Below are 55,012 nucleotides of genomic sequence, written 5' to 3'. Positions count from 1 at the left end.
CGCCAAGGAACTGCTGAAGCAGACCGCGGCCGCGAACATCATCCTCGAGGTCGAGATCGGCGTCGTCGGCGGCGAGGAGGACGGCGTCGAGGCCGAGATCAACGAGAAGCTCTACACCTCGCCCGAGGACTTCGCCAAGACCATCGACGCGCTGGGCGCGGGCGAGAACGGCAAGTATCTGCTGGCCGCCACCTTCGGCAACGTGCACGGGGTGTACAAGCCGGGCAACGTGGTGCTCAAGCCCGAGGTGCTGGCCGAGGGCCAGCGCGTGGCCGCCGCCAAGCTGAACCTGCCCGAGGGTTCCAAGCCGTTCGATTTCGTCTTCCACGGCGGCTCCGGTTCGCTGAAGTCCGAGATCGAGGACTCGCTGAACTTCGGCGTGGTGAAGATGAACGTCGACACCGACACCCAGTACGCCTTCACCCGCCCGATCGCCGCGCACATGTTCTCCAACTACGACGGCGTGCTGAAGATCGACGGCGAGGTCGGCAACAAGAAGACCTACGACCCGCGCAGCTACCTGAAGAAGGCCGAGACCTCGATGGCCGAGCGCGTCATCGAGGCCTGCACCGACCTCGAGTCCGCGGGCAAGTCCGTCAGCGCATAGGCCCCGGCCAAAAGCACGCCGGGGATGCTGGAAAGTGGCATGCCGGGGATGCTGGAAAGTGGCATGCCGGGGATGCTGGAAAGTGGCATGCCGGGGATGCTGGAAAGCGGCATGCCGGGTGCTGGAAGAGGTCATACCGGGGCGCAGTAGGGCGGGTCATGGCGGGCGCGGTAAGGCGGTCACCCCGGAGTGCTGGAGACGGGCTGCCGGGGCCGCCACTCCCGCCTTCCGGCGTGGCTCATCCAGCCTTCCGGCGTGGCCCACTCCTTGTTTCCGGGATGCTTTTGGCCGGAAACCACCTCGGCGGGTACACCCGTTTTCCGGCGTATACGTATCGTGGGATCGCGGCGTACCTTGCCGGTGCGCCGGGCAGCTCGGTGTGCAATGGCCAATGTTGGTGTTAGGTAGTCGGACATGAGTCTCGATGTGCGGGTCCTCGGGCCGGTGCAGTTGCTGGTCGATGGTGTGCCCGTGCCGGTGGGCGGGCCGAAGCCGCGTGCGCTGCTGGCCGCCCTCATCGTGAATCGCCGCCGCGCGGTGTCGTCGCAGGCCCTGGCCGATATGGTGTGGAACGAGGATCCGCCGGACTCCTACCAGGCCAGCCTGCAGGTCTTCGTGTCCAATATCCGCAAGGCTCTGCGCAATTCGGGTGTGGACCCGGGAGCGGTGCTGCGCACCGAGTCCTCGGGCTATCGCTTCGAGGTGTCCGACAGCGGCTGCGATCTGGGCCGCTTCGAGCTGGCCCGGCGCTCCGGCGCCGAGGCGGCCGACGCGGGCAATCACGAGGCCGCCGCCCGCCGATTCGCCGCGGCCCTGGCCGAATGGACCGGCAAGGCGCTCGATGATCTGTCCGGGCTGCAGTTCGCCGACAGCTTCGCCACCGCGATGGACGAGGAACGGCTACTGGTCGCCTCCGCCCGCATCGATGCCGAGATCGCCTGCGGGCGCGCCTCTTCGGTGGTCGGCGAGCTGGTGTCGATGACGAACGAACATCCCCTGCGGGAACCGCTGTGGGCGCAGCTCATCACCGCGCTGTACCTGTCCGGTCGCCAGGCCGACGCGCTGGACGCGTGCCGCCGGGTCCGCGCCGTGCTCGCGAACGAACTCGGCATCGACCCCGGTCCGGCGCTGGTCGAACTGGAGAAGCGGGTGCTGCGGCAGGAGCCGCTGAACACCGTGGCGATCGCGCAGGCCGAACGGATGGCGGCCGCGATGACCGAAACCGTGACTGAGGCGCCGCACAGCGCACGCGGCGGGCGGCTGCGGCTGCCGGACGGCCGCGTGGTGCCGATCGCCAAGGGCGGCTTGAAGATCGGCCGGATGACCGATAACGACCTGGTGCTCGACGACCCCAAGGTAAGCCGCTACCACGCCCACATCCAGCCGAGCCGGGCCGGACTGCTGATCAAGGACCTGCACTCCGCCAACGGCATCTTCATCAACGAACTGCCGATCGACAGCGGCGCCATGCTCGCCGACGGCGACGTGGTCCGCATCGGCGCCACCACGCTCGTCTTCACCGCCGACGACTAGTATCCACGGCACACCCCCGGGCGCACTCGTCCTTATTTCCAGCACACTCGTTCCTATACCCGGCGCCTCGTCCTCATTTCCGGCGCTCGTCCTTATTTTCCCGCACGCTCGTCCCTATTTCCGGCATGCTTTTGGCCGGAATCCACTGCGTCCGAGATGTGGATCCCGGCCAAAAGCATGCCGGGATTGACGGCGGTGGTGGACGGCGTGCCGGGATTGATGGTGGTGGTGGACGGCGTGCCGGGATTGACGGTGGTGGTGGACGGTATGGCACGGAAACGGTTGTGCGCCATCGTTACTGCGGTGGGTCGCAGGCCACTCCGTTGCCGTCGGTGTCGAGCTGGCCGCGGTAGCCGCGCTGGCCCGGGTACAGCGGGCCGCCGTGTTCGGCCCAGACCTGGGCGCAGGTGGCGTAGAAGGGGTAGCCGGATTCGTCGCCCGAGGGCGGCAGCAGCACCGTCTCGTGCGGGCTGTCCGACCAGCCCGAACCGCCCGCGCTGGGGGCCGCCCCGCTGGAGCCCGGGGGCACGGAGCCGTCCCGGGGCGCGGCATCGGCCGACGGTGCGGCCAGCGCGGCGCCGAATGCGAGCAGGCCGGTCGCTGCGATGACCGTGAGTACGTGTGGGGTGGGCATATTTTTCACGGCGGCAATCCAATTCGAGATTCGGCGAACGCATCCGTCGCGGGGCGCCGGGCCCGCCGGTACTCCGGATCGGGCGGGTGGCTGCGGTCCTCGGCAGTCTCATCCACAGACATGCGGTGCTCCGAGCGGGATTCGGGGATGGAACCCACTGTAGGCGCGTTTGCTGAGAATCATCCACACCATTTCCGTGCCCGCGCTCGGCCGGATGGATCGCGGGGGACACATCGCGATCGAATATCGCGAATTGCCCCGTTCATCCCGGTAGTGTCTGGCGCGGGTGAGACCGCCGCGAACACCACGGACGTCGTGGCGGACCGATACGCGTTATGACACGGTTTCGAGGGGTTGGACCATGGCCGTGCGGCTGTTGGCTGCCGTTGGGGCGTTCGTCGTGGGCGCCGGGATGCTGGTGGGTACGCAGCACCCGGCGGCCGTCGCGGCGCCCGGCGCCGAATCCGATTCCGCCGCACCGATTCCCGGAATCGGCCCGTGCGCGACCGATCCGGCGCCCCGGCACGAATCGCTGGTGCCGAAGACACTCGAGGTGCCGGTCCCGTACCCCGTGGTGACGGTCGACCCAGGCGAACCGCCCGCCGGTCCGCCCGTCCGCACCCCGGTGGAGCTGCCGCCGGATCCGTGCACCAACCCGTGCCCGGACCTCACCGACGCCCCGGAACCGCCGCCGGGCCTGCTCGGCCGCCTGGGCCTGCCCGAACTGCTGCTCAACCCGAAACCGTTCTTCTTCGCGCTCCCGCCGGGCCCGTCACCCGACCCCGGCCCGCCACCCCCGCCGCGCGCCGACCCGCCGGTCGAGTCCGCGCCCCGCACCGCCGCCCCGGTCCCGCCCCGGGTGCGCGGCGTGCGCGAGGTCGCGAAGCTGACCGGCGCGAATTCGGTCAACCGCACGGATAAGCGGTGGCAGGTGCACGGGACCGACCTGGGCATCATGTGGGAGAGCGCCCCGGGTGAGATCGCCGTGGCGTTCGGCGACACCGTCGGCGTCGGATTCCATCCGCCCGGGGGCATGGGCGGTGACTGGCGCAGCAATCTGCTCGCATTCAGCAGCAATCGGGATCTGAGCCGGGGCGTCGTCATCGACAGCATGGTGACCGACGGCCGCTGTCACGCCGCGGAGGTCCTGCACAGTCGCAAGAAGGACAATATCGAGATCACCACGATCCCCACCTCGGGGTTCAGCATCGGTGACCGGCAATATATGAGCTACATGTCGATTCGCACCTGGAACAGCATTCCCGGCACGTTCTTCACCAACTACGGCGGCATCGCCTACTCCGACGATCACGGTCAGACGTGGACCAAGGATCCGCACGCCCGCTGGGACAATATCTTCGGCCTGGCGAATTTCCAGGTGTCCACGATGGTTCCGCACGGCGACCACGTGTACATGTTCGGCACTCCCAACACCCGCCTCGGCTCGGTGGGGCTGGCCCGGGTGCCCAAGGACCAGGTGCTGAACACCACGGCCTACCAGTATTGGCGCGACGGCAGTTGGACACCGGTGGGCGGCGCCGCGACCGCCACGCCGGTCGTCGACGGACCGGCCGGTGAGCTGTCGGTGCGCTACGACCCGGCGCGCGAGGTCTGGCAGATGAGCTATCTCGACACCGCGAAGGCCGCCATCGTTGTGCGCGAGGCGAATTCACCGCAGGGCGTCTGGTCCGAAAGCACCCCCACGGTCTCGGTGAGCCAGTACCCGGAACTATACGGCGGTTTCATCCACCCCTGGTCCACCGGCCCGGACCTGTACTTCACCATCAGCACCTGGAGCGACTACAACGTCTACCTGATGCACGCCCAACTGGGTTGACAACTCCCTACCATCCGGCGTACCACTCCCGCCATTCGCGGGTGCCACTTCCGTCATGCCCGGCATGCCACTCCCGTCATGCCCGGCGTGCTACTCCCGTCATGCCCGGGGTGCCCACTCCCGCCATTCCCAGGGTGCCCCCTCCCGTCATTCCCGGCATGCTTTTGGCCGGGATCAGCTCAGGCGGACCTCGGCGATCGCGCGGCCGAACAGCTTCTTACCGGCCGCGGTGCCGCTCAGCAGAATCGTGGCGGTGCGGCGCTCAGGATCCAAAGACTTGATCTTGCCGGTGAATTCGATCATGGCGGGCGTCGTCGGCTCGACCGGGACGAAGCCCGCGAACCGCACGCTGTAGCTCTCGATCGCGGTCGGATCCTCGAGCCAGTTCGTCAGGAACTCCGCACCCAGGCCCATGGTCAGCAGCCCGTGCGCGACCACCGTCGGCAGTCCGGCCAGCTCCGCGGCTTGGTCGCTGAAGTGGATGGGATTGGAGTCCCCGGAGACGCCCGCGTAATTCACCAGATCGCCGCGGGTCAGCCGCACGGTGGTGGCGGGCAACTGCTCGCCGACGCGCAGGTCGTCGAACTTCGGCGCCGTCTGAACCGTTGTGCCGCTGCGTGATTCGGCCACCTCGGGAATCGTGGTGGCCCGCTCGGGTTCGATGCCGAGCAGCACCTCGGGGTCGGCGTGATCGCCCGCGCGGCGGTGCATCACCAGTCCCTCCACCAGCCGCACGATATTCGGGTCGATCTCCTGGCCCAGGCGCGCCACGATCGTGGTCGTCCCCACCAGCACCACCTGGCCCGACTCGTCGGTCATGGTGGCCCGGACGGCGATGAAGTCGTTGCCGCGCATCCGGCGGATCGACTCGATCGCCGCCTCGATGAACAGCCGGTCGCCCGCGACGATCGGGCGGTGGATGTCGAATACCTGATCGGTCTGCAGGATCTGGGACAGGTCGTACTCCGTCAGCACCGTGTCCAGCAGGGCCCGGGTGGTGGTCATGCCCATCACCGACGCGAAGGTGGGCGGGGCCAGGATGCCGTCGATCCCCAGCTTTCCGGCGTCGGCCTCGTACCAGTGCGCCGGATGGGTGTTCTGCACCGCCCGGGCGAATTCCCGGATCTTCTCCCGGCCGACGTCGTAGTGATCCAGAATCCGGAAATGCCGACCCGCAGCGGATGCGGACGCCGGCGCTTCGGGTGCCAGCTCCGGCATATCCCTTGCTCCCTGCTCGAACTCTTACTGCATAAACCCTGGTGCGGCCGCCTCTCGACCGCGGGCGGCCGGACAATTCGGAACATCCTACCGGCGTGTCGGACCAGCGACCAGGTGTCTGTGATGTTCATCGCCGACGGGAGGCCGGACGTCACGGGTCCGCGACGGATATCACAAACCCGGCGGTGTGTCGGGTCAGCCAGCGGCGTTCGGAGGATCGCACACCTTCCAGCCATCCGGGGTCTGCTGCAGGTCGAAGGTGCGCGCGATCCGGTTGTCCGGGGCCGCCTCGGTGTACACGCTCGCCTGCGCCACCGCCTTGTCGCCGGTGATCTGGACGGAGTCCACGCTGTCGACCTTCGGCACCTTCTTCTGATCCACCGACAGCCGATAGACGCCCGCGAACTGGTCCGGCGCGATATTGGCGTAGAAGTCGTGCAGCGGGCCGCAGGTGGCCGCGCGCAGGTCGTCGAGGTTACCGCCGTCGAGCGCGGCGGCGTAGTTGTTGACGGCCGCCGTCACCCGGCCCTCGGGCGAGTTGTCCGTGCCGTTGCCGACGAGCGCCACCACCGCCGCGATCAGCGCGATCACGACCACCACCGCCGCCCCGGCCACGATCAGCCAGCGTTTGTTGCGGCCGCCCGCCGGTGTGGTCCCGCCCGGTGTGGGACCACCCGGCGGGGGCGCGGCGGGTGGCACGTGCTGCGGTGGCGCGACCTGGCGCGGCTGCGGCGGGCGCGGCGAGAGCGGCTGCGCGGGCATCGTCGGCTGGGCGTCGGCCGGTGAGGGAGCGCTCGCGGCCTGGCGCGGCTTGGCGGGCGGCCGGGCCACCCCGGCCGCGGCGGCCTGGGCCGGACCCGAGGGGCCTTGCGGGACAGGGTTCTTCGGACCGCCGCCCTGCCGCGGGGCGGCGGGCGCGCGGGTGACCGGCGGCGGTCCGGCGGGCGGGGGCGCCGGGCGATCGCCCGGCTGTGCGCCGGGGCGCGGCTGATCGGCGCCCTTGTCGCCGGGGCGCTGCACCGGCAGCACCGTGGTGGCGGCATCGGACGGATTCGAGATCGCCGGAATCGCGGCGGTTTCCGCATCGCCGGTGGCGTTGCCGGGTCGCGAGCCCGGTTCGCCCTTCCCGGAAGTCTTTCCGGACTGCTGCGAGGTGGACTTGGGGATGGCCTCGGTCTGGGCCTCCGCGGCCGCTCCGGACCGCTTGATCGAATCCACTGTCGGCGAGGGACCCGCGGGCGATGCGGAGTGGTCGGCGGTACCGGGCTCGCGTGCGGCGGCGGGTTCGGTGCGCGCGCCCGGCGGACGGCCGCCGGTTCGTGCCGCGCCGGTGCCAGACTCCCGGCTCGTGCTCGAATCGGGTTGCGCCGGGCCGGAAGCGGGCTTGTCGCCGGAGCCCGCAGCGGTGGAGCCGGGCTCGGGGCCGTTCGGATCGGGTTGGGCCGCAGTCGATCCGGAGCGTTCCGAGGCGCCCGCGCGGTTCGGTTCCGGGCGCTGCCGCGCGGGCACCGGCTCGGTCGCCGCCGTCTGCGGGCCGCTGCCCGCCGGTTCCTTGTTGCCTTGTGCGGCGCCCGGCTTCCCGGGGCCGGTTTGTGCTGCGGGCGAATTCGACACTTGTTCCGCGGTGGCCTGTGGCACCGGCCGGGTAGGGGCCGCCGCGTTGTCCGAACCTCCGCTCTCGGGCTCGGACGGCAGGCGCTGTGCCGCAGGAGGAGTTGACGAGTTGGAGGGGCCGAGGCGCGAGGCAGTGCCGCGGGCGGGAGGGGTGGCGGTCTCGGCGGGCGGGGTGGCGCCGGGCCGCGGCGGGATGGGTGGCTGCGGGGGCGGGGTGACCCCCGGCTTCGCGGCGCCCGGATCCTTGCGGATGGCCTTCGTCTGCGCCGCCGGAGAGACGATCGGCTCGGTCGGACCGGCGGGGGCGCGCTCGGTCCGGTCGGCGGGGAACTGGTCGCGTGAGATGCGCTGAGTCTTCCCGGCGTCGGATCCGCCCGCATCCGGCCCGGCGGGGCCGGACGGCGGTGTGCCGGGCGCAGGGCGCTGCTCGGCGCCGGCGGACCCGGGCGGTGCCTGCCGTTCGGGCTTCTGATCGTCGTTCGGGTCGGACACGCGCTACCCCTCGCTCAACGTCAACAAGTGAACTCGACGGTCAGCCTAATGGGCGCAGTCGCGAGTAGCCGCCCCAAACCCGCGCACGGCCGAAGCGAATGCGAAGGTACGCCTATCGAGTATTTCGGGCAGCGGCGCACAACGCGGCGTCGGCAGCCGATTCGCGCGACCACGTCGGGCTCCGGAAACGCCGACGTAGATAATGAACCGCATGACCTCCTTCGGCGATCTGCTCGGACCGCAACCGGTACTACTACCCGAGAACTCCGACGCGGAACAGGCCCTGCTGGACAACGAGGACCCGGTGCAGGTGGCCGCCGCCAACCCGACCGCATCGGTCGCCTGGGCCCAGCTCGCCGAGAACGCGCTGGCCCGCGCCCAGGCCGACGGCGCCGAGGTCGAGGGCGCCGGCCAGGTGAGCCCCGACATCATCGCCGCCTACGCCTTCGCGCGCACCGGCTATCACCGCGGCCTTGACCTGCTGCGCCGCAACGGCTGGAAGGGCTTCGGCCCGGTGCCGTGGAGTCACGAACCCAACCGCGGCTTCCTGCGCTGCGTCGGCGCGCTCGCGCGGGCGGCGCGGGTGATCGGCGAGGCCGACGAATACGCGCGCTGCCTGGACCTGCTCGAGGATTGCGATCCCCGGGCCGCAGCCGAACTCGGCCTGGACTGACCGCACATCGCATTGGCCAACGCGACATCGCTCAACATCGAGGCCGTCCGCGACAGCGGTAGGCAGCGGCTGCGCAACGCGCGGCAGCGGCTGCGCAAGTCCGCGCTCCCGATCGTCCAGTGCGCGGTCGGCGCGGCGCTGGCCTGGTTCCTCGCCCACCACGTGGTCGGCCACCCGCAGCCCTTCTTCGCCCCGATGGCGGCAGTCATCTCGATCGGCGTGTCGTTCGGGGCGCGGCTGCGGCGCTCGGTGGAGCTGGTCGCGGGGGTCGCGGTCGGCATCGGGATCGGCGACTTCTTCATCGCCCGCGTCGGGACCGGGCCGTGGCAGATCGCGCTGGTGGTGGCGTTCGCGATGGCGACGGCGGTCTTCCTCGACGGCGGCGCGATCATCCCCATGCAGGCGGCCAGCTCCGCGGTGCTGGTGGCGACGCTGATGCCGCCGCACACCGGCGGCGGCGCCAACCGGATGATCGACGCCCTGATCGGCGGCCTGGTCGGCATCGTGGTGGTGGCCGCCATCCCGCTGCATCCGGTGCGGCGGGCGCGTCAGCAGGCCGCCGACATTCTGTCGGTGATGGGTAAGGCGCTCACCGACTGCGCCGACGGTCTGCACGAGCAGGACTCCGAAAAGGTCAGGCTCGCACTGGAATCCGCCCGCGGCACGCAATCACAGATCGACGGGCTGCGCAGCGCGCTGGAGGGCGGCCGCGAGGTCAGCCGCATCTCGCCGCTGTACTGGAATTCGCGGCGGCGGCTGGAGACCATCCGCACTGCGGCCGACCCGCTCGACAACGCCGTCCGCAACGCCCGCGTGCTGCTGCGCCGCGCGCTGACCCTGGTACGCGACGACGAGATCCTCGATCCGCGGCTGGTCGACGAGGTGGAGGACCTGGGCAAGGCGCTGGACGTGGTGCGGCGCTATATGATCGCCGATCCGGGGGAACAGCCCGACGCTGCCGAGGCGACTCGGGTGTTGCGGCGGGTGGCCAAGGGGGCGACCAAGGATCTGGTGGATGGGTCGGGGTTGTCGGCGCATGTGGTGTTCGCTCAGTTGCGGTCGATTGTGGTGGATTTGATGCAGGTGTGTGGGGTTAAGCGGTTGTCGGCGATCGCGTTGTTGCCGCCTACGGTGGAGCATCCGTATGTGAAGCCGGAGGAGTAGGGGTGGGCTCGCTCCTGCGTGGGCGGTGGTGAGTGAGCTTCCGGGGCGTGTCCGGACCGGACAGGGGGCTCGCGGAGCAGGGCTTTGATGGGGTCGGGGGCTGGATGTGAGTGACCCGGGAGTGGGTTGCGAGGTGCCCGATTCGCTCTGTGCGCGTGGGTGGTCGATCTTCGGGTAGTGGACTACTCGTGTTCGGGATGTGGTCCGGCCGTAGCGTTTTCATCGACCGCGCGACGAGGGGTGGCGCGGTCGGAACTTCGCGGAGGCGGCGGATGTCCGAGGGCCATATGGTGTGGTGGCCTACTGGGCGTTCGCGGCCCGAGCGAAGCGGGCCGCTCGGTTCATCGGGATCGGGCGGCCCTACCGGGAGGGGAAAGTTGGGGGGAGGTCCGGGCGGTGGTGGCGGTCAGGTGGTCGAGCCGGTGCTGGTCACATCCAGAACCAGGTGAGGCTGCTGCCGTACCGCCACCACCGCCACGGCACCCCGGACAGGTCGAACAGGGCGTCGACCAGGCTGTAGAAGGCGTCCCGCAGCGGCGGTACGCCCCACAGCACGGCGAACAGCAGCAGGAAGCCCCACGGCTTCACCTGCTCCAGTGACCGCCGGGTCTGATAGCTCAGCGACGGTTCCAGCAACCCGTATCCGTCCGTGCCGGGCACCGGTATGAGATTCAGCACCGTGGCGATGATCTGCAGGTAGGCAAGGAAACTCAGGCCGAACCAGAACGCCGGATGCGAACTGGCCGAGCCGAACAGCCGCACGATCAACAGCAGCACCACCGCGCACGCGGCGTTCACCGCCGGACCGGCGCCGCTGATGGCCCGCTGGGTGCGCGCGGAGAAACTGCCCGACTGCAGGTAGACCGCGCCACCGGGTAGCGCGATCCCGCCGATCGCGATGAAGATGATCGGCAGCACGATCGACAGCACGGGATGGCTGTACTTGAGCGGATTCAGCGTCAGATACCCGCGTAGCTCCACCTCGCGATCACCGGCCCGCCACGCGGTGTAGGCGTGCCCGAACTCGTGCAGGCACAGGCTGACGATCCAGCCGAACACGACCATCACGAACACGCCCAGCTTCGCCTGCGTCGACGACAGCTCAGCTTCCCACGCGAGCGCCCCGCCGCCCGCGGCGATCACGATGATCAGCAGGAACACCGGACTCGGGCGCACCGCACCCGACATGCGCCGGGCGCTGAACGGGCGGCTCATCGGACCAGCAGCCAGGGCTCGTGATGGCGATAGAAACTCGACCGCGGCACCGTCCGGTCGCCGCTGATGCCGTCGCGGGTCACCAGCGCACCCGGCGAGCCCAACTGGACCGCGCGACCGGCCACCCAGCGGCGCTTGCGCAGGCCCCGCACCACCGTGGCCCGCACGCCGGGCATGTCCAAGGTCGGTGAAACATTCAGCGCCCCAACCTTCCCCGTGAACAGCCGGACATCGTCGACGTAGGCCTCGCCCTCCAGCTTGCCACCGTTCGGGCCGGTGACGGTGGCCCGGCCGACCAGCACCCTGCCGGTGTCGTCGCGGATCAGCGGAGTCGGGGCGGGCTTACCCTCGAGGGCGCGCTTGGCGGCCGACGAGCCGGTGCCGGTCTGGTAGGCCCGGGAGCCGTAGGTGCGATCCACCGGGACATAACCGATCTCGACGCCCAGCCGCGCGGTGCGCAGCAGATGGGTGAGCACCGCCGCGAGCCCGGCGTCCTCACCGAGCACGATCAGTCGCGGCAGGCTGTCGGCCGCCAGCACCGGCAGCAGCTCGTCGAGTTCGGTGGCATCGGGCAGCGCGGCGGTCTGCGTCATCGGCAGCGATGCGAGTGCGATCGGCACCGGAGCGCCGTTGCAGCGGAGAACATGAGTACTCAACTGCGGAACACCCTCCTCGGACCTGACAACTCCATCGTCCTCGCTGCGCTCGGCGGGCCTTTCTGGTCCGCCTTTCCCGAGCCACCATAGCTGTGCTCATTGGCCTTCGCTTCGCTCCGGCGGGGTTTTCGGCGCCTGGGAGTCTCGCGCCGAAAACCTCCCAGGTGTTGTTGCTTGGGGTGGCGGATCGGAGGAAGAATTTCGTGGTTTCCTCCAACTCGGGTTATTTCGCATGATCGCGGGAGGCCTCAGGGGCTCGGCGCGTGTCATCGCCGGGCGAAAAGTGTTGTCGCGATAGGCATCCGGTTCGGGGGTGTGCTCCGGGCCACAACTGCCTGGTCGGGTCCCGGGTGGCGATGGTGGCATCCACTAGACTCTGCCTCCGGCCACCGCCTCGGAAACGGCAGGTAGCTGCAGCATCGGGGATGTTGCGTGTCGAAACCGTAGGAGATTCCACATGCCGGCAATCGTCCTGATCGGCGCCCAATGGGGCGACGAGGGTAAGGGCAAAGCTACCGATCTGCTCGGCGGTCGAGTCCAATGGGTGGTCCGCTATCAGGGCGGCAACAATGCCGGGCACACCGTGGTGCTGCCCAATGGCGACAATTTCGCCCTGCACCTGATCCCCTCGGGCATCCTGAGTCCCGGTGTGACCAACGTCATCGGCAATGGCGTGGTCGTCGATCCCGGCGTGCTGCTGGACGAGCTGGCCGGGCTAGAGGAGCGCGGCGTGGACACCTCGCGGCTGCTGCTGTCGGCCGACGCGCACCTGATCATGCCGTACCACGTGGCCATCGATAAGGTCACCGAACGCTTCCTGGGCAACAAGAAGATCGGCACCACCGGTCGCGGCATCGGTCCCTGCTACCAGGACAAGGTCGCGCGCGTGGGCGTCCGGATCGCCGACCTGCTGGACGAGAAGATCCTGACCCAGAAGGTCGAGGCCGCGCTGGAATTCAAGAACCAGGTGCTGGTGAAGATCTACAACCGCCGCGCGCTGGACCCGCAGCAGGTCGTCGACGAGGTGCTCACCCAGGCCGAGGGGTTCAAACACCGCATCAGCGATACCCGCCTGCTGCTCAACCGGGCGCTGGAGGGCGGGGAGACCGTGCTGTTGGAGGGCTCGCAGGGCACGCTGCTCGATGTCGACCACGGCACCTATCCCTACGTGACCTCCTCCAATCCGACCTCCGGCGGCGCCGCGGTCGGTTCGGGCATCGGGCCCAACACGATCGGGACCGTGCTCGGCATCCTCAAGGCCTACACCACCCGCGTCGGCTCGGGCCCGTTCCCGACCGAGCTGTTCGACCAGTCCGGCGAATACCTGGCCAAGACCGGCGGCGAGGTCGGCGTGACGACCGGCCGCTCCCGCCGCACCGGTTGGTTCGACGCGGTCATCGCCCGCTACGCCACCCGCGTCAACGGCATCACCGACTACTTCCTCACCAAGCTGGACGTGCTGTCGAGCCTGGACCGGGTGCCGATCTGCGTCGCCTACGAGATAGACGGCGAGCGGGTCGAGCAGATGCCGACCACGCAGACCGAATTCCACCACGCCAAGCCCATCTACGAGGAGATGCCCGGCTGGTGGGAGGACATCTCCGGCGCCCGCACCTTCGAGGACCTCCCGCTCAACGCCCAGGCCTACGTCCTGCGCCTGGAGGAACTCTCCGGCTCCCGCATCTCCTGCATCGGCGTCGGCCCCGGCCGCGACGAAACCATCGTCCGCCACGACGTCCTGGGCTAGCACCGCCGTCCCTGCCGCGCCATCGCATCCCGGGTGCGTTTTCGTCCGTCGCCTCCCAGGTGTGGTTAGTCCATCGGCATCCCGGGGCGCGTTCCGTCCATCACGCCCTCGGCGTGTCCATTCGCTGCATCCCCGGCGTGCTTGTTGGCCGAGGTCTCGTGGATTCGGGCCAAAAGCGTGCCGGAAATGAGTAGTTGGGACCGGGCTGATGCACGCCATGCGCGTCGATCCCGAACTGGCCCGCGCGCTCGAGGCCCATGTGGCCGACGAGGACCTGGGACCGTTCCGCACCATCGTGCTGCGCGCCGTGGCCCGCGGTGAACTCCCGGAGGGTACCGAACCCGTTCGCGCCCACCGGGTTTCGGAGGCGCAGATCCTGCATCGGATGCTCTCGAACGGGACCGTGGACACCGAATTCCTCGCCGATCTGATCGATGAACTGCTCATTCCGCTGCTTACCCGCGGCTTTCCGGACAAGGACCGCCGGCGATGACTTCCGAACTGCCCGTATTGATCGCAGGCGCCGGGCCGACCGGCCTCACGCTTTGCGCCTCAACTATCGAGGCGGACCGCTCGCCGTGGACGATCGCGACCACCCGGGAGCCGTGCGAGCGGGCGACCGAGCGACGGACGCCCAGTGCGGCGGTACACGACTGCACGATGTTCTCCGTGGCCCGCACTTCACTGCTGGCGTTCGGTGCGGACATTCCGCGCGGCCTCGGTCCGGGCGTGTGTGCCTAGCGAATCGAAACTCCGGAGACCGCAACGGGTTCCGCGATAGTCGACGAGACCGTCGAGGCATATCGCAACTACGATGTGTCGCCCGGCGAGCCAGGCACGCTGGTCCTCGTCCGCCCCGACGGATACATCGGCGCCGTCGCCACCGACCCGGATCTCGTTCGGGACTACCTCGCCTGCGTCGCCTCTCCCGCGTCCGAATAGCACGCGAACGCGCGACCAGGGGCCACTCGAACCCTCGTCGAGACCGGGACGCCGCGCCCGCGCACTTCACGCACCCCGCGTTGGCTCACGCACCCGTTCCAGCGCTTGCACGGGGTGCGTGAGCACGCGGGGGGTGCGTGAAGTGCGCGGGCGCGGGTGGAGGGCGCGGGGGTGGGTCAGTAGCAGGTGAAGGGGGTTAGGGGGTCGGCGGAGTGGGGGGTGAGGGCGGAGTAGGCGGCGGTGATGGCCTTGACGCCGAGGCGGAGATCCTGTTCCTCCTGGGTGAAGGGGAGGCGGATGAAGCGTTCGAAGGCGCCCTGGACGCCGAAACGCGGTCCGGCGGCTAGCAATACGCCGTGGTTGGGCGCGGTGGCGGCGAGCGCGGTCGAGACCGGGGCGGGCAGCTGGACCCACAGCGACATGCCGCCCGCGCCCATGACCGCCTGCCAGTCGGGCAGCTCCTCGGCCAGGGCGTCCAGCAGTGCCGCGCGCCGGACGCGCAGCTGGGCGCGGCGGCGGTCCAGGATGGTGTCGGCATGCTCGAGCAGGTGTGTGGTCGCCAGCTGGTCCATGACCGGCGTGCCCAGGTCGACCGTCGAGCGGGTGCCCAGCAGCTTGGTGATCAGCGACTGGTTGGCCCGCACCCAGCCCACGCGCAGGCCGCCCCAGAACGACTTCGAGGCCGAGCCGATCGACACGATCTCCGAGCCGCGCGCGAAAGCCGCTGCCGGGCGCGGGGTTTCGCCGTCCAGCTGCAGGTCGGCCATGGATTCGTCGACGATCACCGTCATCCGGGTCTCCCGGGCGATGGCGGCCAGTTCGGCCCGGCCCGCCGCCGTCATCAGCAGGCCGGTCGGGTTGTTGAAGTCGGGCACCAGGTAGGCGGTGCTGGCCGCGGTTTGCCGTGCGGCGCTGCGGATTCCGTCCAGATCCCACCCGGCGTCGGGTTGTTCCGGGCGCAGCGGCACCGGCACCGGCCGGGCGCCGACGTCCCGGATGGCCTCGATCGCGTTCGGGTAGCTGGGGTGGTCGATCAGTACCCGCTCGGCCGGTGCCGTGAGCACGTTGAGCAGCAGCCGCAGCCCGTGCTGGGCGCCGAGGGTGACCAGGATCTGCTCCGGGTCCGTGGGCAGCCCGCGCTCGGCGTAACGCCGCGCGATCGCCTCGCGCAGCGGCAGCACGCCGACCGGGTCCATGCCGTGGGTTCCGAGGTAGATCGGCAGTCCCTGCAGCGCCATCGAATACGCCTCGTTCATCTCCGGAGGCGCGGACATCGCGGCATAGGTCATATCGATGGTCGGCACCTCGGACGGCGGCATCATCGCGAGAATGCTGCGGGCCGGTTTGCTGCCGTCGTGCTTGACGGTGGACGGTAGCGCGACGGTGCTGCGCGAACCCTGTCGGCTGATCAGGTACCCGTTCTCGCGCAGCAGCGAATACGAGGAGGTGACCGTGGTGCGGCTGACGCCCAGGGTGGTGGCCAGGTCGCGTTCGCTCGGCAGTGCGACACCCAGCGGCGCGCGGCCGTCGTGGATCAGCAACCGGATGCTCTCCGCCAGCGCGAGATAGGCCGGGCGCGAGGTCCGCCGGGCGCCGTCGGTCTCGGAGTCCTCGTGCCGCCACCGGCCCAGATCGCGGGTCAGGGTGGCCGCGCTGATCACACGTGTCGCCATGGGGGCCAGTATTGTGACGCTGGCTATGTATTTCAAGTCCAGATGGGCGCACACTGCAGCTATGACTGCACTCCTGCTGCTCGGGGTGGTCGTCGTGGTGACGGCCGCAACCCTTCGCTACTACGCGCCTCGGCTCGGTGAGCGCGGGGCATTCCGGCAGGCGGCGCTGCGGGCGCGACACTCGCTGACGGACTGGGGCGAGGCGCGTTCGATCGAGCATCAACAGATGCCAGTTCGCGAAATTGGCTCGCAAGTCATGCGTGAGCCCGGGCGTTACTGCGTCAGGACGCCGAACCTACGGCAATCAAAGGCCAGTTATGGGCGTGTGGATATTTGATTCGGGTCCAGATGGTCGCACGCTGGTCCCATGGCCTCTTTTCTCGCTTCCCTCGCAGCCGTCGTGATCTTCGCGGCGATCGTGTACCGCTTCGCGCCCGCACGCGGCCAGCGGGCCGCCGAGCTGTTCGAGCGATACCGCCCGCACGCGCCGATGTCCGATTGGTCGCTGTCGTATTGTGACGACCGGCGCCAGTACTCGGAGCTGATCGCGATCAAGGCGAATCGAGAGTCGGAGGCGGGCGCGACCCGGACGCCCGGGCCGGAGAAGGTCCGAAGCCGGACGCCCTGCGAGTCGGGTGCGTGCCCGGGAGAGGATCACGATCCGCAGCAGTCGACGTGCGGTATCGGGCGTGGCGCGGTCCAGTTCTGAAAACTGGACCGGACCGGCTGGATCTGTCGGTACCGCAGTGCACACTGACCGTATGCAAGACACGGGCCAGCTCGCCGCGGCGGCGCTGTTCGACACCGCGATCGGCACCTGCGCGATCGTGTGGACAGACATCGGCGTCCAGCGATTCATGCTGCCGGAGTCCACCGCGGCGGCCACCCGGTCTCGGCTGCTGCGTCGTGGCTCGGGCGCGCGGGAGGCCGAGCCGACCGCGCCGATCGCGGAGGCGATCGCCGGTGTCCGCGCGCACCTCTCGGGCAGCCTGGACGACCTGCGGTGGATCGCGCTGGACCAGAGCGGCAGTCCGGAGTTCCATCGCGCGGTATACGAGGTGACCAGGGCCATAGATCCGGGCCACACGCTCAGCTACGGCGAGGTCGCCGAGCGGATCGGGGCCCCGGGCGCCGCTCAGGCGGTCGGTCAGGCGTTGGGTCGCAACCCGATTCCGCTCATCGTGCCGTGCCACCGGGTGCTGGCCGCGGACCACGCCCTGCACGGCTTCTCCGCACCCGGCGGCCTCACCACCAAGGAGCGCCTGCTCGGGATCGAATGCACGCCGGGCTTCGGCGAGCCGATGCTGTTCTGAGCCTGCGCGAACGAGCGTCGGAATGCCCGGCGCGCAGGATATTCCAGGCTTCGTGCGGGAGTGTTACTTCTCGGGTCGCGGCGCGGGGTTGGGTACGAGAGCGTTCTGGATGCCCTCGGTGGTGCGGTTCACGCCGTCGACCACCTCGTTCGGGACGGCCTCGGGTACCGGCGCGCTGAACTCGCCGATCCGGACGGTGCGCGGAGCCGGGGCCTCGGGCTCCTCGGGCTTCTCCGGCTTCGGCGGTGCGGGCTTCGGTGCGGAACGTGGTGCCGGAGCGGCGTTCTGGGGCGCCGCGGCCCGCAGGTCGGCCTCCGCCTCGGGCCCTGCGGGCTGATTCGGCACGACCACGCCCGGCTGCACCGGCCCGGGTGCCGCGGACGCCACGGCGGCGCAGCTCAACCCGACAGCCAACGGCAGCACCGCCAGCACGACCCGAATCCCCGCCCGCACATTCCGATTACGACGAATCACGTCGGAGTACCACCTCACCGATCCGATGACCAACCAGCGACGGTCTGTCGCCCGACCAGATCGTAGCGGGCTTGTTCCCTCCGATCCACCACTTCAAACCTCGAATCCGGGCTCGGGGTAGTCACATTCGAGCCGCTGCAGTGCACGGCCGCTGTACGACGACGGTGGCGGGGCCGTTCTGTCGAGCGCTATCGGCGTCAGTTGCGCTGTTTGCCCTTCGGTGGCTCACCGCGCATAAGCTCGGCGAGCGCCTCCCGGTCGGTGACATCGAGCTTGATGCATGCCCGGTAGAGGTGCCCCTCCACCGTCCGCACCGACACGGTGAGCCGATCGGCGATCTGCCGATTGGTCAGCCCCGCCGCGACCAGGTTGGCGATCTCGCGTTCGCGCGCGGTCAGCGGCAGCGGCTGCGCCGACTGTCGCAGGGCCGGTGTGCTGGCGCCGCCGCAGGCCGCTGCCAGCCGGTTCGCGGTCGCCGCCGACTCCAGCAGCCGCCGTCGGTCGCCGGAGCGCTCGTGCGCCGAGGCGGCCTGAGCCGCCGAGTCCGCGGCCGACAGCAGGGCGCCGAGTTGCTCGAATTCCGCTGCGGCGGTGTCCAATCCGGGCCCGTCGTTGGAGGCGACGGCGACCGCGTGCCGGGCCTGGGCCTGGACCAGTCGCCCGTCGATCCGGGCGGCGATATCGGCGAGCCTGCCCGCGACGGTGTGGTCGCCGAACCGCGCGGCGGTGTGCAGCGCCATGGCCTCGATGGCGTGCTGGTTGGAGCGCGCCGCCGCATCGGCGGCGGCGATGGCGAGCCGGACCGCGGGGGTGACGGTGCCCTCGGCCGCGGCCTGCCAGGCGCGGGCGATATCGAGTTGGGGCTCGTACACGGCGGAATGGCGACCGCCGCGGCGGTCGGCCTCGGAGATGACCTCCTTGGCCTCGGCGGCGCGTCCCAGCGCCGAATACGCCTCGGCCAAGCGGACTCTCGCCGGGAACATCCAGGCGGCGGCGCCCTCGGCGGTGAGCGCGGCCAGGGCCTGTTCGAGGTTCTCCACGCCGTCCGGAAAGCGCCCCTGGGCCACGTCGACCGTGCCCTGCAGAATCTTCGACAGCCCCCAGGCCAGGTACTGCCCGGGCGACGAGTAGCCGAAATACGCGGAGGCGCCGTGCCGTGCGGCGTCCAGGTCGCCGGTGAAGGTGAGCGCCAGTACCTCGGCGTGCGCGGACATGAAGCGGTTCAGGCCATCGATATGGGATTCGACCTCGTGGCCCCGCGCGGCGTACTTGCGCGCGGCCTCGCCGCGACCCATCAGCGCCAGCGCCAATCCGCCGCCGAACGACGCCCACCACACCGCCCACGGCGGCGATTCGGAATCCGACATCACCCGCTCGGCGTCGAGGAACGCGTCCTCCAAACGGTTTTCGTTGACCGCGCACGCGGAAGCCAGGCCCTGCAGCGTCGATTGCAGTTTGGGGTGGGTGACCTTGCTGCGCACCAGCGCCAGCACCTCGTCGGCGCGGTCGGCATCGCCCATGGACCACAACAGATTCGAGACCCGGGTGCTGCCCCAGCGGACCAACTGCAGCTCGTTCAGCTGGTCGGGGTCGAAGCTGGCCAGGGTGCGTTCGGCCTCGATGCGGTGCCCCTGGTACAGCAGGGCGCGGGCGAGCAGGTCGGCGGATTCGACGCCGCCGCGGCGCTCCACCGCCGCGCGGGCGAACCGCTCGCCGAGCGGGATATTGGCCAGCCCGATCGCATCCGCGGCGGCGGCCTCGAACAGCTCCAGATCCGCGGATTTATCGCTGTCCAAGGCCAATTCGGCCAGCCGGATGCGATCGGAGGCGGATTTGATGGGCCGCTCCCGCAGCGACGAGTACAACCGGCCGCGCAGCCGTCGCGCCGACGCGATGCCCAGCCGCCGCCGGATCACCTCGCCGAACAGCGGATGGTTGTAGCGGACCAGCAGCTGGTGTGTGTTCTCGACAATCCTGATGACGCCGCGGGATTCGGCCGCCTCCACCGATTCCTCACCGGCCAGCTCGGCCAGCACGTCCAGGTCGATCGGCTCGCAGAAGGTGAGCAGCTCCAGGACCCGCAGCACATCCTCGGGCAGCTGTTCGACCCGATCCTCCAGCAGCGCAGCCAGTTCCGAGGTGACCGCGGCCCGCCCGCGCAGCTGCCAGACGCCGTTGACCTGCCGCAGCGTCCCGGCCTCCAGGGCGCCTTCCACCAAATGCCGCAGGAACAAGGCGTTTCCGCCCGACGACTCCCACATCAGGTTGGCGGTGAAACCCTCCAGCTGTCCGCCGAGCATGTTCTCGACGAGTTCGACGCTCTGGCGTTCGGTGAAGGGGGACAGATCGATACGCAGCAGGTGCCCGTCCTTCCACAGTGAGGTCACCGCGTCGGGAACCTGGACCCCGCTGCGCACCGTGCACACGATGTGCGCCGCCTTGTCGATGGCCAGCTGCAGCAGCAGCGTCGCCGACAACTGATCCAGCAGGTGCGCGTCGTCGACACCGATGATGGTGTGCCCGTCGGCCAGCAGCGCCTCGCGTGCGGCGGCCATGAAGGTCACCGGATCGTGCGCGGTGTAGACGCCCACCATGTGGGCGAAGACACCGAGCGGAATGCTGCGGGCGGACTCGGTCCCCGCCACCCACCGGATATTGCCGCCGACCGCGGCCGTCGCCTGCCGTGCCAGCGTCGTCTTGCCGACCCCGGCGTCGCCCGTGAGCACGGCGCCGACGAACCCGGTGCCGGTGAGTGCCGCGCGGATCGACTCGAGCTCGTTCCCGCGTTCGATCATCGGCCAGTTCCGTGCCATGCAATTACTTTAGTGCCTCAGTGAATGTACGCGGAGCGAACGAAGGCCGAACGGCAGCAGGCAGATCCAGCACAGATGCCGATATGCTATCGACGACCGCCGTGCCGCCGACCTCGCGAATGTCAGTCTGCCCAGACCTGCTCGATCGGCGTCGCCTCCGTCGGCGGCGGCGTGGGAGTCCCGTTCGGGGTGCGGGAGAAGCGCGGAGCGGGGGCGTGCTGCACGACACCGTCGATCTCCACCAGCGCCTCGCGAGCGGCGATATGGCCGTTCTCGGTGGCCTCGGTGAGGGTCAGGACCGGGGTGACGCAGGCGTCGGTGTCCTCGAACACCGCCGACCACTCGTCCCGCGTCTTGGTCTTGATCCGGTCCGCGAACAGCTTCTTCAGCTGGTCCTGGCCGTTCGGGTCGATCTGGTGCGGCAGGCCCTCCGGGTCGATCTCCAGGCCCTTCAGGAATTCGGCGTAGAACTGCGGCTCGATGCAGCCGACCGCCAGATACTTGCCGTCGGAGGTCTCGTAGGTGTCGTAGAACGCCATGCCGGTGTCGAGCAGGTTGGTGCCGCGCTCGTCGGACCACAGGCCCATCCCGCGCATCCCCCAGATCATATGCGACAGCGCCAGCGCGCCGTCGATCATGGCGGCATCGATGACCTGGCCCTTACCGGAGCTCTGCCGCTCCACCAGCGCCGCGAGGATGCCGAACACCAGGAACATCGACCCGCCACCGAAGTCGCCGACCATGTTCAGCGGCGGCACCGGCCGCTCGCCCTTGTGGCCGATGGCGTTCAGGACGCCGGTGAGCGAGATGTAGTTGATGTCGTGACCGGCCCGGTCGGCGAGCGGGCCGTGCTGGCCCCAGCCCGTCATGCGCCCGTAGACCAGCCGGGGATTGCGTTCCAGCGCGGCGTCCGGGCCCAGGCCCATGCGCTCGGTGACGCCCGGCCGGAAGCCCTCGATGAGCACGTCGGACTTCTCGATGAGGCCCAGCACCTTTTCGATGTCGGCCGCATCCTTCAGATTGGCCTCGACGATGGTGCGGCCGCGCCACTGCGGGCGCTCCATGAACCCCGGCAGCTGTCCGGGCCGCTGCACTCGCACCACGTCCGCGCCGAGGTCCGCGAGCAGCAGCGCCGCGTGCGGGCCGGGGCCGATTCCGGCCAGTTCAACAACTCGGATGCCCGCGAGCGGGCCCTGTCGGGTGCCGGTGGATGGAGTGCTCACGCCCTACCTCGGTTCGTCGTCGATCCCTGCCTACCGGATCACTGCCCGGTATTGTCAGTATGACAATAAGGGCGGTCGCCCCGTCAATGGCGGGTCGCTCGCGCCCGGCCGATACGGCTCGGCAATACCCGGTTACCTCGAGGCAATGCGGTATGCCTACCGTCTGAGCAGCATCGTTGGACGACGACGGGAGATGTGGGTGTTCATCAGGTCTATCGGCCTGCTGGCGACGGCGTGCGCGGTGGCGGTCGCTGCCACCGGCTGTGGCAGCGGCGACTCCGGCGATGACAAGGTTTCGGTCAAGGCGCTGATCATCACGATGTTCGACCCGGAGGCCAAGCCGTGGGTCGAGAAACAGCGGTGGACGCACGAGATCCCCGTCGACGGCGTGCGAACGCCGGTGCGCTGCAACGACTCCGGACTGTGCATGATGGTGACGGAGATGGGCAAGGTGAATGCCTCGCTGTCCACCGCCGCCGTATTGGGCAGCCCGCGTTTGAATTTCGACGACGCGTACTTCGTCACCGCGGGAATCGCCGGAACCCCGCCCGACGCCGGGACCCTGGGCTTCGCCGCCTGGGCGCGCTGGGTGGTCGACGTGGACCTCGGGCATCACGTCCTGCCGCAGGACGACCCGAACGTCGCCAACGGCTATGTGCCGCACTCCAAGCCGAGCACTCAGGCGTACAAGCTGGACGGCAGGCTCGTGTATGCGGTGTACCGCAACACCAAGGACGTCGCGCTGGCCGACAGTCCCGACGCCGCCCAGGCGCGTGCGGCCTACCCGCAGCAGCAGGGCGATCCCAAACCCACTGTCGTGCAGTGCGATACGGCCACCGGGGACAACTTCTTCAACGGCCCCGCCGCCTCGGCCCGCGCCTCCCACATCGTCGGCCTGTACTCGAACGGCCAAGGCCGCTACTGCACCACCCAAATGGAGGACAATGGTACCGCCGCTGCCCTGCAGCGCGCCGGAAAGCTCGACCGCTACGTAAACCTCCGCACCGCCAGCAATTTCGACCAGCCCCATCCGGGCCAAACGGTAGGCCAGGCCCTGGACGCGGTCGAGAACGGCGGCTACTCACCGGGTTTCCCGCTCTCCATCGAAAACGCCTATCGAGTCGGCCTGGCCGCCGCGAACTACCTGATGCAGCACCCCGATCTGTCCTGACGGGGTATCGTGACCGAGATCCATCCCGGTCTGCCGAGAGGGAGCGACATGGCACTGGAATCCGACGGCCCTGCACAAGATTTCGCGGTGGTCCCCGCCGAGGTGACCGATGCCGGTCAGTTCGTGAAGTACACGGCCGATTCCCTGGTGAGTGGATTGCGGTCGCTGGACGCCGATATCGCTACCCTGCTGGACACGTGGAAGGGCAGTTCCGCCGACGCCTACCGGGCGGGCTGGGACGAAGCGAAGCACGGTGCGGTCACCGTGCTCGAGTCGCTCTCGTCGATGGCGGAGCTGCTCGGCGTCACCGGCCGGGTGGTGCAGGAGATGGACGAATCCAAGGCTCGGGCGATCAGCGCGCTGAATATATAGGGAGGGATATGTCGGACGATGCGCAGTCGTTCCAGGTGAAGCTGACCGATCTGGAACAGATCATGGCCCGGCTCGAGGGTTTCCGGGGTTTTCTCACCGAGAGCATGTCCGGATTGCAGTCGCGGGTCGATACCGCCCAGCAGAACTGGAACGGAGCATCGGCCGATGCCCAGGCCGACGCATTCCGGCAATGGATGACCGGCGCCGCCGACGTGGTCGAGGGCATCGCGGCGATGAAGCAAGCCGCTCAGGCCGCGCATGATCGCTACAGTTCGGCGGCCGCGGCGAACCTGCGGATGCTCGGCCGAGGGTAGACGTCGGCGTGACCGGGTTCAACGTCGCTCCGGCGGTCTATTACTCGTCCGCCACCGCTCTCAATCAGGCCGCACAGCATTTCTATGCGGCGTTCGTGACGCAGATGAACGCGATGTCCGGCACAGCGGGCATGGGCGGAAGTGTCGGAGCCTGCAAGGCTTGGTCGACCTCCTACGACACCGCCGCCCCTGACGCATACCTTCTTGCGGGCCAACTCGCGGATGCGATCCACAACTATGCAGGGATCCTGCAGCAGGCGGGCCACAACTATGCGCGAGCCGATCATGATCCCAAAAGCGGCCGACCGGAGCCGTCGGCACCGGCCTCGCTCCCGCCCGCACGATCGGTGTGCCCGAATCTGCCGCCATCGGCCGGAGGGCCGGGCAACGGATTGGTGGACGACGGTTTCGAGTTGGCGAGCAAGGTGGGCATTCCCATCCCCGATGGGGACCCCGGCAAACTACTCACCGCAGCCGATGCCTGGAAGGCGCTCGCGGCCGATGTGAACGTGGCGAATCTACCGGCAAAGCTGGAGGGCATCGCACAGAACTTTCAGGCTGTGACCGCACCCGAGGTCCAGTTCATCGATGAAGACATCCGGGAGATGAAGACCGCCGCCGAGGATCTGATTACGACCTTCACCGATCTCGCGAATTCGTGCCGCGAGCAGAAGACCGCGATCGACAATCTGCGAGAGGATTTGAAGGGCCTCTTGCAGGACCTGGCCAAGGACATCGCGACCGAGGTCGCGACCACCGTGGTCTTCGGCGCGGTAGCGGGCGCGCTGACCGTCGGTTTCGGCGCGGCGGCGGTCACCGCCTACAAGACCGGCAAGATCGCGAAGAAGGTCAAGACCTGGGCCGACCGCATCGCCGGTATCGTGCAGAAAGCCAAGCTGCTGACGGCGGTGAAGGTCCAGAAGTCCACTTCGGCCAGTCGGCAGAAGATGCAACGCATCATCGACTTGGTCAAGAAGCACGGCGACGACGTGAAGAAAGCGCCCGGCAAGTCATCGATCACGCAGAAAGCGGAACAAATCGGAAAGGAAGTCGGTAAGCTCCCGCCCGGTAGCGGCAAGCCGGACATCCTCGCTCAGCGGCTGACCGACCTGAAACTCCCGCACGATGACGCAGTCGAAGCAGCTCAGATTGCCTCGAGAGCAGCGTTCGGTGAAGTTGGTGGTACCGCACCGGCCAAAGGTGGTGGAACGGTTATTCTCCCGTTGTATGCGACACAGAAGGTGGTCATGATAGTCCGGAAGGATGGTTCCGTAATATCCCAGAAGGGTAACGTACAAGACTTTATCGGTCCTTAGAGGCAAGCCGTGAGCGAGGGTGTTACGTGAATGAATCGAGAACTTCGAGTATGCTGGATTTCGAAGTTTATCTATTGATGTGCATGGTATGCGACGAGAGTATCAAGCAAGCCAAGCTGCGGGAAATCGGTGTCACCACGAGCGACGCAAAAGCAGTTGAGGAACGGGTTTCTCGGCATCTACAGTCCGGTTCCCGGCAATTCGACACCGCACGAGAAATACTGCGGGCGGAAATTATGGATCCAGGTCGCCAGGAGTTCACGTATGGCCTTCAGCTGTGGCCGGAGTTCGAGTTCACAGTGGTGGGCGATCGCGGACATTGGCACAGTGCGCGATTCGTCCGCGCCGCGGGACACAGCGGTCCCACCGCTCGCCAGCCGGAAGATCTCGAGGTGTGGAGTGCAACCATCGCAGAGCTCGAGGCGCTGTTCGGTCCCCTGCAAGACGGCGATCATTGGCCACCGTACGAGGAGTTTATTTTCGAGGACGCCGACGGCGGCAAGTACGGAGCCGGATTCAGTTTCGGGCTGCTGCAGAAAATCCAGAGGCTGTGAATCCTCTCGCGGTGGCACCCAGTGGCGTGAAGCGGCGCCGATGGAATACGAGTCTCCTTCCAAGCATCACCTTCGCCGAGTTGGGAGAAGCGCGCGGTTTGTCGATGCGCCTACTCGATCACTGGGAGTGGGATTGTGTCGCCCGGTTGGAGTTTGGGTAGGTCGTCGCGGTGTAGGCGGAGGGTGGGGGGCTCGCTGGCTGGGAGGGGGCGGGTTGTGGGTGGGGAATCGCTGGCCGGGCGCACCTTCACCGGGAGTCGGTAGAAGGTGCGGGCGTTGTCTTCGAGGACCTTGTGCATGTCCGTGCCGATGACATCGGCGATCAGGTCGACGTCCGAATTGCGGAACGGGCGGCCCGCGCGGGTGCCCGGCAGGTCGGAGCCGAACATCAGGGCGTCGGGGTTGACCGTGTGGATGCGGCGCAGGGCCGAGGCCACGTCCATCGAGACGCGGCCGAAGCCCGATGCCTTTACCCGGGCGCCGCGGTCGACCAGATTCAGCAGGTAGGGCAGGCATTCGTCGGACATGCCCATGTGGTCGATCGAGAGCGCGGGCAGCTTCGAGATCACCGGTTCCAGCGAGCCGAGCATGGAACCGTCGATATACAGCTCGACGTGCCACCCGGCGATCTCGTGCGCGCGCAGCGCCTGCATGGTCAGGGCCACGATATCCCCGGCCGCGCGCTTGAGGTTGAACCGCAGCGCGCGCACGCCCGCACGGTCCAGGTCCGCGATCTCCTCGTCGCTCGCGTCGGGATCCAGGTTGATCACGCCCACCCAGTGCGGGCCCAGTTCGGCCAGCGACGCGCGCAGGAAGCCGCTGTCGGTCCCCTGGAACGATGCGCTCACCACCGCACCACCGTCGATATCGAAGCGGGACATACGCTTTCGATAGTCGGCGATGGTGTAGGGCGGCGGCAGATAGCCCTCGTTCTCGATCAGCGGGAACCGCGGATCGATGATGTGGACATGGGAATCGAACACGTGATCAGCATGCCTCACAACAGTGACATATATGTAAGAGAATTGCGTCCCGGCGTTCGCCGGGATGACAAAGGCGAACACCTGGTCGCGGATGACGAGGCGAACACCTGGACCCGCAGACGACGGGGGGGGGAACGCCGGGACCTGCTGATGACAAGGGGGGACGCCGGGGCCCGCGGACGACGAGGGGGACGCCGGGGCCCACGGATGACAAAGGGGACGCCGGGACCTGCGGACGACGAGGGAACGTTGACGCCGCGAGGGTACGCCCGTGTGACTACGCCTTGTGCGGCTCGCTGGCGGCGAGCATCTCGTGCCGCTCGACCACCTTGACGCGCTCGCGGCCCTGCGGCTCGCCCAGGGAGCGCTCGTGGGCGTCGAGGCGGTACCACCCGGCCCAGGTGGTGAACGGAATTCCCTTGTCCTCCAGGAACTTCGTCACCGCCTCCGGCTCGCGCTCGGCGGCCGGGGTGAAGTTGGCGGCATCGTCGAGCAGGCAGGCGATGGTCTCGTTGGCGTCGCCCTTGGTGTGGCCGATCAAGCCGACCGGGCCGCGCTTGATCCAGCCGGTGACGTAGGTCTGCGGCACGAAGCGGTCGGCACCGTCGGCATCCTCGTCGGCCAGCACGCGCCCGGCCTCGTTCGGCACGGTCCCCGCCTGCTCGTCGAACGGCAGCTGGGGGATGTTCTGCGACAGGTACCCGACGGCGCGATAGACCGCCTGCACGTCCCAGTCTCGGTAGACGCCGGTGCCCTTGACGTTGCCGGTGCCGTCGAGCTGGGTGCGCTCGGTGCGCAGCCCGGCCACGCTGCCGTCCTCGCCGACGATCTCGTGCGGCGACTCGAAGAAGTGCAGGAACAGCTTGTGCGGGCGGTTGCCGACATCGCGAATCGCCCACTGCTCCAACGTGTTGCAGACCATGTCGACCTGCTTGGAATGGCGGCGCGCCGCCTCCGAGCCTTCGTCGTAGTCGATGTCCTCGGGATCGACGATGACCTCGATATTCGGCGAGTGGTCCAGCTCGCGCAGCTCGAGCGGCGTGAACTTGGCCTGCGCGGGACCGCGGCGGCCGAACACGTGCACCTCGACGGCCTTGTTGTCCTTCAGGCCCTCGTAGACGTTCGGCGGGATCTCGGTGGGCAGCAGCTCGTCGCCGGTCTTGGCCAGCACCCGCGCCACGTCCAGCGCGACGTTGCCGACACCGAGCACCGCGACCTTCTCCGCGTCCAGCGGCCAGCTGCGCGGCACGTCCGGGTGGCCGTCGTACCAGGACACGAAGTCGGCGGCGCCGTGCGAGCCGTCCAGGTCGATACCGGGCACCGGCAGCGCGCGGTCCGCGTTGGCGCCGGTGGAGAAGATCACCGCGTCGTAGAACTGGCGCAGTTCGTCGAGGGTGATGTCGGTGCCGTAGTCGATATTCCCGAGCAGGCGCACCTGCGGCTTGTCGAGCACCTTGTGCAGCGCGGTGATGATGCCCTTGATGCGCGGGTGATCCGGCGCGACGCCGTAGCGGATGAGGCCGAACGGCGCGGGCATCCGCTCGTACAGATCGATGCTCACCTCGGCATCGGACTTCATCAGGGCGTCGGCGGCGTAGATCCCGGCCGGTCCGGCGCCCACGATCGCTATGCGCAGCGGGTCGTTCGCACTGTATTCGGTCATTCTTACGCGCACCCTCTGGTCGAGAACTCTGTCGTCATGTACTCAGCCGTGTATTCAGCCGTCTTTCTTAGCTTAGGCTAAGTTGACGTGTGGTCCGGGCTGCACCCGGCCGATCCGACATCCCGTCGATGCTGCTTCGTTGCTGCGCGGGGACGCGGTCCGTACCGGCCGGAGCCGGGGGTTCTGGTGATTCTATCGGTGGCCGCTATCGCGGTTATTCCCGGGATCCGGCGGGGAAACCCGGATGTGATCTCGGACACCAGGACCGACCAGGGATGATCGGTGCATGGACGAAGCCCCCGAGCACGCACCCGCGATCGATCAGCGCGAGACCACGCGGTCGGTGATCCCGTTCGTCGCCGCCGCGGTGGTGGCGGTGCTGGTGATCGGCGGGATCGTGGGGCTCGCGCTGGCGCGGCCGGTTGAGAACAATGTCACAGATTCCGATCGGATCGCGGTGGCCGTGCGCAATTTCGCCACCGCCCAAGCGGATTCGGACGCCGCGCGGCGGGCGACCACTACCTGTCCCGGATTCGACGAGCGCCGTTCGCCCCTCGGCCCGGACGCGCTCGGTAAGCAGGTCGAGATCGCGAAGGTCGCCGATACCGGCATCGACGGCGACCGCGCCACGGCCGCCGTGACGAGCGCGATCGATGGCCGCGAGTCGACCTCGACCTGGAACCTGGCGCGGATCGACGGCGCCTGGCTGGTGTGCGGTTGACATGCGAGGCTGTGACCAGGCACTCTCGATCCAGGTCATGAGCGCCAGCGCCAAGCCCCGGCTCGCTGGTCGGCAACCCTCCTCCGCGGTGGGGTGCTCCGGGTGACGACCTGGCCACGCGTCGAACTCTCCACGATGCGGCAAGTGCGGATTCTCAGGAGGTACGAGTGACATACGCGGGCGACATCACGCCGAAGCAGGCGTGGGATCTGTTGCAGGACAACCCCGATGCGGTGCTGATCGACGTGCGCACCGAGGCCGAGTGGCGGTTCGTCGGGGTGCCGGACACCAGTTCGATCGACCGGCCGACGGCGCTGATCGAGTGGGTCGACGGCACCGGCGCGCCGAACGCGCAGTTCGTGGACCAGCTGCGGCAGGTGCTCGCACAGCGGCCGGACGGCGATGCCCCGGTGATCTTCCTGTGCCGGTCCGGGCAGCGGTCCATCGGCGCCGCGACAGCCTCGACCGCCGCCGGGTTCGAGCCCTCCTACAACGTGCTCGAGGGTTTCGAGGGTCCGCTGGATGCCGACGGGCACCGGGGAAGTGCGGGTTGGCGGGCGCTCGGACTGCCGTGGCGGCAGTCGTGAGCCGGGGTTCGATCGGGTGCTGTTCGGTCGCCGGTGCGGGCACCGATCGGAGCCAGGCATGATCACCGGAGGCGCATTCGACAAGCCGCTGCCCGAGGGCGTGGGCCCGGCGACCCTGGGGGTGCGCGGGGGCCTGCGGCGCTCCGGCTTCGAGGAGACGTCGGAGGCGCTGTATCTGACCTCCGGATTCGTCTACGAGAGCGCCGAGGCGGCCGAGGCCGCGTTCACCGGCGACGTAGAGCATTTCGTGTACTCGCGCTACGGCAATCCGACGGTCGCGATGTTCGAGGAGCGCATGCGCCTGCTCGACGGCGCCGAGGCCTGCTTCGCGACCGCCAGCGGCATGTCGGCCGTATTCACCGCGCTCGCAGCGCTTCTGGGTAACGGCGACCGACTTGTGGCCGCGCGCAGCCTGTTCGGGTCCTGCTTCGTGGTCTGCAACGAGATCCTGCCGCGCTGGGGCGTGGAGACCGTCTTCGTCGACGGCGAGGACCTCGACCAGTGGGAGGCGGCGCTGTCGCAGCCGACCCAGGCGGTGTTCTTCGAGACCCCGTCCAACCCGATGCAGACCCTGGTGGATGTGCGGCGGGTCTCCGAGCTGGCGCACGCAGCGGGCGCGAAGGTGGTGCTGGACAACGTCTTTGCCACGCCACTGCTGCAGCGCAGCCTCGACCTCGGCGCCGATGTGGTGGTGTATTCGGGCACCAAGCACATCGACGGCCAGGGGCGGGTGCTTGGCGGTGCGATCCTGGGTTCGCGGGACTACATCGACGGCCCGGTGAAGACGCTCATGCGGCACACCGGACCGGCGCTCAGCCCATTCAATGCTTGGACGCTGCTCAAGGGCTTGGAGACCATGCCGCTGCGGGTGCGTCAGTCCGCGCAGTCGGCGCTGCGGATCGCGGAGTTCCTGGAGCGGCACCCGGCCGTGTCCTGGACGAAATACCCGTTCCTGCAGTCACATCCGCAGTACGAGCTGGCCGCGGGGCAGATGTCGGCGGGCGGCACCGTTGTCACCTTCGAACTGGCGTCGCCGGACGGGGACGCGAAGAAGCGGGCGTTCGAGGTCCTCAACCGGCTGCGCATCGTCGACATCTCCAACAACCTCGGCGACGCCAAGACCCTGATCACGCACCCCGCCACCACCACGCACCGGGCGATGGGTCCGGAAGGCCGTGCGGCCGTGGGCATTACGGACGGCGTCGTGCGGATCTCGGTCGGGCTGGAGGACGTGGAGGACCTACTCGCGGACCTGGACCAGGCACTGGGCTGAAGGGTTCGCCACGCTCTAGCCGGACACGGTGAGCCGAGGGTGGTCGAGCAACGCTTGCCAGGCCGAGAAGGCCTCCCCGTACCGAATTGGGCTTCGCTTCTCAGTCCGCCAATGCAACGTAGATCGGCGTTGCCACCAGAATTCCGTTTCCCTTGAATAAAGGCTTTGCGAGAAATTCCAGCGACAACGAGTTCGACGGCAGCAGCGGTACGGCTGGGCCTATCTTGACGGCTGGGTCTTCAGCCAAATCGGGTGGTGTGATTCCCAGGATTTGGTCGACTGCTTCGGCTACTGTGCGACGACCGTCCGACAGAGCCTGTGGATCGGGCAAAGACTTCTTCGGCGCAGCTGGCCCGAGGTCCCACAGGGACTTCCACTTCGCCATAATCTCCCCGTAGTAACCTAGATCCACGTAGCCGTTGAATTCAGGCTCCAGGCCGTCTTTGGCGGCATAGGATAAGAATTTTACGAAATAGTAGTCGATATTATGTTTTGCCGTGGCATCGGCGGCGGCACCGACCATGCTGCTCGCGGAGCCGATCAATACCACTTTTACGTTGTCGAGAATCCCCGCGAACATGGCCAGCTCACGGTAGCCGTGCATGATGCCGTACGGCAGCGTGCCGACGCCGTGTACATACGATTTGGGGTTCTCGATCGTTCCCACCCAGTCGTTGTTTCTTCGCAGATAGGCGCGCAGCACTGTTGCCTTGGCGGCCAGCTCGGAGGACCGGGCGACGGCGGGCGATTTGATTCCGGCTGTCGCCATCGGTAGGCCGACCTTCACCTCGGCCTCGAGCGACCGGAGTCTCGAGACGGGGATCTGGGAGACCAGCACGTCCAGCTTCGCCTGGGACAGGTAGATGTAGTAGCGCGGCGGATCCGGGCGCCGCCTCTTAAAGATGTTGCGCATCAAGGACTCCACCACGATAGATGACTTTGCACCTGCCGCTCCAGGCTACGACAGCGGCCGAGTTCGGGGGGCGGCATCGGTCGTGACGCCAGCGGGGCGCTCAGTCGTGGTCGATCCGGTCCAGCGCGGCAGACAGTTTCGTGAGGCCTTCGGCGATCTCTGTCAGTTGATCCTTGCCCAATTCGGCTACGAGGCGCTTGGCCATATCGGCATGCTGCGGGTTGATGCGGCGGACGGCGGCGTGACCGGCTTCGGTGACCGCCACCAGCTTTGCTCGCTTGTGCGCGGGGTTGGGCCGGTATTCGGCAAGGCCCTTGTCCACCAGGAGATCCGCGATGCGCTGGACGGCCTGGCGGGTGATGCCCATTTCGCGGGCGATGCCCGCCACCGGCAGCGGTTCACGCAGGATCGCGCCCAGCACCTGCCACCAGGCGGCGGTGAGACCGGCGGGACGAGCCAATTCCTCTGCGATGGCGAGGAATTGGCCGTTCAGCCTGAACGAGGTCACCGCTGCTGTCGCGAATAGGTCCTGTTCGGTGCGGGTCATCTCACCTCCTGTATGCCTGTCCAGGTGTTCGAGTGCTGGCGCGAGTGATTGTCGATCACGCCCGCGTTGCCGTGCGCGGCACAGTCGCCTCGTCCGTGAGTCCGCTCACGACACCGCCGCCTCCTGCGCCCGCCCACTTTCGTACTCAGCGAGTGTGTAGAACCCCTGCGCATCGTTGCGTCCGTACAGCGCGTACCACGCGTCGAGCACGTGCGGCTCGTAGATGCCCAGGCGTGCGAGGACCGCGCGGGCGAATTCCACCGGCTTGGTCCCGGTCGCGGTGATCAGGTCTCCGTCGGTCACAGCCGGTTCCGGAACATAGTGCCCGGCGCCCGAATACCCGCTCATCGCAAGGTAGTTCGGGTCGTTGCTGGTGTGCGGGCGGGCGTCCAGCAGCCCCTCCGCCGCCAGCCCGAACGTGGCCCCGCAAATCGCGGCCACCGGTACCCCCGCCGTCAGAAACTCCCGCGCCTTGCGCCCGACGGCTGCCAGCGCCCCCGTCTCCCACGTATCCGCCCCGGGTAGCAGCAGCATCGCGCTCTCGCTCGGCGACAGTTCATCAAGCGTCACGTCGGGGACGACGCGCATCCCGCCCGCCGAGACGACCGCATCGCTCGTGGGGCCGACGGTCCGGACCTGCCAGGTCCCCGGCTCGCGCTGCCACATCGCTCGGTTGATATGCGCGGTGGCGTGGCCGAGTTCCCAATCGGAGAAGGTGTCGTAGACCGCCATGTGCACTGTGTTCACCATGACAATATGCTGTCATATTTGACAGCATATTGTCAACAGTGGCAAGGTGCCTTCGGTGGGAGCAAGCTGGGTGGACGTGGCGCAACACCTGCGCCCACGCTAGTTCGGAGGGCCAAAATAATGTGTTAGCCTGCCCGAACTACCGTGCTCACGGGCCGCCCGCGACGAGCGGTGCCGCCTCGTTTCAGGATCGGAGAGCCGCATGAACACACTCGTCGACCGCGTGCACGCGATCAATTGGAACCGCCTGCCGGACCCGAAGGACGCCGAGGTCTGGGACCGGCTCACCGGGAACTTCTGGCTGCCGGAGAGGGTGCCGCTGTCCAACGACCTGCACACCTGGGAACAGCTCGCAGCGACCGAACAACGGCTCACCACAAGGGTTTTCACCGGGTTGACCCTGCTTGACACGGCCCAGGCCACCGTCGGCGCGGTGGCGATGATCGCCGACGCGATCACCCCGCACGAGGAGGCCGTGCTCACCAACATCGCCTTCATGGAGTCCGTGCACGCCAAGAGCTACAGCTCGATCTTCTCCACACTGTGCTCGACGCGCCAGATCGATGAGGCGTTCGACTGGTCCGAGCGCAATCCGCACCTGCAGAACAAGGCGCGGATCATCGTCGACTACTACCGCGGCGACGACGCGCTGAAGCGCAAGGCCGCCTCGGTGATGCTGGAATCGTTCCTGTTCTACTCCGGGTTCTTCCTGCCGATGCGCTGGTCCGCGCGCGGAAAGCTCACCAACACAGCCGATCTCATCCGCCTCATCATCAGAGACGAAGCGGTACACGGCTTCTACATCGGGTACAAGTGCCAGCGCGGGCTGGCGAAGCTGACCGCGGCCGAGCGCAGGGACCACCGCGACTACACCTACGAGCTGCTGAATGCCTTGTACGCCAACGAGATCGACTACGCCCGCGACCTGTACGACGAGGTCGGCTGGACCGACGACGTGCTGCCGTTCATGCGGTTCAACGCCAACCGCGCGCTGTCCAACCTGGGCTACGAGGCGCTGTTCCCGGCGCAGGAGTGCCGCGTGGACTCCGCGATCCTCGCCGCCCTCGACCCGGGCGCGGGCGAGAACCACGACTTCTTCTCCGGCTCCGGCAGCTCCTATGTCATCGGCAAACAGCAGCAGACCGAGGACGCCGACTGGGATTTCTGAGTTACTCGCGCTTCTCAGGCGCCGAACGGGTTCGAGGTGCGGCCGACCAGGTCGGCGACGGATTCCAGGACGACCGTGGGCCGGTATGGGTAGTGCTCTACGGAGGCGCGGGTGGAGATGCCCGAGGTGACGAGGATGGTGCGCATCCCGGCCTCCAGACCCGAGATCACGTCGGTGTCCATCCGGTCGCCGATCATCACCGTGGACTGCGAGTGCGCGCCGATGCGGCGCAGCGCCGAGCGCATCATCAGCGGGTTGGGTTTGCCGACGTAGTACGGGTCGCGGCCGGTGGCCCGGGTGATCAGAGCGGCGACGGAACCGGTCGCGGGCAGTACGCCTTCTCGGGAGGGACCGGTCGCGTCGGGATTGGTGGCGATGAACCGGGCGCCGCGCTCGACGAGGCGGATCGCGGTCGTGATCGCCTCGAACGAATAGGTGCGGGTCTCGCCGAGCACCACGTAGTCGGGGTCGCTGTCGGTGAGGACGTAGCCGATGTCGTGCAGGGCCGTGGTCAGGCCCGACTCGCCGACCACGTAGGCCGTGCCGCCCGGGCGCTGCTCGTCCAGGAACGTCGCGGTGGCCAGCGCGGAGGTCCAGATCGCCTCCGGTGGAATGTCCAGCCCGGTGTGCCGCAGCCGTGCCTGCAGATCGCGCGGGGTGCGGATGGAATTGTTGGTGAGTACCAGGAATGGGATGTCGTTGGCCTGCAGCTCCGACAGGAACTTGTCGGCACCCGGCACCAGGTGGTCCTCGTGCACGAGCACCCCGTCCATATCGGTCAGGTACGACAGAATCGGTTCGTTGTCGGCAGTCACCAGTCAATTCTGAGCTATTGGCTGTTCGCATGTGGACAACTCGGGAAGTTGCGACCATTCACACACCCGCCATCGCCGCTGACTATGTTCGAGTGTGACGGTGGAGCAACAGCGAACAGGAGTGGCGCAGTGAGTGGACTCAAGCTCGGGTACAAGGCGTCGGCGGAACAGTTCGGCCCTCGGGAGCTGGTGGAGCTCGGGGTTCTCGTCGAGGAGCACGGGCTCGACAGCGCCACGGTCAGCGACCATTTCCAGCCGTGGCGGCACGAGGGCGGCCACGCGCCGTTCTCGCTGGCGTGGATGACCGCGGTCGGCGAGCGCACCAAGCGGATCCAACTCGGCACCTCGGTGCTGACACCCACCTTCCGATACAACCCGGCCGTGATCGCGCAGTCCTTCGCGACAATGGGCTGTCTGTACCCCGACCGCATCATGCTGGGCGTGGGGACCGGTGAGGCGCTCAACGAGATCGCCACCGGGTACAAGGGCGAGTGGCCGGAGTTCAAGGAGCGGTTCGCGCGGCTGCGCGAGTCCGTCGACCTGATGCGGGCGCTGTGGACCGGCGACCGGGTGACCTTCGAGGGGCAGTACTACAACACCGTCGGCGCCTCCATCTACGACGTGCCGAAGGGCGGCATCCCGGTGTACGTCGCCGCGGGCGGGCCGCTGGTGGCGCGGTACGCGGGGCGCGCGGGCGACGGCTTCATCTGCACCTCGGGCAAGGGCATGGACCTCTACACCGAGAAGCTGATGCCCGCCGTCGACGAGGGCACCGCGAAGGTCGGGCGCACCCGCGACGATATCGACCGGATGATCGAGATCAAGATCTCCTACGACACCGATCCCGAACTGGCGCTGGAGAATACGCGCTTCTGGGCGCCGCTGTCGCTGACCGCCGAGCAGAAGCACAGCATCACCGACCCGATCGAGATGGAGAAGGCCGCCGACGCGCTGCCGATCGAGCAGATCGCCCAGCGTTGGATCGTCGCCAGCGACCCGGACGAGGCGGTGGAGCAGATCAAGCAGTACGTGGACGCGGGCCTGAACCACCTGGTATTCCACGCTCCCGGCCACGACCAGCGCCGCTTCCTGGACCAGTTCCAGCGCGACCTGGCTCCGCGGCTGCGGGCACTGTAGCAACGCGTATCCGGACGCTTACCGGTCGAATTCCCGGCGCGCTCTTGGTCGGAAATGCGGAGGGCCCACGGAGCCTGCTCGGCTGGGGCGTGGGGCGGCTCAGGCTCGGGTGAGGGCGAAGATCCGCAGGTTGCGGGTGGTGCGGCTGCGGTAGGCGGCATATGCCTCGGTCGTCTCGACGAACCTGTCGAAGATCTCGTCCTTCTTCGCCGGATCCTCGATCAGGTTCGCGCGCACCGGGATTCGCTCACCACTGATCGTCACCAGGCCGGTCGGGTCGGCGAGCAGGTTCGCCGTCCAGGCCGGGTGGTGTGCCTGGCCGAAGTTGCTGCCGATCACGTACAGCACGTCGCCGTCGTGGACGTACAGCAGCGGCGACGGGCGCGGCTCGCCAGACTTGCGGCCCGTTGTGGTCAACAGGATGACCGGAATCCCGATCGGGCCGAGCACGGTGTAGCGGCCCGCGGTGCGCTCGAGCACCTTCCGGTCCAGCGGGGTGAGCTTGCGGATGATCAGCGACCCGATCTTGGACGCCGCGAACGGACTCGCCATGCGGCCGAGCAGGCCCGTGCGTGATCCCCACTGCCGGTCCGGAAACTGTGCTGCCATAAGGGGAATCGTAGAAGCCGCAGCCTCGGGGGGTGCAACTCCGGCGAATTGCGGGGCTCCACCGAACGCCGCCGTCGTGCGGAACTCCCGACTGAATCCCGGCGTTCGCCGCGTCGACGGTGTGAGTGCCGCGTCGACGGTGTGAGTGCCGCGACGATGGTGTGAGTGCCGCGACGACGGTATGAGCATCGGGGGTGGCGGTGTGAGCGTCGGGACCACCCTGTGAGCGCCCGCAGCGTGGTGTGCCGGGAAGGGGTGTTCGGGTGTGATTTTCCAGGTATTTGCTACTGGCCGGTCATATCGGACGCTGTTCGGTCACTAAGCTCTCGATCATGGCCGATACCGCTCCGTCCACCGTGTATATCGCCTCGCTCGAGGGTGACACCGGCAAATCGACGGTGGCCCTGGGGGCGCTGCAGATGCTGTCCGCGACGACGCCCCGGGTCGGGGTGTTCCGGCCCATCATGCGCTCGGCGACCGAACCGGACTACATCCTGGAGCTGCTGCTCGAGCACTCCACCGCCGATATCGACTACGACCAGGCCTGCGGCGTCACCTACGAGCAGGTGCACGAGGATCCCGACGCGGCGATCGGCGAGATCGTCATGCGGTTCCACGACGTGGCCAAGCTGTGTGACGCGGTGGTTATCGTCGGCAGCGACTACACCGATGTGGCCAGCCCCAGCGAGCTGCGCTTCAACGCCCGCATCGCCGTGAACCTCGGCGCCCCGGTGCTGCTGGTGCTGCGCGGTTCCGGCCGCACGCCCGAGCAGATCGTGCAGGTCGCGGAGCTGTGCGAGGGCGAACTCGCCGCCGAGCACGCGCAGCTGACCGCCATCGTGGTCAACCGCTGCGATCCCGACCAGCTGGACGAGGTCGCCGATGCCGTGCGGAGCATCTGTGCGACGTCGTGGACGCTGCCCGAGGTGCCGCTGCTGACCGCGCCGACCATGTCCGAGCTGTGCGCGGCCATCGGCGGGGAGCTGTACTCCGGGGACCCCGAGCTGATGCAGCGCGAGGCGCTGTCGGTCATGGTCGGCGGCATGACGGCCGAGCACATCCTGGAGCGGCTCAGCGACAGCGTCGCCGTCATCGTCCCGGGCGATCGCTCCGACGCCCTGCTGGCGCTGGTGAATGCCCATGAGGCGGAAGGGTTTCCGTCGCTGTCGGGCATCGTCATGAACGGCGGCATGCCGCCGCATCCGGCGATCGCGCGGCTGATCGAGGGGTTGAAGCCGAAGCTGCCGATCCTCACCACCCGGCTCGGCACCTTCGACACCGCGGGCGCCGTCTCGCGCACCCGCGGCCGGGTATCGCTGTCCAGCGTCCGCAAGGTCGACACCGCCCTGGCACTGATGGAACAGCGGGTGGACGGGCGCAAGCTGGCCGAGTTGATCGCGGTGCCCGCGCCGTCGGTGGTGACGCCGCAGATGTTCGAATATCAGCTGGTCGAGCGGGCTCGCTCGGATCGCCGCCGGATCGTGCTGCCGGAGGGCAACGACGACCGCATCCTGCGCGCCGCCGGTCGGGTGCTGCAGCGCAAGATCGCCGACCTGACCATTCTCGGTGACGAGGCGGCGGTGCGCGGCCGCGCCGCCGAACTCGGTGTCGACATCGAGGCCGCGCAGGTGCTGAACCCGAAGACCAGCGAGCTGCGCCAGGAGTTCGCGGAGAAGTACGCGCAGCTGCGCGCCCACAAGGGCATGACCGTGGAGCGGGCGCGCGAAATGATCTCCGACATCTCGTATTTCGGCACCATGATGGTGTACGAGGGCGTCGCCGACGGCATGGTGTCCGGCGCCGCGCACACCACCGCGCACACCATTCGGCCGTCGTTCGAGATCATCAAGACCGAGCCCGGGGTGTCCACCGTCTCCAGCGTGTTCCTGATGTGCCTGGCCGATCGGGTGCTCGCCTACGGCGACTGCGCGGTGGTGCCGGACCCGACCTCCGAGCAACTGGCCGATATCGCGATATCCTCCGCGCGCACCGCAGCCCAGTTCGGGATCGACCCGCGGGTGGCGATGCTGTCGTACTCGACCGGCGAGTCCGGCAGCGGCGCCGATGTCGACAAGGTGCGCGCGGCCACCAAGCTGGTGCACGAGCGTGCCCCGCAACTGCTGGTCGAGGGGCCGATCCAGTACGACGCGGCGATCGAGCCCACGGTCGCCAGCGCGAAGCTGCCGAACTCCGAGGTCGCCGGGCGCGCAACGGTTTTCGTCTTTCCCGACCTGAATACCGGGAACAATACCTACAAGGCGGTGCAGCGCAGCGCCGGTGCGGTGGCGATCGGGCCGGTGCTGCAGGGCCTGCGCAAGCCGGTCAACGACCTGTCGCGCGGTGCGCTGGTCGCCGACATCGTCAACACCGTGGCGATCACCGCCATCCAGGCCCAGTCGGAGGCGAAGCCGGAAGAGGGCTGAGGATTTCGCCGCGATGACGGAGCGGGCGGAATGCGCGGCAAACTCCCGGCGTTGCCCGAGACAGCAGCACAGATTGGAGGCGCGATGCAGGTCCTGGTGATCAACTCCGGCTCATCGTCGATCAAATATCAACTGGTGGACCCGGATTCGGGCACGGTCGTGGCCTCCGGTCTGGTGTCGAGGATCGGCGAGTCGGTCGCCCCCGGCGAACCGACCGTCGAGCATCACAGCGACGGCCGCACGTTGGCGCACGACGGCGCCGTCCCGGACCACGCCACCGGCCTGCGCATCGTGTTCGACCTGTTCGCCCGCGGCGGTCACGACCTGACCACCGCCGGTCTGACCGCCGTCGGGCACCGGGTGGTGCACGGCGGCGAGGTGTTCTATCGGCCCACGCTGATCGACGATTCGGTGGCGCGGTCGATCGATGAGCTGTCTTCGCTTGCGCCGCTGCACAACCCGGCCAACGTGACCGGCATCGAATCCGCCCGCACGCTGCTGCCGGACGTGCCGCAGGTCGCCGTCTTCGACACCGCGTTCTTCCACGGCCTGCCCGATGCCGCCAAGACGTACGCAATCGATTCGAAAGTCGCTGCCGCACACGGCATTCGCCGGTACGGCTTCCATGGAACGTCACATGAGTACGTGTCCGGGCGGGCCGCGGAGCTGCTGGGCCGGGATCCGGCGGAGCTGAACCAGATCGTGTTCCACCTGGGCAACGGCGCGTCGGCGTCGGCGATCCGGGGTGGCCGCGCGGTGGACACCACGATGGGCCTGACACCGCTGGAGGGGCTGGTGATGGGCACCCGCTCCGGCGATCTCGATCCCGGGATCATCCCGCACCTGGCGCGCACCGCCGGTCTGAGCATCGACGAGATCGACGAACTGCTGAACCGGGACTCGGGCATCAAAGGCCTGTCGGGGGTGAACGACTTCCGAGAACTGTTCGGGCTCATCGAAACCGGGGACGAGGCGGCGCTGCTCGCCTATGACGTCTACGTGCATCGGCTGCGCCGGTACCTGGGTGCGTATCTGGTGGAACTGGGTCGGGTGGATGCGGTCACCTTCACCGCCGGTGTCGGGGAGAACAACGCGCGCGTGCGCGCCGACGCGCTGGCCGGGCTCGAACGCTTCGGCATCGCCGTGGATTCCGGCCGCAACGAGGCGAAAGACCGTGCGGCTCGCTACATCTCGCCACCGGACGCCGAGGTATCGGTGCTGGTGGTGCCGACCAACGAGGAACTCGCGATCGCTCGCGCGGCGGCCCGACTGGTCGGCTGAGACTGCACGGTCACACCCAGGTCTTGGCGCGGATCGCGTTCGCGAGGTCGATCAGGGCGTAGCGATGGGCGCGGCCGGGCGCCGTGCGGGCCAGCCCGCGCAGCGCCGTCTCGGTGCCCTGACGCAGCTCGCGTTCGGTGAACGGCTCGCCGAACAGCGTGGCATCCGGCAGCTTCGGGGCGTTGCCCGCGCGCAGCCAGGCCAGCGCCGAACCGAGCACCAGGAGGCGCATCTGAATGCCGCGATGCTCGCTCGACGGCAGCGCCTGCACCCGGGCCGCGGCGATGTGCAGCGCCGATTCCTCGAGTTTCGCCACGGGTGCCGCGGTCAGCAGCATCAGCACCGCGGTCATCCGCGCCTCGCCGTAGTGCCGCGAGGCGGCCGGTACTTCGTCCAGCGCCCGCACCGCCTCGACGACCCTTCCGGCCGCGCTCAGCTGCCGGGCCAGGCCGAACGCGGCGCTCACCACGCCGCGGTCGGTGCGCCACACGGTGGCGTAGAACTTCTCCGCGTAGCGGCGCCACTGCCCGGGATCCGGCGAATCCCAGTGCTGCAGTACCAGTTCCGCGGTCGCGGCGAGTGCCAGCTTGGGCGCGACCTCGCCGGGCAGCGCCTGCAGCACCGCGTCGAATCGGTCGAACGCGCGCTGGTAGTCGAGCTCGAGCAGCCCGGCCAGGCCGAGGTACCAGTCGACGCGCCAATCGTCGTCCTCGATCCGGTTCAGCACATCGCGCGCCGCGGCGGGCTGGCCGAGGTCCAGGTGGATGCGGGCCTCGGCGAATGTGCACTCGGCCTCGAAGCTCTCCGGCGTGCCGCCCGGCTCGGCCGCGGCCCGCTGGCGCGCGGTGCGCACCGCGTCGAGCGCATGCCGCGGTTCCGGGTGCACGGTGCCCGCCAGCAGCGCGGCCGACGGATCCGACGGATCGATCACCGGAACCGGAAGTGCCGCAGCGACATCGCGGGCACGCAGATTCTTGGTGCGCGCGGCGCCGTCGACATAGGAGTCGGTCTGCGCCACCAGTTCCTCGGTGCCGAAGCTGGTGCGCGGCGGGCTGAACACCGTCGACAACTGCGGCTGCTCGGCGCCGGTCTCGGTCGCCAGAACCTCCCGCAGCACGCCCGTCAGCTGCGTCGTCATCCCCCGGGCCGACGGGAATCGGCGCGCCGGATCCGGATCGGTGGCGCGCAGCAGCAGCCGGTGGAAGAACTCGTAGCGGGCCAGCAGCGGCTCGGCCTCGGGTTCCGGGAGGCCGTCGAGATAGCGGCCCTTCTCCGTCGGCAGGTTCAGCGTCAGCGCCGCCAGCGTGCGGCCCACCGTGTAGATGTCCGACGCCGCGGTCGGCCCCGTCCTGGCGATCTCGGGTGCCTGAAAACCCCTGGTGCCGTACAGGTTTCCGTAGGATTCGAATCCGGCCACCGCGCCCAGGTCGATCAGCTTCACCTGGTCCTCGGTGACCATGATGTTATCGGGCTTGAGGTCGTTGTAGGCCAGTTCCAGCGAGTGTAGATATTCCAGCGCCGGGAGGATCTCCAGGACATAGGCGATGGCCTCGGTGACCGGCATGCGGTCCGGGCGCTCGTAGGAGTCGAGCATGTTGCGCAGCGACCGCCCGCCGACGTACTCCATGACGATGTAGCCCACGGGCACCCCCTCGGGGCTGGGGTGCTCGACGAAATTGTGGATCTTGACGATGCTGTGATGCGCCAGCTCGGCGAGGTATTGGCGCTCGGCGACGGCCACCGCCTGGGCCTCCGCGTCGCCGCTGTGCAACAGGCCCTTGAGCACCACCCAGCGGTTGCTGACATTGCGGTCGACCGCCAGGAAGATCCAGCCCAGGCCGCCGTGCGCGATGCAGCCCTGGATCGCGTATTGACCGGCGACCATATCGCCGACACTCAGGTAGGGCCGGAAATCGTAAGGGGCGCCGCATGTTTCACAGACTCCGGAGGTGGTCGCGGGGTGGCTTGCGGTGGCGCGCCCGACCGGTTTCCCGCAGCGCCAGCAGAACCGGCGTGCCTCGGCGACCACCGGGTCGGTCAGCACCACCGAGCGCGGATCCACCGGCGGCACAATGGAAATCGGCACCAGACCGGCCCCGAGCCGCCGCACCGTCGGGCGCGTGCGGACCGTGCGCCCGCTGCGACCGGACGGCCGCGAGTCGGCGCGGGTGGGTTCCGGCCCGGCCACGGTGCCTGGCCCCGCTTCCGCCTCCGTCATTCCGGCGTGCTCTTGGCCGGAATCTCGTGAGGGATCCCGGCCAAGAGCGTGCCGGGATGACGGAGAAGCGCTCTGGGATGACGGAGAGGCGCTCTGGGATGACGGGGAGGCGCTTTGGGATGTCGGGGAGGTGCTTTGGGATGGGTCTGCTTGGGTTTCAGGGGAGGCCGCCGACGTCTCGGGTGGTACCGCCCTTGTCTGCTCCTGCTGCGCCGAGGTGGGCTCCGGTCGCGGCGGGCCGGACACGGATTCGGTGGGGCCGGAAGTGGATTCGCCGGGATCGGGCATCGGGATCAATCCTGATACCGCGGTTGCGGCGGGCCGGGCGACGGGCCGAGGACCGATAGCCAGCGCTGGTAGATGCGGTTCCAGGTGCCGTCGGAGCGCAGCCGGTCGAGGGTGTTGTTGACGAAGCGCACCATGTCGTCGTTGCCCTTGGGGATGCCGACGCCGTAGGGCTCGTCGCTCAGGTTGCCGCCCACGACCTCCGCGTACGGGTCCTGCCCGGCCAGCCCGGCCAGCAGCGCGTCGTCGGTGCTGACCGCGTCGACCTGGCGCTGCTGCAACACGACCAAGCAGTCGGCCCAGGCGGGCACGGTCAGGATCGACGCCGCCGGTTGGTTGCGGCGGATCAGATCCAGCGAGGTCGTGCCGGTGACCACGCACACCCGCTTGCCCGCCAGGTCGTCCAGGCTTCGGATGCCGGAATCCTTCACGACCAGCACCCGCTGGTGCGACATCAGATAGGTGGTGGAGAACGTCACCCGGGCCCGCCGCTCACAGGTCATCGTCATGGTCTTCACCACCACGTCGACGGTGTGTTCCTGCAGGGCCCGTTCGCGATCGGCCGAACCGAGGATGCGGTACTCCACCCGTTCCGGGTCACCGAACAGGTCGCGCGCGATCTCCTTGGCGATATCGACGTCGAATCCGGCGAGCGTGCCGCTGATCGGATCGCGGAAGCTGAACAGATTGCTGCCCGGGTCGAGGCCGACGAGCAACCGGCCGCGGGCGCGGATGGCATCGACGGTGGGCCCGCCCGCGGCGCTCGGGCGCAGGCTGGCCGTCGCGTCGCAGCTCTTGTCGGGCTCCGGCGGCAACGGTGTTTGCGTCTGTGCCGGAACGGCTTTCGCGGGATACGGCGGTTCGGAATAGCTTACGGTGCTGTCGGTCGGCGGCGGGACCGCGGACCGGTCGTGGCAGCCCGCGGCCAGCAGGGCGACGGCGATCAGCAGCAGCGCCCGGCTTCGCATCGGGGCCGCCCTCATCGGTACTCCCGCAGCCGCGGCCACAGGCCCGCCACCACGAGGGCGGCGGCCAGGACGGACAGCACCAGCGCGCCCGGCGCCAGCAGATCGAGCGCGCGCGCCGCGTCGGAAACCTCGCTGCGCAACGTGTTTCGCGTATCGGAGAGGCCGCCGCGCAGCGCGTTGTCGAGTGCCTCGACATCGGCGGTGGCCCCGTTGGCGCCGGGACCGATCGCGACGGCGCTGGCGCCGGGGAAGTCGCCGCGGCCCAGCGCCTCGTTCATCCGCTGATGCGCCTGGCGCCAGCGGTCCAGCGCCCCGCGCGCGGTGGTGACGTCATCGGAACCGGGTGCGCCGTCCGGATATCGGGTGAGCAGCATGGTCAGATCCGAGGTGGCCTTGTCGTAGATTCGGTCGTAGTCGCCGCTGGCGTCGCGCCGCACCAGCTTCAGGGTCTCGGCGGCGCGGGCCTGCTGGGTGAGGATGCGGCTCTCGGTCAGCTCCGAGGTCGGGACGGCCCCGTCGTCGCGGCCCTGGGTGGTGGCGACCGCCGAGATGGACCCGGCGATCACGGTCCAGGCCAGCACGATCACCAGTGTGCCCGAGGCGAGCAGCAGGCCCGGATTCAGCACCCGGTGCCAGCGGCGCGCCAGGTACCACTGCGCGGCGACCAGCGCGCCCAGCGTCAGGATCGGCAGCGCGATCGCGACCCACGGCGGTTGCACGTGGTGGCGCTGCGTATCCGTGATCGCCACCGAGCGGTGTTCCTGTAGTTCGCGCGCCATCGGCAGCATGGTCGACTGCATCAGATTCGACGCCTCGCTGAGATAGGCGGCGCCGAGCGGATGACCCTCGCGATTGTTGGCCCGGGCGGTCTCGATCAGGCCGGTGTACACGGGCAGCTGGGTCGCGATACCGGCTCGCAGGTGGCCGTCGGCATCGGTGCCAGGCCCGCTGCGCCCGGCGTCGGACTGCGCGACCAGTTCCGCGGACGCCTGACCGACGGCCTGGCTGTAGCGGTCGCGCACCGGCTTGGGCTCCAGGCCGCCGGAGATGAACGCCGTGCCCGCGGCCGCGTCGGCGACCGACAGCGAGGCGTAGAGCCGCTGGGCCGAGTACGCGTCGGGCTCGGCCTCGTCGAGCAGGTGGTCCAGGGCTTGCTGGCGGTTGTCGACCGTCGACGAGGCCACGGCCCCGGCGAGCAGGCACATGCCCAGCAGCAGCAGGCCGATGGCGATCAGCTTGGCGGGGGAGGAGTGCGCGAACGCGCGCAGGTCGGTGTCGTCCAACCGGCGGCGCACCGCGGCCGCCGCGGCGCGTGGCGACAGCTCGTCCAGCCGCGGTGGCAGGCTGCGAGTCATGGTCACCTCCGATCGCCGTCCGGCCCATACCGTGCCGGACTGAGCTTATTGTGGTCGTACCGACGCCGTCTCGGGTGTGTCGCCCCGGCACCCGCGGCAATGGCGCGGCAGTGGTGGCGAGGATGGGACGAGACGAGCATGCGTGGTGACGGAGACGGTTTTGTGGACTCCCCCGACGGAACGCGGCAGTGGGGCCTGTTCGGGGCCGCGGGGCTGCTGCTGCGGGCGCCACGGACCGGCGGCGGCGCCATGGTGCTGCTGCAGCACCGGGCGCCGTGGAGTCACCAGGGCGGCACCTGGGCGCTGCCCGGCGGCGCCCGCGACAGCCACGAGACCAGCGTGCACGCCGCCGTGCGCGAGGCGCACGAGGAGACCGGAATCGTCCCGGAGGCCGTGCGGGTGCGCGGCGAGCGCATAACGGCGACGGCCCCCAGCGGCTGGACCTACACCACGGTGGTCGCCGATGCCGCCGAGCCGCTGGCCACCACGGCGAATCGGGAGAGCGCCGAGCTGGCGTGGGTGCCCGAGGAGGAGGTGGACGCGCGGCCGCTGCATCCGGGTTTCGCGGCGGCGTGGCCGGCGCTGCGGGCCTCGTCGGCGCGCATCAGCCTGGCGGGCGTCGCCGAGGCCGCGACCGTCGCGGCGGCGCTGCCGCGCACCGTGGATCTGGCCGAGCACGGCTTCGTATGGCTGCACTCGAACGGCCGGGGCGGGCGCGCGGCGCGCATCGGATCCGCGGCGGATCTGGCCGGAAATGTGTTGTTCCTCACGCTGGAGCAGGTGTTGTCTTGAGCTATGACAGCACGCGAGGTGCCGACATACTGCCGAATCTGTGAACCGCTCTGCGGGCTGATCGCCACCGTCGAGGACGGGCGGCTGACGCAGTTGCGGCCCGATAGGCAACACCCTCTGTCGCGGGGGTTCGCCTGCCCCAAAGGGATCGCATTCACCGAGGTGCAAAACGATCCGGAGCGGGTGCTGTATCCGCTGCGGCGCGGCGCCGACGGTTCGTTCGAGCGGGTGTCGTGTCGCGGCACTGGCTCCGGTCCCATACACCCAGTACACCGAGCCGGTGCTGCGGCCCTATGGCGAGGCGCGGCAGGAGTGGGAGATCATCGACGAGATCGCGCGGCGAATCGGCGTGCAGCCCTTCGCCTTCGGGCCTCCTGCTCGACTGCTCGGAGAGCTGCGGCGGCGCGTGCCGGGCGGTCGCGCGGCGCGGATTCGTCCCCGGGTACTCCTGGACCTCGCGCTGCGAACCGGTGCTTACGGTGACCGCTTCGGATTGCGACGCGACGGAATCAACCTGCGCAAGTTGCGCCGTCACCCGCACGGGCTGGTGCTGGCCGACCGTATCACCACGGGCGTGCTGCGAAAGGTGGTGCGGCACAAGGACCGCCGGGTGCGGCTGGCGCCGCCCGAGATCGTCACGGAGCTGAGCGAGCTGGCAGCACCGCCGATCGACCCGGCCTATCCGCTGCGCGTAATCGGCATGCGCGAGTTGAAATCCCACAATTCCTGGATGCACAACGCCGACTCCCTGGTGGCTCGCCGCGAGCACGCCGCACGCATCCACCCTGAGGACGCCGCCGTCGCCGGGATCGCCGACGGCGACCGCTTCCGACTCAGCTCACCGCACGGCGCGATCGAGGTCACGGCCCGCCTCACCGAGGACATGACCGAGGGCACCGTCGCCGTACCGCACGGCTGGGGCCACACCGCCGGCTGGCGCACCGCCATCGCCGCAGGCGGCGCCAACGTCAACCTCCTGATGTCCACCGACCCCGCCGACATAGAACGCCTCGCAGGCATGTCCCACCTCAACGGCGTCCCCATCCGCCTCGACCCCCTCCCCTGACCGCGGGGTCAGAGGGTGGTGTTGGAGAGGAGGCGTTGTTTGAGGGAGCGGGCGGCGGATTCCGGGTCGGGGGATGCGGTGATGGCGCGGACTACGACGATTCGGGTGGCGCCCGCGGACAGGACATCGGCCAGGCGGTCCTCGTCGATGCCGCCGATGGCGAACCAGGGGTGGGTGGGTTGGACGGCGGCGGCGGAGCGGACCAGGTCCAGTCCTGCCGCGCTGCGGCCGGGTTTGGTGGGGGTGGTCCATACCGGGCCGGTGCAGAAGTAGTCGATGTGCTCGTCTATCGCGGCCAGGCCCGCCTGGTCGCGGTTGTGGGTGGAGCGGCCGATGACCACGTCCGGCCCCACGATCTTGCGGGCGTACCAGGGCGGCAGATCGTCCTGACCCAGGTGCAGCACATCCGCACCGGCGGCGTGCGCGATATCGGCGCGGTCGTTGACCGCCAGCAGCGCGCCGTGCCGACGGGTCGCCGCCTTCAGCTCGGCCAGCGCGCCCAATTCCGCCTTCGCCTCCAGCGGCCCGAACTTCGCCTCGCCCGCGGAGCCCTTGTCGCGCAGCTGGATGATGTCGACCCCGCCCGCCAGCGCGGCCTCGGCGAAGGCGGCTAGGTCGCCCGTATCGCGGCGGGCGTCGGTGCACAGGTAGAGCAGGGCCGAGGCCAGCCGGTCCCGGGGTGTTGCGGAGCGGTTCGGATGGGACGGTTGCACGTCACCGACGGTAGTCGCGGTACCTTGGGTTAGCGAAACATCTGGACATCCCCGCAGCGAAGGCGGCCGCGCGGGGAGGCCGTTCGGTGCGGGAGTGTCCGCAGCGTCCGGATCCCGGCTGATCCGGGATCGAGCAAGGTGGAAGGTATGCGAAGTCTGGCCGTCGTGGGTGGGGGTGTAATCGGGCTGTCGGTGGCGTGGCGCGCCGCCGAAGCGGGCTGGTCGGTCACCGTGTTCGACCCCGCCGCGGGAAGCGGTGCGTCCTGGGTCGCCGGAGGCATGCTCGCTCCCCTGTCCGAGGGGTGGCCCGGCGAGGACGAACCCCTCGAGTTCGGTGCCGCCTCGCTGGCCCGCTGGCCCGAGTTCGGCGCCCGGATCCAGGCGGCGACCGGCGTGTCCGTCTTCGTCGCCGACGCGACGCTCACCGTCGCATCGGACACCGCCGACGCCGCGGACCTGCACACCATCGCCGACTTCGTGACCGCGCGCGGATACGAGATGCGACTGTTGGACCGGCAGGGCGTGCGGACCTGCGAGCCCGATCTCGCCCGCACCGTCCGTGCGGGCCTGCTCGCGCCCACCGAACCGGCTGTGGACAACCGTCTCCTGGTCGAATCCCTGCGCCGCTGTTGTGAACAGGCCGGTGTGCACATCCGCGCGGCCTCCGTCGCGGCTGTGGGTGATCTCGATCACGACCAGATCGTGCTCGCCACCGGCGCCGCCGCCGCACAGCTGCGGCCCGGCCTGCCGGTGCGGCCGGTGAAGGGCGAGATCCTACGGCTGCGGCATCGGCCCGGAGCGCCGCCCCCGCCGCGCCGCGTGATCCGTGCCCGCGTGCACGGCCGCCCGCTGTATCTGGTGCCGCGGGCGAACGGAATCGTCGTCGGCGCAACGCAATACGAGGCGGGGTTCGACACCGCGGTGACTGTCGCCGGAGTCCGGGATCTCATCGCGGACGCGGAGGCGGTGCTGCCCGCGCTCGGCGAATACGAACTGCAGGAGGCGAGTGCCGGGGCCCGCCCCGGCACCCCCGACAACCTGCCGCTGATCGGCCGGATGAGCGACCGCGTGATCGTCGCCACCGGCCACGGCCGCAACGGCATCCTCGGCGTGCCGATCACCGTCGACGCGGTCGCCGCCCTGCTCTCCGGGGACGTACTCGCCGAGGCGAAAGCCGCTGACCCACAACGGTTTCCGCAACTGTCGCAAGGGCCCGGCCATGAGCGTGCCTGAGCCTGCCGTGAGTCACCGCGGTGTCGGGCGCCGCCGGAACCGCCGCGCCCACCGACTTGCCCCGGAGATCGGCCGCGACACAACCGCCCGTACCCGGGCGAACGCACTCGGAGCCGGTCGAAGGGTCCGCCCTCGGGTGGGCCGCGAAAGCGGCTGTGCCTCAAAATCATCAGGAGGTAGTCGATGACTGCAACAATCCCTATCGGTGTCACGGTGAACGGCCGGGACCACGAGTTCGCCGAGCCGCTCAGCGTGCGTGAGCTGCTCGCGCGGCTGGAACTCCCGTGTCAGGGCGTCGCCGTCGCGGTGGACGGCGCCGTGTTCCCCAAGTCGCGCTGGGACGAGCCGGTCGGCCGGGGCTGGGAGATCGAGGTGCTCACGGCGGTGCAGGGTGGCTAGCGCGGCGGTGACGGCCAGCGCGTCCGCCGTGGCGCCCCTGCGCATCGCCGACCGCACCTTCGACTCCCGGCTGATCATGGGCACCGGTGGCGCCGAGAACCTGGCCGTGCTGGAGGAGGCGCTGGTCGCCTCCGGGACCGAACTGACGACGGTGGCCATGCGCCGCGTCGACGCGACCGGCGGCACCGGCGTCCTCGACCTGCTGCGGCGCCTGGGCATCGCCCTGCTGCCCAATACCGCCGGATGCCGCACGGCCGCCGAGGCGGTGCTCACCGCGCAGCTGGCGCGCGAGGCGCTCGGGACCGACTGGGTGAAGCTCGAGGTCGTCGCCGACGAGCGCACCCTGCTCCCGGATGTCATCGAATTGGTCTCCGCCGCAGAGCAATTGGTCGACGACGGCTTCGTCGTGCTGCCCTACACCAACGACGATCCCGTACTCGCCCGTCGGCTGGAGGACACCGGCTGCGCGGCGGTGATGCCGCTGGGCGCCCCGATCGGCACCGGCCTGGGCATCGGCAATCCGCACAATATCGAGATGATCGTCGCGGCCGCGGGCGTCCCCGTGATCCTGGACGCCGGGATCGGCACAGCCAGCGACGCCGCCCTGGCCATGGAGCTGGGCTGCTCCGCTGTACTGCTGGCAACCGCGGTCACTCGAGCGCGCAGGCCCGTGACGATGGCCGCCGCCATGTCCGCCGCGGTCGAGGCCGGATACCTCGCGCGAGAGGCAGGCCGCATCCCCAAGCGATTCTGGGCACAGGCATCCTCCCCGGACCTGTGAGCGCCCGCTGACAGGATTCCGGCGAAAAGCGTGCCGGAATGACGGATGCGGCGGTCGTGCATGTGCGTGGCAGATGTGGTGGTCGTGCATGTGGGCGGATGCGGTGGTCGTGCATGTGGGCGGATGTGGCGGTCGTGCATGTGGGTGGGTGGATGTGGCGGTCGTGTAAGTGCGTAGGCGGATGCGGTCGTCATGGATGGGGTGAAGGCGGGGTGGTTGTCATGGATGGTGTGGAGGCGGAGGCGGTCGTCATTCCGGCACGCTCTTGGCCGGAATCTCTGTGTATTCGTTGGGCGGCCTGTGGGTATCGGGTGCCGGGGCCATGGTGTGAGTGGCAATGATCCACCGGTCCGGAAATCGGTGGTGCCTGTGGACGACCGGATGGCATGCTGGTTTGAGTGGGGGATAGGTCGGGCATGCATGGGGGTGCCCCTCATCCTCGAGGATGATCGAACTAGCGACCTGTGAGCGATGGCCTACATATGCGATTTTCGGAAGACTGGTCGTCATGATCGAAGTGACTGGCCTGACCAAGCGGTTCGGCACCACCGTCGCTGTCGACGATCTGACGTTCAAGGTCGAGCCCGGGCAGGTGACCGGGTTCCTGGGACCCAACGGCGCAGGCAAGTCGACCACGATGCGGATGATCCTGGGCTTGGACCGGCCCACCGCGGGCACCGCGGTGATCCAGGGCAAGCCCTACCGCGACCTCGACAATCCGCTACGCACCGTCGGCGCGCTGCTCGACGCCAAGTGGGTGCACCCCAACCGCTCGGCGCGCTCGCATCTGCGCTGGATGGCGGCGACCAACGGCATCCCGCAGTCCCGAGTGGAGGAGGTGCTGCGCCTGGTCGGCCTCACCGAGGTGGCCAACAAGAACTCGGGCGGCTTCTCCCTCGGCATGTCGCAGCGGCTGGGCCTGGCGGGTGCGCTGCTCGGCGATCCGCCGGTGCTGCTGTTCGACGAGCCGGTCAACGGCCTGGACCCGGAGGGCATCCTGTGGATCCGCCGGTTCATGCAGCGGCTGGCCGCCGAGGGCCGGACCGTGCTGGTCTCCAGCCACCTGCTGTCGGAGATGGCGCAGACCGCCGACCACCTGGTCGTGATCGGCCGCGGCAAGCTGATCGCCGACACCAACACCAAGGATTTCATCGAGCGCGCCTCGGAATCGACTGTGCGCGTGCGCAGTCCGCAGCTGGACCAGTTGCGCAGCCTGCTCACCTCCAACGGCTTGACGGTGCGCGAGGAGGATCCCGCGGCCCTGCTGGTCGTCGGAGAGACCAGCGACGCGGTCGGCAAACTGGCGGGTGCGAACAACATCACGCTGTACGAACTGGCGCCGCAGCGGGCCTCGCTGGAGGAGGCATTCATGCGGATGACCGGCGGCGCGGTGCAATACCACGGTGAGGGTATCGAACAGGTGATGGGAGGTGCGCTCTGATGGGCGTGATCACAGCGGAACGGATCAAGCTCACCTCCACCCGGTCGCCCTGGTGGTGCTCGGCGTCGGTCGTCGTGATCGGCCTCGGCCTGGCGGCGGTCTTCGGCCTGGTGGCCAAGGCCTCCTACGGCAAGGAGGGCATGCTCGAGCTGACGGTCTCGATGGCGGTCTCGGGCCTGACCGGCCTGGGCGTGATGATCCTGATGATCATGGCGACCCTGACGGTGACCAGCGAATACCGCTTCGGAATCATCCGCACGACCTTCCAGGCGACGCCGAACCGGATGTGGGTGATCGCGACGAAGGCCGGTCTGGTGGCAGTCTTCGGCGCGGTGCTCACCGCGGTGCTGGCCCTGCTGGCCTTCGGCCTCGCCAAGGTGCTCAGCGGCTCGGACGCGGGTGCGCAACTCACGCTGTCGTCCGCCGAGGACTGGCGCGGCCTGATCGGCGTCCCGGTCTACGCGTTCCTCGGTGCGATCCTGGCCGTGGCGATCGGTGTGCTGGTGCGCCAGTCCGCCGCCGCGATCGCCCTGATCGTGCTGTGGCCGATGCTGGTCGAGCCCCTGGCGGGCGCGTTCGGCAGCTTCGGTCGCAATGTGCAGCCGTTCCTGCCCTTCGCCAACATGCAGCGCTTCATCGGCGGCGCGGACGCCAGTGGCAACTGGCACTGGGGCCCGTGGGGCGGACTGGTGTACTTCACCGTCTTCGTCGCGATCGTCCTCGCCGCCGCGCTGTACACGGTCGAGAAACGCGACGCCTAGGAGAACCTGCCCGAACCCCCGGGGAGCATTCCCTCGCCACCCCGGGGCCGGGAGGGCGGTCCTGTCGGGGGACCGCTGTACCCGAGTCACGTCGGCCACTGCCCGGTCGTCGTGGCATCACCGGCCCGGTGCGAAACTCTCGCATCGGGCCGGTGTCTTCGTGGAAATCCTTGGTTAACTGTGAAACGACGCGCTTCCATCCGGGACCGGTGCTGCGTAGTATCGGCCTCAGCAACCAAGAAGCTATCCATCTGCGGACCCATTGCCGTGCCCGCTCAGTCCGACAGGGAGATGGCAGGTGGCGATCATCGGTAATCCGCGCACCGACAGGTGGCTGAGCTACGCTGGCGCCGTGAGCGAAACACCCTCCGGCGACGGCGAAACCGCGCCGCGCGCGGCCGATGCCGACGGTTCGGCGCGGCGACCGGAGACGGGAGAGTCACGCACGGGCGGGAGCACCGAACCCGGCCGCGGCCGACGCCGTATCGAACCGGGTCCGGATGTCGTGATACCGCTCACTCCGGCCGACTCCGACGACGCTCCCCGACGTCCGGCCGGTCGGTTGCGCGCGGGGCAGCTGTCGTCGTTGATGGCCGCGGCCAACCAGCGTCCGGATGTCATCGGTGTGATCCGGCGAGCCCGCGAGAATCTGCCGGGCGATCCGGCTTTCGGTGACCCACTGTCGGTTTCGGGTCCCGGCGGCCCGCGTGCGGTGGCCCGGGCGGCGGACAAGCTCGTCGGCGATACCCCCAATGCGGCCAAGGAGATCGGCCTCGGCGCGCTGCAGGTCTGGCAGGCCATGCTGGAGCGGGTGGGCAGGGGCAAGGGCACCCAGCAGACGACGGTGATGTTCACCGACCTGGTGGCCTTCTCGAGCTGGTCGCTGTCGGCCGGGGACGAGGCCACGCTGGAGCTGTTGCGCCGGGTCGCCAAGGCCATCGAGCCCCCGATCGTGGATCGCGGCGGCCGGGTGGTCAAACGCATGGGCGACGGCGTGATGGCGGTCTTCCCGTCGCCCGACCGGGCCGTGCAGGCGGCGGTCTCCGCGAAGGACAATCTCTCCGGCGTCGAGGTGTCGGGCTATCGGCCGCAGATGCGAATCGGCCTGCACACCGGCAATCCGCGCGAGATCGGCGGCGACTGGCTGGGTGTCGACGTCACGATAGCGGCGCGGGTCATGGAGGCGGGTGGCAACGGCAACACCATGCTCTCGGCGGCCACGCTGCAGGCTCTCCAGCCCGAAACCCTTGCGGCCCTGGGCCACGTCCCCAAGCCCTACCGCCGCAGCTTCTTCGCCGCCCCCCTCAGCGGAGTCCCGGAGGACCTACGCATCTACCGCCTGGACGAGGAGTAACTCCCTCACCCGACCATCCAGGCGACGGCCCCGCCCGCCGCGAGCACACCGCAGATACCGAGGGCGATCGCCAGCCAGCGGGTGTTCGTCCAGGTGCTGTAGGCCCCGCCCAACAGGAACCCGGCCAGGGCGAACAGGAAAACCACGATCACGGAGTTGGACACACAGCCATCTTGCCGTGCGCCGTGCCGGACCGTCATTCCGGCGTACTTTTGGCCGGAGTCTCGCGGTGGATCCCGGCCAAAAGCATGCCGGGAATGAGAAGCCGCTAAGCGGTGCCGGGTATGAGAAGGCCGGTATGCGGTGCCGGGTATGAGAAAGCCGCTACGCGGGTGCCGGGTATGACGAAGTCGTGAGTTCGACGAGGCCCGCCAACTCTGGGCAGGGTCGGCCATCCCATTTCCCGTCGCCGCGGCCCCCTAGGGCCGCGGCGACGGGATCATAGCCCGATACCCCTGAACTGCACGTTTCCCGATTAACAAGCACGCAGGCTTGATTTTTTCTTGGGGGGATGTGACTCTTAGGCGACGCAGCGTAAGGCTGTGCGGACTCACCCACAGGAGGCGCCGCGCGATGAGCAGGCTGGCCGCCGACCCGGAGGTCATCCGGATCGGCAACTGTTCCGGGTTCTACGGGGACCGGCTGAGCGCGATGCGGGAAATGCTCGAGGGCGGGCAACTCGACGTGCTCACCGGGGACTACCTCGCCGAACTCACCATGCTGATTCTGGGCCGGGACCGGATGAAGGATCCGAACCTCGGCTACGCCAAAACCTTCGTCCGCCAACTGGAAGACTGCCTGGGGCTGGCCCTGGAGCGCGGCGTGCGCATCGTGGCCAACGCGGGCGGGCTGAACCCTGCGGGCCTGGCCGACCGCCTCCGCGAAGTGGCCGAAAAGCTCGGTGTCACAGCGCGGGTCGCGCATGTGGAGGGCGACGATCTGGTGACCCGGGCGGCCGAGTTGAACCTGGGCGCCCCGCTGGCCGCCAACGCCTACCTCGGCGCCTGGGGCATCGCCGAGTGCTTGACCGCGGGCGCGGACGTGGTGGTGACCGGCCGCGTGACCGACGCGGCCCTCGTGGTCGGCCCGGCCGCGGCGCACTTCGGCTGGGCCCGAGACGATTTCGACGCCCTGGCCGGTGCGGTGGTGGCGGGACACATCATCGAATGCGGCACCCAGGCCACGGGCGGGAACTTCGCGTTCTTCACCGAGATCCCCGAC

The 55,012-nt window shown here is 68.8% G+C and carries 55 protein-coding genes, 1 pseudogene and 1 riboswitch (2 of these 57 cut by a window edge); of the genes and pseudogenes, 34 read left to right on the top strand and 22 right to left on the bottom strand.

Annotated elements, in window-relative coordinates:
- Positions 1–607, top strand: partial view of a class II fructose-bisphosphate aldolase gene (gene fbaA, locus ACYVLQ_RS12340; RefSeq protein WP_460697563.1) — the 3' portion only. 428 nt of this gene lie to the left of the window's left edge; the window shows 607 of its 1,035 coding nt (coding positions 429–1,035); its start codon lies off the left edge, out of view; it ends in the stop codon at positions 605–607.
- A 414-nt stretch (positions 608–1,021) separates the two neighbouring features.
- Positions 1,022–2,140 (top strand): BTAD domain-containing putative transcriptional regulator, encoded by a 1,119-nt coding sequence (locus tag ACYVLQ_RS12335; protein WP_460697562.1) that lies wholly within the window; start codon positions 1,022–1,024, stop codon positions 2,138–2,140.
- 92 nt (positions 2,141–2,232) lie between these two features.
- On the opposite strand, the gene ACYVLQ_RS12330 is transcribed toward ACYVLQ_RS12335, so the two are convergent.
- A complete protein-coding gene (locus ACYVLQ_RS12330; RefSeq protein ID WP_460697561.1) occupies positions 2,233–2,433 on the bottom strand; it encodes a hypothetical protein in 201 nt (66 codons plus the stop codon).
- A 2-nt stretch (positions 2,434–2,435) separates the two neighbouring features.
- The gene (locus ACYVLQ_RS12325; protein WP_460697560.1) at positions 2,436–2,774 is read right to left on the bottom strand and encodes an excalibur calcium-binding domain-containing protein; all 339 of its coding nucleotides are present in this window, start codon (positions 2,772–2,774) and stop codon (positions 2,436–2,438) included.
- Positions 2,775–3,135: 361 nt separating this feature from the next.
- Between ACYVLQ_RS12325 and ACYVLQ_RS12320 the strand changes: the two genes are divergently transcribed.
- Positions 3,136–4,611, top strand: coding sequence for a DUF4185 domain-containing protein (locus tag ACYVLQ_RS12320; protein WP_460697559.1), 1,476 nt, complete (start codon positions 3,136–3,138; stop codon positions 4,609–4,611).
- A gap of 174 nt (positions 4,612–4,785) precedes the next feature.
- On the opposite strand, the gene ACYVLQ_RS12315 is transcribed toward ACYVLQ_RS12320, so the two are convergent.
- Positions 4,786–5,829, bottom strand: a complete 1,044-nt coding sequence (locus tag ACYVLQ_RS12315) for a fused (3R)-hydroxyacyl-ACP dehydratase subunits HadA/HadB (RefSeq protein ID WP_460697558.1) — start codon at positions 5,827–5,829, stop codon at positions 4,786–4,788.
- A gap of 195 nt (positions 5,830–6,024) precedes the next feature.
- Positions 6,025–7,935, bottom strand: a complete 1,911-nt coding sequence (locus ACYVLQ_RS12310) for an Rv0361 family membrane protein (RefSeq protein ID WP_460697557.1) — start codon at positions 7,933–7,935, stop codon at positions 6,025–6,027.
- 211 nt (positions 7,936–8,146) lie between these two features.
- Here ACYVLQ_RS12310 and ACYVLQ_RS12305 point away from each other — a divergent pair, with 211 nt between their 5' ends.
- On the top strand, positions 8,147–8,608 hold the full coding sequence (locus tag ACYVLQ_RS12305) for a DUF3151 domain-containing protein (RefSeq protein WP_460697556.1): 462 nt from the start codon (positions 8,147–8,149) through the stop codon (positions 8,606–8,608).
- A 12-nt stretch (positions 8,609–8,620) separates the two neighbouring features.
- Positions 8,621–9,772 (top strand): FUSC family protein, encoded by a 1,152-nt coding sequence (locus ACYVLQ_RS12300; RefSeq protein WP_460697555.1) that lies wholly within the window; start codon positions 8,621–8,623, stop codon positions 9,770–9,772.
- A 429-nt stretch (positions 9,773–10,201) separates the two neighbouring features.
- Here ACYVLQ_RS12300 and ACYVLQ_RS12295 read toward each other — a convergent pair whose 3' ends face one another.
- Positions 10,202–10,987, bottom strand: a complete 786-nt coding sequence (locus ACYVLQ_RS12295; protein WP_460697554.1) for a site-2 protease family protein — start codon at positions 10,985–10,987, stop codon at positions 10,202–10,204.
- A complete protein-coding gene (locus tag ACYVLQ_RS12290; RefSeq protein ID WP_460697553.1) occupies positions 10,984–11,643 on the bottom strand; it encodes a hypothetical protein in 660 nt (219 codons plus the stop codon). The genes ACYVLQ_RS12295 and ACYVLQ_RS12290 overlap by 4 nt, the downstream gene beginning before the upstream one ends.
- A 457-nt stretch (positions 11,644–12,100) precedes the next feature.
- Between ACYVLQ_RS12290 and ACYVLQ_RS12285 the strand changes: the two genes are divergently transcribed.
- From ACYVLQ_RS12285 to ACYVLQ_RS12270, 4 genes are all read left to right on the top strand, one after another.
- Positions 12,101–13,390, top strand: a complete 1,290-nt coding sequence (locus ACYVLQ_RS12285; protein ID WP_460697552.1) for an adenylosuccinate synthase — start codon at positions 12,101–12,103, stop codon at positions 13,388–13,390.
- Between the two features lie 208 nt (positions 13,391–13,598).
- Complete coding sequence (locus tag ACYVLQ_RS12280; protein WP_460697551.1) at positions 13,599–13,883, top strand: TetR-like C-terminal domain-containing protein; 285 nt, start codon at positions 13,599–13,601, stop codon at positions 13,881–13,883.
- Positions 13,880–14,131 carry a hypothetical protein gene (locus tag ACYVLQ_RS12275; RefSeq protein ID WP_460697550.1) on the top strand — a complete coding sequence of 84 codons (252 nt, stop codon included), beginning with the start codon at positions 13,880–13,882 and terminating at the stop codon, positions 14,129–14,131. The genes ACYVLQ_RS12280 and ACYVLQ_RS12275 overlap by 4 nt, the downstream gene beginning before the upstream one ends.
- A 3-nt stretch (positions 14,132–14,134) precedes the next feature.
- Complete coding sequence (locus ACYVLQ_RS12270; RefSeq protein WP_460697574.1) at positions 14,135–14,332, top strand: hypothetical protein; 198 nt, start codon at positions 14,135–14,137, stop codon at positions 14,330–14,332.
- A gap of 176 nt (positions 14,333–14,508) precedes the next feature.
- Here the strand turns inward: ACYVLQ_RS12270 and yczR are convergent, their stop codons facing one another.
- On the bottom strand, positions 14,509–16,005 hold the full coding sequence (gene yczR, locus ACYVLQ_RS12265) for a MocR-like transcription factor YczR (RefSeq protein WP_460697549.1): 1,497 nt from the start codon (positions 16,003–16,005) through the stop codon (positions 14,509–14,511).
- A 61-nt stretch (positions 16,006–16,066) separates the two neighbouring features.
- Here yczR and ACYVLQ_RS12260 point away from each other — a divergent pair, with 61 nt between their 5' ends.
- From ACYVLQ_RS12260 to ACYVLQ_RS12250, 3 genes are read left to right on the top strand one after another with little or no spacing between them, the layout of a single operon-like run.
- Positions 16,067–16,342 carry a hypothetical protein gene (locus tag ACYVLQ_RS12260; protein WP_460697548.1) on the top strand — a complete coding sequence of 92 codons (276 nt, stop codon included), beginning with the start codon at positions 16,067–16,069 and terminating at the stop codon, positions 16,340–16,342.
- A 30-nt stretch (positions 16,343–16,372) separates the two neighbouring features.
- A complete protein-coding gene (locus ACYVLQ_RS12255) occupies positions 16,373–16,714 on the top strand; it encodes a hypothetical protein (protein WP_460697547.1) in 342 nt (113 codons plus the stop codon).
- Between the two features lie 52 nt (positions 16,715–16,766).
- Positions 16,767–17,318 (top strand): methylated-DNA--[protein]-cysteine S-methyltransferase, encoded by a 552-nt coding sequence (locus ACYVLQ_RS12250; protein WP_460697546.1) that lies wholly within the window; start codon positions 16,767–16,769, stop codon positions 17,316–17,318.
- 63 nt (positions 17,319–17,381) lie between these two features.
- Here ACYVLQ_RS12250 and ACYVLQ_RS12245 read toward each other — a convergent pair whose 3' ends face one another.
- From ACYVLQ_RS12245 to ACYVLQ_RS12235, 3 genes are all read right to left on the bottom strand, one after another.
- Positions 17,382–17,792 (bottom strand): hypothetical protein, encoded by a 411-nt coding sequence (locus tag ACYVLQ_RS12245; protein WP_460697545.1) that lies wholly within the window; start codon positions 17,790–17,792, stop codon positions 17,382–17,384.
- Between the two features lie 197 nt (positions 17,793–17,989).
- On the bottom strand, positions 17,990–20,605 hold the full coding sequence (locus ACYVLQ_RS12240) for a helix-turn-helix transcriptional regulator (protein WP_460697544.1): 2,616 nt from the start codon (positions 20,603–20,605) through the stop codon (positions 17,990–17,992).
- Between the two features lie 122 nt (positions 20,606–20,727).
- Positions 20,728–21,828, bottom strand: a complete 1,101-nt coding sequence (locus ACYVLQ_RS12235; protein WP_460697543.1) for a CaiB/BaiF CoA transferase family protein — start codon at positions 21,826–21,828, stop codon at positions 20,728–20,730.
- Between the two features lie 199 nt (positions 21,829–22,027).
- Between ACYVLQ_RS12235 and ACYVLQ_RS12230 the strand changes: the two genes are divergently transcribed.
- The 5 genes from ACYVLQ_RS12230 to ACYVLQ_RS12210 are packed head-to-tail and all read left to right on the top strand — an operon-like array spanning position 22,028 to position 25,555.
- A complete protein-coding gene (locus ACYVLQ_RS12230) occupies positions 22,028–22,999 on the top strand; it encodes a purine-nucleoside phosphorylase (protein ID WP_460697542.1) in 972 nt (323 codons plus the stop codon).
- A gap of 48 nt (positions 23,000–23,047) precedes the next feature.
- Positions 23,048–23,371, top strand: coding sequence for a WXG100 family type VII secretion target (locus tag ACYVLQ_RS12225; RefSeq protein WP_460697541.1), 324 nt, complete (start codon positions 23,048–23,050; stop codon positions 23,369–23,371).
- A gap of 8 nt (positions 23,372–23,379) precedes the next feature.
- Positions 23,380–23,685: a WXG100 family type VII secretion target gene (locus ACYVLQ_RS12220; RefSeq protein WP_460697540.1), complete on the top strand. Its 306-nt coding sequence runs from the start codon at positions 23,380–23,382 to the stop codon at positions 23,683–23,685.
- Positions 23,686–23,693: 8 nt separating this feature from the next.
- On the top strand, positions 23,694–25,001 hold the full coding sequence (locus ACYVLQ_RS12215; protein ID WP_460697539.1) for a hypothetical protein: 1,308 nt from the start codon (positions 23,694–23,696) through the stop codon (positions 24,999–25,001).
- A 50-nt stretch (positions 25,002–25,051) separates the two neighbouring features.
- The gene (locus tag ACYVLQ_RS12210; RefSeq protein WP_460697538.1) at positions 25,052–25,555 is read left to right on the top strand and encodes a hypothetical protein; all 504 of its coding nucleotides are present in this window, start codon (positions 25,052–25,054) and stop codon (positions 25,553–25,555) included.
- A gap of 110 nt (positions 25,556–25,665) precedes the next feature.
- Here the strand turns inward: ACYVLQ_RS12210 and ACYVLQ_RS12205 are convergent, their stop codons facing one another.
- Together ACYVLQ_RS12205 and ACYVLQ_RS12200 are read right to left on the bottom strand one after the other, a co-directional pair.
- Positions 25,666–26,538, bottom strand: coding sequence for an amidohydrolase family protein (locus ACYVLQ_RS12205; protein WP_460697537.1), 873 nt, complete (start codon positions 26,536–26,538; stop codon positions 25,666–25,668).
- Positions 26,539–26,815: 277 nt separating this feature from the next.
- Positions 26,816–28,201 carry an FAD-dependent oxidoreductase gene (locus tag ACYVLQ_RS12200; protein ID WP_460697536.1) on the bottom strand — a complete coding sequence of 462 codons (1,386 nt, stop codon included), beginning with the start codon at positions 28,199–28,201 and terminating at the stop codon, positions 26,816–26,818.
- Between the two features lie 286 nt (positions 28,202–28,487).
- Here ACYVLQ_RS12200 and ACYVLQ_RS12195 point away from each other — a divergent pair, with 286 nt between their 5' ends.
- The 3 genes from ACYVLQ_RS12195 to ACYVLQ_RS12185 all read left to right on the top strand — a co-directional run bounded on the left by ACYVLQ_RS12195 (position 28,488) and on the right by ACYVLQ_RS12185 (position 30,782).
- A complete protein-coding gene (locus ACYVLQ_RS12195) occupies positions 28,488–28,922 on the top strand; it encodes an Rv0361 family membrane protein (RefSeq protein ID WP_460697535.1) in 435 nt (144 codons plus the stop codon).
- Between the two features lie 33 nt (positions 28,923–28,955).
- Positions 28,956–29,075: riboswitch (SAM riboswitch) on the top strand.
- A 14-nt stretch (positions 29,076–29,089) separates the two neighbouring features.
- Positions 29,090–29,509 (top strand): rhodanese-like domain-containing protein, encoded by a 420-nt coding sequence (locus ACYVLQ_RS12190; protein WP_460697534.1) that lies wholly within the window; start codon positions 29,090–29,092, stop codon positions 29,507–29,509.
- 58 nt (positions 29,510–29,567) lie between these two features.
- Positions 29,568–30,782: an O-succinylhomoserine sulfhydrylase gene (locus ACYVLQ_RS12185; RefSeq protein ID WP_460697533.1), complete on the top strand. Its 1,215-nt coding sequence runs from the start codon at positions 29,568–29,570 to the stop codon at positions 30,780–30,782.
- Positions 30,783–30,882: 100 nt separating this feature from the next.
- On the opposite strand, the gene ACYVLQ_RS12180 is transcribed toward ACYVLQ_RS12185, so the two are convergent.
- From ACYVLQ_RS12180 to ACYVLQ_RS12170, 3 genes are all read right to left on the bottom strand, one after another.
- Positions 30,883–31,695: a DUF7019 family protein gene (locus ACYVLQ_RS12180; protein WP_460697532.1), complete on the bottom strand. Its 813-nt coding sequence runs from the start codon at positions 31,693–31,695 to the stop codon at positions 30,883–30,885.
- Between the two features lie 100 nt (positions 31,696–31,795).
- The gene (locus tag ACYVLQ_RS12175; protein ID WP_460697531.1) at positions 31,796–32,242 is read right to left on the bottom strand and encodes a MarR family winged helix-turn-helix transcriptional regulator; all 447 of its coding nucleotides are present in this window, start codon (positions 32,240–32,242) and stop codon (positions 31,796–31,798) included.
- Between the two features lie 105 nt (positions 32,243–32,347).
- The gene (locus ACYVLQ_RS12170) at positions 32,348–32,992 is read right to left on the bottom strand and encodes a type 1 glutamine amidotransferase family protein (protein ID WP_460697530.1); all 645 of its coding nucleotides are present in this window, start codon (positions 32,990–32,992) and stop codon (positions 32,348–32,350) included.
- Positions 32,993–33,194: 202 nt separating this feature from the next.
- Here ACYVLQ_RS12170 and nrdF point away from each other — a divergent pair, with 202 nt between their 5' ends.
- On the top strand, positions 33,195–34,160 hold the full coding sequence (gene nrdF, locus ACYVLQ_RS12165) for a class 1b ribonucleoside-diphosphate reductase subunit beta (protein WP_460697529.1): 966 nt from the start codon (positions 33,195–33,197) through the stop codon (positions 34,158–34,160).
- Positions 34,161–34,174: 14 nt separating this feature from the next.
- Here nrdF and ACYVLQ_RS12160 read toward each other — a convergent pair whose 3' ends face one another.
- Positions 34,175–34,933, bottom strand: a complete 759-nt coding sequence (locus tag ACYVLQ_RS12160; RefSeq protein ID WP_460697573.1) for an HAD-IIA family hydrolase — start codon at positions 34,931–34,933, stop codon at positions 34,175–34,177.
- 126 nt (positions 34,934–35,059) lie between these two features.
- Between ACYVLQ_RS12160 and fgd the strand changes: the two genes are divergently transcribed.
- Positions 35,060–36,112, top strand: coding sequence for a glucose-6-phosphate dehydrogenase (coenzyme-F420) (gene fgd, locus ACYVLQ_RS12155; RefSeq protein ID WP_460697528.1), 1,053 nt, complete (start codon positions 35,060–35,062; stop codon positions 36,110–36,112).
- A gap of 99 nt (positions 36,113–36,211) precedes the next feature.
- Here the strand turns inward: fgd and ACYVLQ_RS12150 are convergent, their stop codons facing one another.
- The gene (locus ACYVLQ_RS12150; RefSeq protein WP_460697527.1) at positions 36,212–36,721 is read right to left on the bottom strand and encodes a nitroreductase/quinone reductase family protein; all 510 of its coding nucleotides are present in this window, start codon (positions 36,719–36,721) and stop codon (positions 36,212–36,214) included.
- Positions 36,722–37,053: 332 nt separating this feature from the next.
- Here ACYVLQ_RS12150 and pta point away from each other — a divergent pair, with 332 nt between their 5' ends.
- A complete protein-coding gene (gene pta / locus ACYVLQ_RS12145) occupies positions 37,054–39,144 on the top strand; it encodes a phosphate acetyltransferase (protein WP_460697526.1) in 2,091 nt (696 codons plus the stop codon).
- A 30-nt stretch (positions 39,145–39,174) separates the two neighbouring features.
- Entirely contained in the window at positions 39,175–40,425 is a 1,251-nt protein-coding gene (locus ACYVLQ_RS12140) for an acetate kinase (RefSeq protein ID WP_460697525.1), read from the top strand.
- A 10-nt stretch (positions 40,426–40,435) separates the two neighbouring features.
- On the opposite strand, the gene ACYVLQ_RS12135 is transcribed toward ACYVLQ_RS12140, so the two are convergent.
- The 3 genes from ACYVLQ_RS12135 to ACYVLQ_RS12125 all read right to left on the bottom strand — a co-directional run bounded on the left by ACYVLQ_RS12135 (position 40,436) and on the right by ACYVLQ_RS12125 (position 45,251).
- Positions 40,436–42,643 (bottom strand): serine/threonine-protein kinase, encoded by a 2,208-nt coding sequence (locus tag ACYVLQ_RS12135; protein WP_460697524.1) that lies wholly within the window; start codon positions 42,641–42,643, stop codon positions 40,436–40,438.
- Between the two features lie 293 nt (positions 42,644–42,936).
- Positions 42,937–43,896, bottom strand: coding sequence for a glutamate ABC transporter substrate-binding protein (locus ACYVLQ_RS12130; RefSeq protein ID WP_460697523.1), 960 nt, complete (start codon positions 43,894–43,896; stop codon positions 42,937–42,939).
- 11 nt (positions 43,897–43,907) lie between these two features.
- Positions 43,908–45,251, bottom strand: coding sequence for a hypothetical protein (locus tag ACYVLQ_RS12125; RefSeq protein ID WP_460697522.1), 1,344 nt, complete (start codon positions 45,249–45,251; stop codon positions 43,908–43,910).
- Positions 45,252–45,389: 138 nt separating this feature from the next.
- Here ACYVLQ_RS12125 and ACYVLQ_RS12120 point away from each other — a divergent pair, with 138 nt between their 5' ends.
- The 3 genes and pseudogenes from ACYVLQ_RS12120 to ACYVLQ_RS12110 all read left to right on the top strand — a co-directional run bounded on the left by ACYVLQ_RS12120 (position 45,390) and on the right by ACYVLQ_RS12110 (position 47,109).
- Positions 45,390–46,043, top strand: a complete 654-nt coding sequence (locus ACYVLQ_RS12120; protein ID WP_460697521.1) for an NUDIX hydrolase — start codon at positions 45,390–45,392, stop codon at positions 46,041–46,043.
- A 3-nt stretch (positions 46,044–46,046) separates the two neighbouring features.
- Positions 46,047–46,277, top strand: a pseudogene (locus ACYVLQ_RS12115) (formate dehydrogenase); the annotation flags it as partial.
- A gap of 46 nt (positions 46,278–46,323) precedes the next feature.
- A complete protein-coding gene (locus tag ACYVLQ_RS12110; RefSeq protein ID WP_460697520.1) occupies positions 46,324–47,109 on the top strand; it encodes a molybdopterin dinucleotide binding domain-containing protein in 786 nt (261 codons plus the stop codon).
- An 8-nt stretch (positions 47,110–47,117) separates the two neighbouring features.
- Here the strand turns inward: ACYVLQ_RS12110 and thiE are convergent, their stop codons facing one another.
- Positions 47,118–47,822 carry a thiamine phosphate synthase gene (thiE, locus tag ACYVLQ_RS12105; RefSeq protein WP_460697519.1) on the bottom strand — a complete coding sequence of 235 codons (705 nt, stop codon included), beginning with the start codon at positions 47,820–47,822 and terminating at the stop codon, positions 47,118–47,120.
- Positions 47,823–47,969: 147 nt separating this feature from the next.
- On the opposite strand from thiE, the gene thiO reads away from it, so the two are divergent.
- From thiO to ACYVLQ_RS12075, 6 genes are all read left to right on the top strand, one after another.
- Positions 47,970–49,055 (top strand): glycine oxidase ThiO, encoded by a 1,086-nt coding sequence (gene thiO, locus ACYVLQ_RS12100; RefSeq protein WP_460697518.1) that lies wholly within the window; start codon positions 47,970–47,972, stop codon positions 49,053–49,055.
- Positions 49,056–49,238: 183 nt separating this feature from the next.
- Positions 49,239–49,454: a sulfur carrier protein ThiS gene (gene thiS, locus ACYVLQ_RS12095; protein WP_460697517.1), complete on the top strand. Its 216-nt coding sequence runs from the start codon at positions 49,239–49,241 to the stop codon at positions 49,452–49,454.
- A 28-nt stretch (positions 49,455–49,482) separates the two neighbouring features.
- Positions 49,483–50,235: a thiazole synthase gene (gene thiG / locus ACYVLQ_RS12090; protein ID WP_460697572.1), complete on the top strand. Its 753-nt coding sequence runs from the start codon at positions 49,483–49,485 to the stop codon at positions 50,233–50,235.
- 508 nt (positions 50,236–50,743) lie between these two features.
- Complete coding sequence (locus ACYVLQ_RS12085) at positions 50,744–51,676, top strand: ABC transporter ATP-binding protein (RefSeq protein WP_460697516.1); 933 nt, start codon at positions 50,744–50,746, stop codon at positions 51,674–51,676.
- The gene (locus ACYVLQ_RS12080; protein WP_460697515.1) at positions 51,676–52,437 is read left to right on the top strand and encodes an ABC transporter permease; all 762 of its coding nucleotides are present in this window, start codon (positions 51,676–51,678) and stop codon (positions 52,435–52,437) included. Before ACYVLQ_RS12085 ends, ACYVLQ_RS12080 begins: the two co-directional genes overlap by 1 nt.
- A gap of 589 nt (positions 52,438–53,026) precedes the next feature.
- Positions 53,027–53,791 carry an adenylate/guanylate cyclase domain-containing protein gene (locus ACYVLQ_RS12075; RefSeq protein ID WP_460697571.1) on the top strand — a complete coding sequence of 255 codons (765 nt, stop codon included), beginning with the start codon at positions 53,027–53,029 and terminating at the stop codon, positions 53,789–53,791.
- A gap of 5 nt (positions 53,792–53,796) precedes the next feature.
- Here the strand turns inward: ACYVLQ_RS12075 and ACYVLQ_RS12070 are convergent, their stop codons facing one another.
- Entirely contained in the window at positions 53,797–53,955 is a 159-nt protein-coding gene (locus ACYVLQ_RS12070; RefSeq protein WP_460697514.1) for a hypothetical protein, read from the bottom strand.
- 409 nt (positions 53,956–54,364) lie between these two features.
- On the opposite strand from ACYVLQ_RS12070, the gene ACYVLQ_RS12065 reads away from it, so the two are divergent.
- Positions 54,365–55,012, top strand: the beginning of a protein-coding gene (locus ACYVLQ_RS12065) for an acyclic terpene utilization AtuA family protein (RefSeq protein WP_460697513.1). 1,068 nt of this gene lie beyond the right edge of the window; only the first 648 of its 1,716 coding nucleotides appear in the window; its start codon is at positions 54,365–54,367; its stop codon lies beyond the right edge, outside the window.

Source organism: Nocardia thraciensis (assembly GCF_054782435.1).
This window is presented reverse-complemented; position numbering and strand designations above follow the sequence as displayed.

Bases quoted from the DNA above. Each gene is read 5' to 3' on its own strand.
- ACYVLQ_RS12085 (WP_460697516.1), top strand. From the start codon at position 50,744: ATGATCGAAGTGACTGGCCTGACCAAGCGGTTCGGCACCACCGTCGCT.
- ACYVLQ_RS12240 (WP_460697544.1), bottom strand. From the start codon at position 20,605: ATGGCACGGAACTGGCCGATGATCGAACGCGGGAACGAGCTCGAGTCG.
- ACYVLQ_RS12260 (WP_460697548.1), top strand. From the start codon at position 16,067: ATGACTGCACTCCTGCTGCTCGGGGTGGTCGTCGTGGTGACGGCCGCA.
- ACYVLQ_RS12140 (WP_460697525.1), top strand. From the start codon at position 39,175: ATGCGCGGCAAACTCCCGGCGTTGCCCGAGACAGCAGCACAGATTGGA.
- ACYVLQ_RS12325 (WP_460697560.1), bottom strand. From the start codon at position 2,774: ATGCCCACCCCACACGTACTCACGGTCATCGCAGCGACCGGCCTGCTC.
- ACYVLQ_RS12220 (WP_460697540.1), top strand. From the start codon at position 23,380: ATGTCGGACGATGCGCAGTCGTTCCAGGTGAAGCTGACCGATCTGGAA.
- ACYVLQ_RS12075 (WP_460697571.1), top strand. From the start codon at position 53,027: ATGGCCGCGGCCAACCAGCGTCCGGATGTCATCGGTGTGATCCGGCGA.
- ACYVLQ_RS12120 (WP_460697521.1), top strand. From the start codon at position 45,390: ATGCGTGGTGACGGAGACGGTTTTGTGGACTCCCCCGACGGAACGCGG.
- ACYVLQ_RS12185 (WP_460697533.1), top strand. From the start codon at position 29,568: ATGATCACCGGAGGCGCATTCGACAAGCCGCTGCCCGAGGGCGTGGGC.
- ACYVLQ_RS12335 (WP_460697562.1), top strand. From the start codon at position 1,022: ATGAGTCTCGATGTGCGGGTCCTCGGGCCGGTGCAGTTGCTGGTCGAT.
- ACYVLQ_RS12275 (WP_460697550.1), top strand. From the start codon at position 13,880: ATGACTTCCGAACTGCCCGTATTGATCGCAGGCGCCGGGCCGACCGGC.
- ACYVLQ_RS12295 (WP_460697554.1), bottom strand. From the start codon at position 10,987: ATGAGCCGCCCGTTCAGCGCCCGGCGCATGTCGGGTGCGGTGCGCCCG.
- ACYVLQ_RS12280 (WP_460697551.1), top strand. From the start codon at position 13,599: ATGCACGCCATGCGCGTCGATCCCGAACTGGCCCGCGCGCTCGAGGCC.
- ACYVLQ_RS12125 (WP_460697522.1), bottom strand. From the start codon at position 45,251: ATGACTCGCAGCCTGCCACCGCGGCTGGACGAGCTGTCGCCACGCGCC.
- ACYVLQ_RS12135 (WP_460697524.1), bottom strand. From the start codon at position 42,643: ATGACGGAGGCGGAAGCGGGGCCAGGCACCGTGGCCGGGCCGGAACCC.
- ACYVLQ_RS12255 (WP_460697547.1), top strand. From the start codon at position 16,373: ATGGCCTCTTTTCTCGCTTCCCTCGCAGCCGTCGTGATCTTCGCGGCG.
- thiS (WP_460697517.1), top strand. From the start codon at position 49,239: ATGACTGCAACAATCCCTATCGGTGTCACGGTGAACGGCCGGGACCAC.
- fgd (WP_460697528.1), top strand. From the start codon at position 35,060: ATGTTCGAGTGTGACGGTGGAGCAACAGCGAACAGGAGTGGCGCAGTG.
- ACYVLQ_RS12195 (WP_460697535.1), top strand. From the start codon at position 28,488: ATGGACGAAGCCCCCGAGCACGCACCCGCGATCGATCAGCGCGAGACC.
- thiO (WP_460697518.1), top strand. From the start codon at position 47,970: ATGCGAAGTCTGGCCGTCGTGGGTGGGGGTGTAATCGGGCTGTCGGTG.
- ACYVLQ_RS12330 (WP_460697561.1), bottom strand. From the start codon at position 2,433: ATGGCGCACAACCGTTTCCGTGCCATACCGTCCACCACCACCGTCAAT.
- ACYVLQ_RS12200 (WP_460697536.1), bottom strand. From the start codon at position 28,201: ATGACCGAATACAGTGCGAACGACCCGCTGCGCATAGCGATCGTGGGC.
- ACYVLQ_RS12315 (WP_460697558.1), bottom strand. From the start codon at position 5,829: ATGCCGGAGCTGGCACCCGAAGCGCCGGCGTCCGCATCCGCTGCGGGT.
- ACYVLQ_RS12160 (WP_460697573.1), bottom strand. From the start codon at position 34,933: ATGGACGGGGTGCTCGTGCACGAGGACCACCTGGTGCCGGGTGCCGAC.
- ACYVLQ_RS12250 (WP_460697546.1), top strand. From the start codon at position 16,767: ATGCAAGACACGGGCCAGCTCGCCGCGGCGGCGCTGTTCGACACCGCG.
- pta (WP_460697526.1), top strand. From the start codon at position 37,054: ATGGCCGATACCGCTCCGTCCACCGTGTATATCGCCTCGCTCGAGGGT.
- ACYVLQ_RS12180 (WP_460697532.1), bottom strand. From the start codon at position 31,695: ATGCGCAACATCTTTAAGAGGCGGCGCCCGGATCCGCCGCGCTACTAC.
- ACYVLQ_RS12130 (WP_460697523.1), bottom strand. From the start codon at position 43,896: ATGCGAAGCCGGGCGCTGCTGCTGATCGCCGTCGCCCTGCTGGCCGCG.
- ACYVLQ_RS12225 (WP_460697541.1), top strand. From the start codon at position 23,048: ATGGCACTGGAATCCGACGGCCCTGCACAAGATTTCGCGGTGGTCCCC.
- ACYVLQ_RS12210 (WP_460697538.1), top strand. From the start codon at position 25,052: ATGCTGGATTTCGAAGTTTATCTATTGATGTGCATGGTATGCGACGAG.
- ACYVLQ_RS12305 (WP_460697556.1), top strand. From the start codon at position 8,147: ATGACCTCCTTCGGCGATCTGCTCGGACCGCAACCGGTACTACTACCC.
- ACYVLQ_RS12320 (WP_460697559.1), top strand. From the start codon at position 3,136: ATGGCCGTGCGGCTGTTGGCTGCCGTTGGGGCGTTCGTCGTGGGCGCC.
- nrdF (WP_460697529.1), top strand. From the start codon at position 33,195: ATGAACACACTCGTCGACCGCGTGCACGCGATCAATTGGAACCGCCTG.
- ACYVLQ_RS12175 (WP_460697531.1), bottom strand. From the start codon at position 32,242: ATGACCCGCACCGAACAGGACCTATTCGCGACAGCAGCGGTGACCTCG.
- ACYVLQ_RS12285 (WP_460697552.1), top strand. From the start codon at position 12,101: ATGCCGGCAATCGTCCTGATCGGCGCCCAATGGGGCGACGAGGGTAAG.
- ACYVLQ_RS12170 (WP_460697530.1), bottom strand. From the start codon at position 32,992: ATGGTGAACACAGTGCACATGGCGGTCTACGACACCTTCTCCGATTGG.
- yczR (WP_460697549.1), bottom strand. From the start codon at position 16,005: ATGGCGACACGTGTGATCAGCGCGGCCACCCTGACCCGCGATCTGGGC.
- ACYVLQ_RS12080 (WP_460697515.1), top strand. From the start codon at position 51,676: ATGGGCGTGATCACAGCGGAACGGATCAAGCTCACCTCCACCCGGTCG.
- ACYVLQ_RS12150 (WP_460697527.1), bottom strand. From the start codon at position 36,721: ATGGCAGCACAGTTTCCGGACCGGCAGTGGGGATCACGCACGGGCCTG.